Source organism: Psychrobacter sp. DD43, assembly GCF_904846555.1.
GTDB lineage: Bacteria > Pseudomonadota > Gammaproteobacteria > Pseudomonadales > Moraxellaceae > Psychrobacter > Psychrobacter cryohalolentis.
This window is the reverse complement of record NZ_CAJHBE010000006.1, coordinates 1-57,671: the sequence shown is the minus strand read 5'-3', so window position 1 is coordinate 57,671 and position 57,671 is coordinate 1. Positions and strand designations below refer to the sequence as shown.

The following is a 57,671-nucleotide window of genomic DNA, read 5'->3' as shown; positions in this document are numbered from 1 at the left end:
TCCAGTTTGCCAAATCGCCTTGCTCTGAGACTTCCATTGCCCCCAATATTGCAAGGTTGACATGACCGCCACGAATCATCGCAAACGACTCCGAGCTACTAAAATAACTCGCACCTGATTCGGCAGTGACCGTTTGTTTACCTGCATTAATCAAATCTGCATCGACGTTTTCTGCAGTAGGAAACTCGCCAATACCTAATAAGCCGTTTTCTGACTGTAGCCAGACATCGACGTCTTTAGGGATATAGTTTGCAACGAGTGTCGGTAGACCTATGCCTAAGTTAACATAATAACCGTCTTGTAACTCTTGTGCGGCACGCTGTGCCATCTGCTCTCTTGTCCATGCCATGGTAGCTTCCTTAATTTTTACGATATTCTATTATTATAAATTTATTAATTATGCTGTAATCGCAATGACTAAGCACCTTCGACCACTTTAGTTGTCGTCTTTTCGATACGCTTTTCAGGGCTGCTATTCAATACGATACGCTGCACAAAAATACCCGGCAGATGAATCTCATCAGGATTCAAGGTGCCAGTTTCTACAATTTCTTCAACTTCAACAATGGTAATCTTGCCCGCCATCGCACAGTCTGGGTTAAAATTACGCGCCGTTTTATTAAAGATTAAGTTGCCTGCCTTATCGGCTTTCTGCGCTTTAATCAATGACACATCAGCGCGTAATGAATGCTCAAGCACATAAGTACGACCGTCAAATTCGCGGGTTTCTTTACCTTCAGCAACTAAGGTACCAACGCCGGTTGCGGTATAAAATGCCGGAATACCTGCACCACCTGAACGCAGTTTTTCTGCCAATGTCCCTTGCGGAGTCAGCTCAACTTCCAACTCGCCTGCCAAGTACTGGCGCTCAAACTCTTTATTTTCACCCACATAAGATGAGATCATTTTTTTAATTTGGCGCGTCTGTAATAACAATCCCAAGCCAAAGTCATCGACACCAGCGTTGTTACTGATGCACGTCAAATCTTCAGCACCACTATCCCGCAATGCTTCGATTAACGCTTCAGGAATACCGCATAGACCAAAACCACCGATTGCCAGCGTTTGTCCGTCACGCACAACACCACTCAACGCCGCTTCTGCGCTGTCATACACCTTTGATTGACTCATGCTTATCTCCTTGCACGTCTCATTTTTATTATTTACATTGATTCATTATAGGTTTTGCTTATTCGAGCAAACACTAGACTACCAATCAGCTTTATATTTAAAGCAATACAATTTATATCACTATAAAATCTAGAGTACAGCTGTAATAACTTAACATATTATTCTAGCAGCGACTAGAAAATAATATAAAGCGCGTACAAGGCAGCGCAGCTTGATCAATATAGGTGAGGTCACCATCCTAATTGTCTAAAATAATGTTTGATAAAATACGTTAAATCGCCCGTTACGTTTAATTTTATTGACCTATTTCCCTATGCCCTGCATACTCTCAGGCTTAACTTAGCCAAGGAGGGCGATCATGTTTAGCACACTTGCTATTATTATTACTTTATTACTTTTGATGTTCTTTGCTTATCGCGGTTATTCCGTACTGATTTTAGCGCCAATTATGGCTGCTTTAGCCGTACTGCTTTCAGGTGATTTTTTAAGCAGTATTCCTGCTTATACTGATGTCTTTATGGGCGCATTGAGTGGCTTCCTACTCAAATTCTTTCCTATCTTCTTATTAGGCGCACTCTTTGGGCGTTTGATGGCAGATTCTGGGGCGGCAACAGCGATTGCCAAAACGGTGGTCGAAAAGCTTGGTGCCAGTAAAGCGATTTTGGCGGTTATCTTAGTTTGCGGTATTTTGACCTATGGCGGTGTGTCACTGTTTGTCGTGGCATTTGCTATTTATCCAATCGCCAAAGACTTATTTAAAGCTGCTGATATTCCTAAGCGCTTGATTCCAGCAGCGATTGCCCTAGGTTCGTTTACCTTTACCATGACAGCATTACCTGGCACGCCTGCCATTCAGAATGCTATTCCGATTCCTTACTATAATACCAACGTATTTGCCGCACCTGTCTTGGGGCTTATTGGTGGTACGATTATGTTTGTCTGTGGTTGGTTGTGGTTGCAATCGCGTGCCAGAAAAGCGAATGCCGCTGGTGAAGGGTATGGTCAGCATGATGAGAGCGATGTAGGCGGCGTTGGTGGAGGCGCAGCAGAGACCAACTTGCTTAGTACCCATCATACCTCATTCACCGTTGCGATGATTCCTCTGATACTGGTCATCAGTTTGAACGCTTTACTAACTTACTTTATCTTTCCATCGATGGATTTTAGTGGTCTACAGACTCAGTTCCCAGATTTGAATATCGCAGGTTCACTTGGGCTATGGTCGATCATCCTATCATTGGTTGTAGCTTGTATCGTGCTAATCGTCATGCGTCTCGGTCATTGGACCAACCTACAAAAAACCATCAACCGCGGTACTTATGACTCGATGTTACCGATCTTTAATACCGCGTCGGAAGTAGGCTATGGTGCCGTTATCGCGTCATTAGCAGGCTTTCTTCTCATTCGTGATAGTATCTTGAATCTAACGCCAGACAATCCACTCATCTCAGAAGCAGTCGCTATGACCACGCTGGCTGGCATTACTGGCTCATCATCTGGTGGTTTGAGTATCGCACTTTCAACCTTGGGTGAAGATTATCTAAGAATGGCAGTAGCAGCTGGTATTGATCCAGAACTCATGCATCGAGTGGCGGTAATGGCAGCAGGCGGTTTGGATACCTTACCACACAGTGGTGCGGTCATTACCTTGTTGGCCATTTGTGGTCTGACACATAAACAGTCCTACTTAAACTTGGCAATGGTCACCATGATTATTCCACTGATTGCTGTCGTCGTTGTCATTACCTTGGGCACGATGTTTGGTTCATTTTAATTGGGTTGAATCAGTAAAGCCTATAATGGATTCAATCTAAAAAAGGGACAGCTTCCCTGTTGTAAAGCGCTCATAAAACCCCCGCTAAGCAAAAGCTTAGCGGGGGTTTTATGAGCACTTTATAAGGATTTACTATGTTGGACTTTTATCATAAATATCAATAAATACATTACACTTATCATAACGTACTACTGGTATAGACTTTTCTTGCTTGCTGTTCCTACGCAGACAGAGTCTACGAATAATTAATACCAGTAGCGCTGCACTCTTCTAAAAGTGAATCAACTATAGCGCTTATTACCATATTAATTCGTAAGCAATATCACAAATTTAGCCGAATTACGGTATCATAGGCACACTTTTTCAATTTCTATTGATAACCAACCCGTTTATATAAGAATATAGGTGATGAAAGTGCGTGAGATTTTAGTAACCAGTGCCCTGCCCTACGCCAATGGAGACATTCACTTGGGGCATCTTGTAGAGTATATCCAAACTGATATTTGGGTACGGTCGATGAAGGCGCAAGGTCATAAGGTGACTTATGTCTGTGCGGATGATGCTCATGGTACTGCCATCATGCTCAAAGCCGAAGACAATGGCGTAACACCAGAACAGCAAATTGCCAATGTGCAAGCTGCTCATGAAGCCGATTTTGCTAAGTTTTTGATTAATTTTGACAATTATCATTCAACGCATTCAGAAGAAAATCGGGAATTCTCTGAGCTGATTTATCGCCGCCTTAGAGATGCAGGTCATATCTCTACTCGTGATGTGGAGCAGCTATTTGACCCTGAAAAACAGCTGTTTTTAGCCGATCGTTTTGTTAAAGGTACCTGCCCTGAGTGCGCCGCTACCGACCAATATGGTGATAACTGTGAAGTCTGCGGTACGACTTATGATGCGACAGAACTTAAAGATCCGTACTCTACGTTATCAAATGCGACGCCTATTCTAAAGACTTCAAAGCATTATTTCTTTGACTTACCAGAGTTTGAGCAATTTTTAAAGGATTGGACGCGCAGTGATAATCGCTTGCAAACCTCAGTTGCCAATAAGCTGCAAGAGTGGTTCGATGCCGGCTTGACCAGTTGGGATATCTCGCGTGATGCGCCCTACTTTGGCTTTCAAATTCCAGACACGCCAAGCGATGAGCCAGACAAATACTTCTACGTATGGCTAGATGCGCCTGTTGGCTATATGGCAAGCTTTCAGAACCTGTGTGATAAGCGTGCAGGTACAGAAGAGGCTCTAGACTTTGACCATTATTGGGCGCAAGAAAACGAGCATAAAACCGAAGTGTATCACTTCATCGGTAAAGACATCGTTTACTTCCATGCGCTATTTTGGCCTGCCATGCTTGCTGGTAGTGAACTCCGTACACCAACTGGCGTCTTTGCTCATGGCTTCTTGATGGTCAATGGCGAAAAAATGAGTAAGTCGCGTGGCACCTTTATTAAAGCCGACACTTATGCTGAGCATTTGCATCCTGAGTACTTGCGTTATTACTTTGCGAGTAAGTTATCTGACAAAGTCGAAGACATTAACCTTGATTTAGAAGACTTTATGCAAAAGGTCAACTCTGATCTCGTTGGTAAAGTAGTCAATATCGCCAGTCGCAGCGCTGGGTTTTTGGTCAAAAAGTATGATGGTATGCTGACAGACGTCTGTGCTGAGCCAAGCCTATTAGAAGACATCACCAATACGGGCGATGAGATTGCTGCGGCTTATGAAAACCGTGAATTTTCTCGTGCCATGCGCCTGATTATGCAGTGTGCTGATAAAGCCAATGAATACATCGATGACAAAAAACCGTGGGCGCTTGCCAAGGTTGAAGGCGCAGAGCAAGAAGTTCAAGATATCTGCTCTGTGGCAATCAATATCTTCCGTCAATTGATGGTATATCTTGCGCCTGTATTACCTGAGCTGACTGCCAATGCTAAAGAATTCTTGAACATTGATGATTTAAGTTTTGCCAGCCGTAATGAGTGGTTGCTTGGTCATCAAATTAATAAGTTTAAACCACTGATGCAGCGTATTGAAGAAAAAGATATTGCAGCGATGGTTGAAGATTCTAAAGCCTCATTGACACAAGTAGGTGCACCTACCGCTAGCCAAGACGATAAAGCAGCAGCAAAAAATACCTCGCCTGCAGCAATGCCAAGCAGTACCGAACAAGCAGACTATATCGGTATCGAGGACTTTGCCAAAGTCGAGATGAAAGTCGCTCATGTTATCGCTTGCAACCATGTCGAAGGCGCGGACAAACTGCTTCAGTTCACACTAGATGTTGGTGAAGCACAACCTCGCAACGTCTTTAGCGGTATTCGAAAATTCTATGAGCCTGAGCAATTACAAGGTAAAAAGGTTATTTGCGTGACCAATTTGGCACCGCGTAAGATGAAATTTGGCATATCGGAAGGCATGATATTGTCGTCAGGCGACCCGAAAACAGGTCTGGTGGTAATTACCTTACCTGATGAAGCCGTTATCGGTGATTCACTGGCTTAAAAACGTTAAGTTAATTAAGTAGTAATAAAAGAGCAAAACAAAAAACGGTCTAAATAGACCGTTTTTTATGTTAAAAAGAATAGAAAGTAAGCTTGCTGTTTATCTGGTCAAAATATCAATGATCTGCAACGTATCATTAACGACCGTCACAATTTTATTTTCTGGCGTGCGAATACGAACATAGCGGTCATCATAACGGTCTAAAATTACCGAACGATCATAAATATCTCTATCAATGTTGCCGACTACTCTGTAACCGTATTGATCGAGATCACGCTTGAATGAGGCGTTAGAGTTAGCATGACGATAAGCATTAATGTTAGGCTGGGCATTGCTGCTATAACCATTTTTAAATTTATATTTTTCTGACTGATGCTGCTTGAGCTGTACTTGTTCATGCTTATCTTTACCGACATACGCAGATTTGCCCTTGCCATGATTATTACCGTGACCCTCTTTTGCCATAGCAGGTAAGGAAATCAATGAGATCGCTGTAATGCCAGCGATGGTTAATAACTTAAGATTAGTAGTGTTCATAATGTCATCCTTAAAATATTCATTTGAAAAAGATTAAGTAGATGGTAGAGTCTGTTGAACATTCACTAATGTCAGCATGATTGATAATGATATGGATTTCAGACTCACTGTAACTTTCGTATAGAAATTAGCTTACATTCATTATAAAGTGCGTTTGTAATCGCTGAATTGCTGGTTTGTGCGTTTTTTAAGCAGAGTTTTGCCGAATAAAGATGATTTTGCCAAATAAAACAGTCAATACTTGCTTTAATAACACTGGTGACGAATACGCTTTAATTTTTTATTGCGATAAGTTACATTACTGTCATAATATGAACATAATGATCAATGGATTGATTACTTTGATGTTAGCCCGTTATCTCAGCATTCACATAACATTGACTCGGGTAACCTGCACTTTCTAACCTACGAGCCACTATAAAATGATTTTTGCTACTACTTTACGCTTTAGCCTACTTGGTGCTGCGATGAGCGCCGCGCTTGGATTATCAGCCTGCTCTAAACCTGCAGACACTACAACGACTACCGATGACAGTACCACTACTGCTCAAAAACCTGCCAAAACATTGGCAATTACTCAAATCGTTGAGCATCCCTCATTGGATGATATGCGTCGCGGCATTATTGATGAGTTGGCGGATAACGGTTATGTCGAAGGTCAAAATCTAAAGGTTAATTTTCAAAGTGCGCAAGGCAATACGGCAACCGCAGGACAAATTGCCAAGCAGTTCGTCGGCGACAATCCTGATGCCATCGTTGCTATCTCAACCCCATCGGCACAATCTATCGTATCTGCAACCACGACCATACCAATTATATATACCGCCGTCTCAGACCCACTGGGTGCCAAATTGATCACTGCAGATGGTAAACCTTTTCAAAGCAATTTGACCGGACTCTCAAGCCAATTACCATTAGAGCCACAGCTAGATTTGCTCCAAAAAATCAAGCCTGACCTCAAAACCATTGGCTATGTATACAGTCCTGGTGAAGCCAACTCGGTATCATTGCGTGATGCGCTTAAAAAAGCGCTGCCGGCACGTGGCTTATCATTACTAGATATTCCAGCCAACCGTCCAACAGATATCGGTATGGCGACACGTAGCTTACAGGGTCGCGCGGATATTATTTATACCTCGTTTGACAATAATGTTGCCTCAGCCTTTGAAGCCATGGCACAAGCTGCCAATGAGCTAAAACTGCCTATTGTTGCCTCTGATGAATTCAGTGTCCAACGCGGTGCCACAGCAGCACTTGGTGTCAATGATTATGACTTTGGTCGTACGACAGGTAAGATGGTTTATCGCATTTTAAATGGTGAAGCGGTCAGTACCGTTAAGCCTGAAGTCATGAACGAATTGACACTCTACGTCAGCCCTAAACATGCTAAAACGCAAGGTGTAGTACTGTCAGATGAGCTGTTGAAAAATGCTATTAATGTCGATGAAAAAGCAAAAACTGCCAGCAAATGATTGCTGGTAGATAAGAGTGAATACGCAGTAGATAGCTTATAATTTATAACAAACACTGTTTATAACCGCAGTACGTAAGATCTTCTATTTATCTTTTATATAATGTACGGACACATTATTATTTTCAGGAGTAAGACCCATGTTGTATCAGAATCGTTTTGCCAAAGCTCTTTTATGGGGCGGTATATGTACCGCTATTTTGACTGGTTGTAATCAGCCAGCTAAAGAAGGTACCGCGACTGATGGTACTGCGGGCACCGATACCACAACAGAAATGAAAACGGTGGCTATTACCGCTATCGTTGAGCATCCAGCACTTGATGCTGTACGTAAAGGCGTAATCGATGAGCTAAACGATGCCGGCTTTAAAGATGGTGAAAACCTGAAAGTTAACTTTCAAAGTGCTCAAGGTAATACCGCCACTGCCGGTCAGATTGCCAAGCAATTCGTCGCTGATGCACCAGATGTCATCGTAGCGATTGCCACGCCATCGGCTCAGTCTGTAGCCGCTTCTACCAGCAGCATTCCTATGGTGTTCTCAGCGGTCACCGACCCTGTCGCAGCAAAACTGGTACCGAAACTTGATGGATCTGGCACCAACGTTACTGGCGCCTCTGATGCTCTTCCTTATGCGCCGCAAATCGATTTGATGCGTCAAATTATTCCAAGTCTAAAAAACGTCGGTTATGTCTATAGCCCAGGTGAGGTGAACTCAACCATCGTTTTAAAAGCGCTAAAAGAGAATCTGACCCCGCTTGGTATTAACGTTCACGAAGCGCCTGCGCAGCGTAGTAACGATATTGCGATGGCCGCTCGTAGCCTTGAAGGTAAAGTCGATATGATTTATACCTCAACGGATAATAACGTGGTTTCAGCTTATGAATCACTGTACCAAATCGCTAAAGAAAGTAAGATTCCACTAATTGCCTCTGACACCAGTTCGGTTGAGCGCGGTGCCGTTGCAGCCTTAGGGGTAAACTATTACGATTTGGGCCGCGAGACTGGTAAAATCGTTACGCGTATCTTAAACGGTGAAAAAGCAGGCGAAATCCCTGTTTATACGCCGCAATCGCTTGATTTACATGTCAGTCCAAAGAATGCGCAAGCCGAAGGCATCACGCTACCACAAGCCGTTATCGATAAAGCAAAAGTAGTGTTAGAATAACTGCCGCTTTTAACTCTAATTTAAACGGTAGTTTTTATCAATTATCGTCTAGGTTAATTGGATATGGCTATTTTGATATGGCTATATAGGTAGCGCAGACAAACCCAGCTCTCAGTCAGTAGGCTGGGCTTGTTTTTTCAAGGCTTTAAATAAGCAAGACTTAGGGTTATTAATAGTAATTATAAGTTTTGCTTGACCCTAACTGCAGATACCCCTATCTGTTAAATTCACCGCTTAGTCGTTTAAGCAAAGTTGGCTGATTGATAGCGCGATATGTCGCCTATCTCAATTATCTCGCCATCATTTATTAAACGCTGGATTATGACTTACTGATCTCTTATGTCTTTAATTGCTTTTTTTGGTGCGCTTGAAAGTGGTCTGATTTATGGCCTAGTGGCGCTCGGCGTCCTTATCTCATTTCGTACCCTCGACTTTCCGGATTTGACCGCTGACGGTAGTTTTCCGTTGGGCGGCGCTGTCGCGGGTATTTCTATCATCGCTGGTGTGAATCCTTGGCTGGCTTGTGCCTTTGGTATGCTAGCGGGGTCAGTTGCGGGTATCGTCACCGCATGGCTACACGTTAAACTGGGTATTTTACAGCTGCTTGCCAGTATCCTTGTGATGGTTGCTTTATACTCTGTCAACCTACGGATTATGGGCGCGCCAAATCTGCCTTTACTAGGTGAAACGACCGTATTTAGCACCTTGGTCAGTGATGGCAATGGTTACTGGATGCGCTGCCTTATTATTGGTGTCGTTGTGCTACTGGCCATGTTGTTTTTAAACTGGTTTTATAGTACCGAAACGGGCTTATCGATGCGGGCGACTGGCTCAAACCTACGTATGGCACAAGCGCAAGGTATCAACACCTCATGGATGACCATCATTGGTATGGCAATCTCCAACGGTTTAATTGCGTTAGCGGGCGCATTATTTGTGCAGACGCAAGGTGGCGCTGATATCTCGATCGGTATCGGGACGATTGTTATTGGTTTGGCAGCGGTTATCATCGGCGAGACCATTATTCCAGCTAAGCGTATTTGGCTGATTACCTTTGCGGTGGTCGTTGGTGCGGTGCTTTATAAGCTCTTTATTCAAGTGGCTCTATCAAGCAATACGCTACGTAGTATCGGATTTGGTCCACAAGATTTAAACTTGATTACCGCGCTACTCGTGGTCTTGGCCTTAGTATTACCAAAAGCTAAAAATAAATTTTTAAGTCGTAAAGTTCGGGCTTAATGTCAATGTGCAACCATAAGGAATTATAATTATGATGCAAGCTACAGATTTGCGGTTGACCTTTAATCCTGGAACGCCCATTGAAAACCCTGCCCTACGCGGTATCAATCTGAATATCGCCGATGGTGAATTTGTCACCGTCATCGGTACCAATGGCGCAGGCAAATCGACCTTTTTAAATGCGGTCAGTGGCACCACGCGCGTCGATAGCGGTTCAATCTTGTTAAATGGTATCGATGTCACCAAAAAAACCGCGCACCAACGCGCTCATTGGGTCGCTCGCGTATTCCAAGACCCGATGGCGGGAACTTGTGAGGCGCTAACTATCGAAGAAAACATGGCGCTTGCCTATAAGCGCGGCGGCAAACGTGGTTTGAACTTTGCGCTTAATCAAAATAACCGTGACTTATTTCGTGAGAAATTATCAGTATTAAAGTTGGGTCTAGAAAATCGTCTGACCGACCGTATGGGACTGTTATCTGGTGGTCAACGTCAAGCGGTTAGTCTGCTGATGGCCTCATTGCAGCCGTCTAAGATTCTACTACTTGATGAGCATACGGCGGCCCTTGACCCTAAAACGGCGGCGTTTGTTTTAGAGTTGACTGATAAAATCGTTACCGACAATCAGCTGACAACGATGATGGTCACGCACTCAATGCAGCAGGCTCTAGCTCATGGTACGCGTACTGTGATGCTTCATCAAGGTCAGGTGGTATTAGACGTATCTGGCGATATCCGTAAAGGCATGAACGTGCATGATTTACTGGATATGTTTGAGCAGACACGCGGCGAGAAAGTTGATGATGACAGCTTAATATTAAGCTAACCGATAACACGTATTTCTTTGAATATAAATAAAAAACGCCTACTTAATCGTAGGCGTTTTTTGCTTTTGGTTTACGATAAAAATAATAGCTGATCGTTATTCCCAATTGAGAATCTAACGTCACTATAGTCAACATACCCTAAAAACGCTACGGTAATGCTGGTACAAATTTTTTGCAGCCTCTGTCTACGTAGGTACAGCAAGCAAGAAAAATTGATACCAGCAGTACATAATATGCCGATATTACTTTTCATTGACTATATCTTTTGAATCAGCTCGCTTTTTATATACCAAAGCCCTCTACTCATCAGCCACGCCTGATTTGCTTTGAGGTTTTTGTTATTGATAAGTAATGATATCGCCACTTTGCCACTAGCCATTATATAGTAAGCGTTTATACATCTGCTCTTAGTAAAATGACCGTTATCTATCAGCACTCGCCTATAAGGTTTATCATGCGCAAAATTCCTGTTTATATACACCCTGCAGCGGGCTGGCCTGCACTGATTGCCTCTACGCGTACCTTAATGGATTACAAGGCTTTTTTGCGCGGCAGTATCAGCGTCTTACATAGCAATCAGCCAAAGGACGGCTTTGATTGTCCGGGCTGCGCATGGCCGGATCACAAGTCAAATAAGGCCATAGATGTCTGTGAAAACGGTATCAAAGTCATCGCCAGTGAAACGATGAACAGACGAGCAGACGCGGCTTTTTTTGCTAATAATACAGTCACAGCGCTACAAGGCTGGTCAGGCTATGAGCTTGAACACAGTGGACGCTTATCAGAACCACTCTATTATGATGCTACTCAAGACCGCTATCTGCCGATTTCTTGGGAAGCGGCTTATGAGATTATCGCTGACCAATTAAAACAGCTTGATTCGCCAGATGAAGCACTGTTTTATACCTCAGGACGGGTAACCAACGAACCTGCTTTTATGTTTCAACTATTTGTGCGCTGTTTTGGCACCAATAACTTGCCTGATTGCTCAAACATGTGTCATGAGCCAACGTCAGTGATGCTAGGTAAGCAGCTAGGCATCGGCAAAGCAACCATAATATTGGAAGATTTTGAGCAGGCTAAATTGATTTTAATGTTTGGGCAAAATCCTGCAACCAATCACCCACGTATGCTTGAGATGCTAGCGCACGCGCATAAGCAAGGCTGCCGCATTATTTCTATTAACCCCATGCGCGAACAAGGTCTAAGCAAGTTTAGAAATCCGCAAAAACCCTCCCATATGGCAGCAGGTCAAAGTGATGAGATGGTCGATGAGGTTATCCAAATACAAATCGGTGGCGATGCGGCTTTATTAACCGGCATGGCCAAATGGGTCACCAAAAACGGTAAGATAAACAGTGGTTTTATTGAGCAGCATACCTCAGGCTATGACGCTCTGGATGCTTGGTTACGTCAGCAATCTTGGACGGATGTAGAGCTTGGCTGTGGCATTAGTAAAGCAGAGATTATTATGCTCGCAAAGTTGGTTGCTGAGAGTCCAGCAACGATTTGCACATGGGGCATGGGCATCACTCAGCATGTACAAGGCGAGGATAATGTTGCCATGATTACTAACTTGCTATTGTTGATGGGTATGATTGGTATTGATGGTGCAGGCGCATCGCCTGTACGTGGACACTCAAACGTGCAGGGTGATCGTACCATGGGTATTCATGAACGCCCTAAGCAGAGCTTGCTTGATAGTCTTGAGCGCGTTTTTAAGCAGCCGATGCCACAAGAAGATGGTCTTGATGTCATCGCCGGTGCAAAGGCACTAATAAAAGGCGGCATCAAAGCCTTTGTTAGTATGGGTGGCAACTATGCGGTTGCCGCGCCAGATAAAAGTGCGATTCAAGCGGCGCTGACTACTACCCAGTTAAATGTCTTTGTCGCAACCAAGCTTAACGAAACCATGCTATATCCTGGTAAAAACAACCTTATCCTGCCTTGCATCGGTCGTACCGAGCGCCTCATCACTGATAAAGGTGAGCAGTTTGCCACCATTGAGGACTCAATGTGTCAAGTTGTGGCGACCAGAGGACGCCTTGAGCCTATCAGTAACACGCTAAAATCCGAAGCGCAAATCGTTGCAGATATGGCAACTCATGTACTTGGATCTGAATCCTCAATCCCTTGGCAAGCGATGAGTACGGATTTTGATGTTATTCGTGATTATATTGCGCAAGCGATTGAAGGATTTGAGGATTTTAATCAGCGTATTCGTGCCGCTGAGCGTGGTTTTCATCTGTATCATTCGGCGCGCCATCGGGTATGGAATACCGAGAGTGGCAAAGCACAGTTTGAAGTGCCGAAATACCCGATTACCTACGTTGCCACGCAAATGGCACAAACGACATCCGATTATCAAAATAATTCAGTAAACAATCAAACCTTTGATATGAACCAGTCTGCTGAGCAAAACGTCTGGCAACTAACCAGTGTCCGTAGTCATGACCAATTTAACACCATGATATTCGGCTTCCAAGATCGCTACCGACAGACTGATCGTCGTGATGTGCTCTTTATGCATCCAGATGAAATCAGTCGCTTAGGTTGGCAAAAAGGCGATCAAATCATGGTATCGCGCCAAGACAGTCAAAATGCTGAGCGCACGTTAGGACCTTTGATACTGACAGAGATGGATATTGCAGCGAATGCAGTGGCAACCTATTATCCTGAATGTAATGACCTCCTTGATTTGGACAGTCATGCGCCGGAATCCAGAACACCTGCTTATAAGTCTGTTACCGTGGTATTGAAGTGTCTTGAACAAAGCAGTATGGCAACTGCCGTATGATGGATGTCTCGGCACTAGAACTTTTATTTTATTAATAACACAGGCTAACAAGCACTCACAATGGCAAACAAACTTCACTTGGCTGCAGAAGATATCTTTAAGAAAGATGCGCCATTATCACGGCTACATGTGGCATATAAACACAGCTATGCATCAGATACATTTTTAGATGCTGCTAAGAATGCGCCGCTGGATATTGATACCAAGTCAGGAATGTTGGCTGTTGAGGCAGCTGTAGCCATTGTGATTAATGGCATTCATTACGCTGTCTTGATGGCAAGTCCTTATCAGCTCGAATACCTTGCCATCGGCTTTTTATATAGTGAAGGATTGATTCAGCATAGTCATGAATTACTAGATTGGGATATTACTCAATTAACAGACGATGAAAGTTATCAAGACTTTACTCCTGATTCTTTCATTCAAAATTCTTCTAATAAAGACTTTCTTAATTCTAATGTGACTGATGAGCTTATAAGCTTGGATCAGCTCTCAGAGCAGCTGCAAGACTATGATATATACGTGGTCGAGCTAGTCTTAAACCAGCGCTGTCATCAGCGTATTCAAGCGCAAAAACGCCAACTGGCAGGACGCACAGGATGCGGTATGTGCGGCATAACGGGTTTAACGCAAGCACTACCCGATCTAAGTAAATATCAGATAAACAAGCTATTGCTTAGTAGAGCGATGCCTAGTCTTGACGATTTACTGAGTATACAGGCGCAAATCAATGCAGCCCAGCATACCCATCAGCTCACAGGCGCTGTCCATGCTGCTGCAACCCTATACGAGCAGCAGCTGTACCTATTTGAGGACGTGGGGCGCCATAACGCCCTTGATAAGCTCATAGGATGGCAGTTGCATCATAAGGTAGAGGTTGACTATGTGCTAATGACTTCGCGTTTATCGATTGAGCTGGTACAAAAATCCATTCGTAGTCGTATACCTTGGCTGATTGGTATGTCTGCACCGACCAGTACCGCGGTACGTGTTGCCGAGCGTTATGGCTTAGGCCTAGCAGGATTTTTACGTGATAACCGCGTGACTTACTACGCAGGTTATGCCGACTCTTAAAATACATAGACCCTCTTCTACTCTAATGTTTGAACACATTCTTTGTCTAACCACCTCCATCAAACTTTGTTTTTTAATATCTTCCTCATCTGTCGAACAGACTTTTCAATGATCAAATTTATATATCATTATTTATAATAATTAACCATAAAATTTGTGATTGATAGCAGAATAGGTTAGTCTTAAGGCACAAACATGTTACTAATATTTAACATTACTGTAGTTTTAATTATCAATGCTACGTATGTCAGGTTAAATGCTTAGACATTTATCGCTTGCCATCACGATTACGGATTATGTGTATTAGACCATAGATTGAGTAAAACAATACTCGATCCATGGTTATATATATCTGATACACGCTATCTAAACCTAGCATAAGTCAAGCAGTTGCGACTTACCGCTCATCCGTATTATTGCTATAGATGCTTGTACAAGCCTTTATCAGCAGCCAGCTATATCACGTATGCATCATTCGTAGCGTAATGGTTCAGCCATTTACAGACGCATATCGAGCGTTGTCCCTATGATTTTTGACATATCCTTCATAATTTATGATGAAGTCATATAGAGGCAAAAGCCATCCGCTTTCGATTTTTTTTGTGACGGTTCATCTCGTTGCGTGCTACCGATAATTGACCTATAGGCTGAATAGGTCGTTTTTGCATACCTGATAGTCTGGGAGAATACGTTTTAATCTACATTTTACTTATAACAATTGCGAGGTAGGAATTTGAAAACTGAGTCATTGTTCCAATTTTCAGCATTAACCATCATTTTGCTATTACTGGCATTTTATGGTGGTACTTATCTGCTGTCTTTATTAATAAAAAAAGATAAGGAGACGACCTCAGGTTTTATGGTCGCCGGTCACAACGTCGGTTTTGGTATGGGCGCTGCCAGTATGACCGCTACTTGGATCTGGGCAGCGTCATTTTATGCAGCTGCCACGTCCGGCTATAAATATGGCGTCTCAGGACCGTTACATTATGGTTTTTGGGGTGCCTTGATGATTTTATTCATCTACCCTTTTGGGATGCGATTTCGTGAACTTGCCCCTAATGGACATACCTTGGGTGAACTTATTCACGCCCGCCATGGCTCATCAAGCCAATTAATTTTAGCCATATCTAACCTTATGGGCAGCTTAATTAGCTTGATGGTCAATTTCACCGCTGCTGGCGCATTGGTATCAGTATTATCACCTTTGTCATTCCAAACAGGGGTGATTATCGCTGGCGTCGGAGTGCTAAGCTATACCTTAACTTCTGGATTTCGTGCTTCAGTGTTCACCGATTTTGCCCAATTGGTCGCGTTAATGGCGATTGGTGTCATTATTATCCCAGCGGTACTGTTTTCGATGGGTGGTCCTTCCGTCATGGTCAGTGGGCTTTCAAATCTAACCTTGCAGCAACAAGACTTCTTTTCATCTGAAGCCTTTTTTCAGCAAGGTGCGCCCTATTTTGTCGCAGTATTGGCTTATGCTATTGGCAATCAAACCATTACCCAGCGTCTATTTGCCATTGATAAAAGCAAAATTAAAGCAACCTTTATTACTGCTACTGTCGGCTATGCCGGTATTGTAATTGGTCTCGGCATGATTGGACTTATGGCATTAACCATAGGTATTGAGCCGCTCAATGGCAATATGAATAATTTGATTCCGCAAATGGTCAGCACGTATCTACATCCGGTATTCATCGCCTTATTCTTTATCTTGGTTATTGGTGCACTGTCCTCAACAGCTGATTCAGATTTATCAGCACTATCTACCATTATGATGGCTGACATTTATGGCAAGAATATTGCCAAAAAAAGCGGCGTAAACCCAAAAACCATGATGCTTGTCGGTCGCGGAACCATGATTGTCGCTACGGCAGCAGGATTGATTTTTGCCAGCTTTAAGCTTGATATTCTCGTGATGCTGGTTTTCGTCGGTGCGTTATGGGGTGCGATTGTATTCCCAGTGATTGCCAGTGTGTTCTGGAATCGCGTGACGAACACTGCCTTTACTTCAGCCGTCATCGTCGGATTATTATTATTCTGTACCGCTCGCTTTGAGCTCATACCTATCATTGGCGTTACGGCGCTGTTTTTTGAAGTATTGGCAAGCGTTGGTGCTGCTGTGGTAATTGGACTCATGGTATTTGGCTTTTTAGGTCGAAAAATGGCTGTGACAGCTGCTGCCCTTACACTGATACTGATGCTGATATTTGCCACTGGTTTCTTACGTCAATATATGGTGCTGCTTGCATCACTGACCGCTTATGGTGCCAGTGCAATCGTCTGCATCATTATCAGCCTCATGAGCAACGAGCATTTTGACTTTGATCTTATTAAACAGCGCGTTGGCGACTATGACCATAAACCCAACATACCGCCGACCACCAACGTTCAAAACTAGATTTATATCTTATCGACGTTTTGATGAATTTTTTAATGGCTTGATGTATTCATCATTCATTTTTAATACCTAAAATAAAGGAGTTAATATGGAAACCACGTTTTTTTATGGGCTTTATATCTTAATCTGGCCAGCAATCACGCTGGGTGTACTGATACTTATTTGCACTGCGACCTATAGAGATGTAAAAAAGGCCGTAGATAACAATAAAAGTATCGTTTAGAGACTTAATTAAGGATAGGATTTATCGTGATATGACGCTAAATACGCCTAACCTGATAAATAATCGGTCTTTATATCAAAAAGGGCTTGTAATTTAAATTATATTTGCTAATATAGGCGTCCTTGATTGGCTGGGTGGCAGAGTGGTCATGCAGCGGACTGCAACTCCGTTAACGCCGGTTCGATTCCGACCTCAGCCTCCAATTATTTAGGTTAAAAATTTATTAGGATTTATATTAATTTTAGCTTGCTTTATTAATGTAAATGCTTATAATATCGACCACTATCTAACAAGTAGAAAGCTTACTTATTAGATAATACAAGTTTTGCCCGGGTGGTGAAATTGGTAGACACAAGGGATTTAAAATCCCTCGCTAGTAATAGCGTGCCGGTTCAAGTCCGGCTCCGGGTACCATTATATTGAAAGGCTTCCAAGAAATTGGAAGCCTTTTTCTTATTGTATATCATTAACTTTCTCTTACCTCTACTATCAGCAGATGATGCTGTGATTCTAATGAGAAATTCAGGCATAAAAGCCACCAAGCGCTTTAATACTATCGTATTCTTTGTCGTTACGTGTTCCATGAATAGACATAGATTATATCCTCTAAATTATTAATCGATTGAAATAGCATCACTTTATTTATTTAGAAAGCACTAGCTAATGATAGTTGTTAGATAACACAAAGCCTTATTCAACCTGCTTGTTTCATACAAGTTTTTTAGCTACAGTTAAAATTCTTATATTGAATAATGACGATGAACCGTCAAATAAAAACAATTTTTCATAAGCTGGAGTACATTATGGAGCTAAAGCTGAATGAGCTTTCCGATAAAAACAATTTAAATAGTCATCATGGCGAGCATATTATCCTGCGTCTAACTTATGTTAACCGCTATAACACCGAAAATTCAAATATCGAAGTAGCACGTATTCTTGAGCAGGCGCAGCGCAATGGTATTACTGGTGCATTAGTAATTAATGAAAACTATTTTCTCCAAGTTATTGAGGGCGCAAGACCAGTTATTAACAATCTGTTAAAAAAATTGATTGAGGATAAGCGACATTTTTCTTTGCAAATTATTGAGTGCCGTGAAATTGAGGAACGGCATTGGAATAAATGGTCAATGAAATATTTAACGGCTAATGATCAGAATAAAGAGTATGTTATGAAATACTCAGCCAGCAATGAATTCAACCCTTACCTAATGAGTACTTCTCAAATTACAATGTTTATAGACAAGTTATCAAAACTTCAAGAACGACAAGAAAAACGCGAGTCTAAGATGAAAAAATCTTAGTTTTTGACCAGACGATTAGAATGAGTATATTTTATAGGGTAAGAACAACTTAATCGTCTAATGTATAGCCTACTATATAGGACGCTATACCTCTATATACCTGAAAAACGCCCAAAATAAAGGGCTAACAGTCTATGACGGTCAGCCCTTTATCGTTATTTGGTGGAGATGGCGGAAACTAAACCATATACTCAAATCGTTGATTTATATAGTTATAAATAAATTAAAATAAGACGATACCAACCATAATACCAACAATCGTTTTTGATTTTGCTATTGCTGAATACTTACTATTTTATTTAGATATTATTTGTAACCTATTGTGCTCATGTGCTCATGTTTAAGATCACGCCTAACTTCGCTCGACATATTTAACTTCGCTCACTATATCGCTAAAAGTTGAGCATTTATCGCTCATTTCTTGTGCATGTTGCCTGTATAGTCCCGTAACGTCAACGTTACGGTATATTTTTTCGCTTAATAAGCCTCAAAGGGCGCGCGAGAAAGAGCGCAATATGAACGCCCCATGCAATTCTAACCTGAGTAATATGTGCACTTTTGGGCGCACAAACAAGCGTTTTCACGCGCACAAAAGCGCACATATCGCGCATTTCTAACTGTGATTAGCTTGCGTTTTCGATGCGTTTATCGTGCATCAGTTACAGCTTATGGGTGTCCGCTTTGGGGTTCAGCATGATGATGAGGGTATCAGTATTACTGTTGATTTGCGCGATTAATATGCCGTTTCCAGTCGCGCAAAATCGCGCAAATATCGCGCCTTTATGCAGATAATGCCGCTTTTGGTTAAGCGTTTACCGCGCAAGTAACGCACATTATGATTGTTGAAGTATGGCCAAGTCATAAATGCACATGCTGGATTTCATTGGAGCGATCAGTTTGGCAGTACAATCATGCTTGCCAGCACAAAAAAGGCAGACGATGAACGCCTACCTTTGATGTGTATCATGGTTTATCTATTAGCTATTGCTACTTAACTTCTGCTTCTATCAATGCAATCTCATCAGTGCTTAAATTAAACAGCTTATAAACTTCCTGATTTAAATCATCTTCAAGCAATGTTACTTTTGCCTGTAGCTGTTGGCGTTTGGTTTGCTCTGATTCAAAGTAGTCTTGCCAGTCGTTCCTTTCAGTAAGCGAAATACTACCCTTGAAAGCTTTCTTAATCTCTGCTTGCAGACTAGCAAAATCTAGCTCCCACCAGCTGCTGAGTTTGTTATTAAGCTTAAATACGCCTTGGTCTGGTACTAGGTCTTTAAGGCGTCGAGCAAAGCTAATTTCACATTTATGTTTAGCTTCAGTATTAGCTTGGCATTGGGTAGCTATCTGAGAAATAATTTCTTGCTCAGGCTTTTTTGGTATAGGTAGTTTTTCAACGTATTGAGACTTATATCTGTAAAAACCACCTCTAGCTATAGTACTAGTAGCTTTAAAAACAAACTCTAAAACTCTACTGTTTAAAAGGCCATATAGATAAAAATCATATGAAGAAATGAAAAAGCATGTATCTGCAAGAAGTTCAGAGTTATTCGAAACTGATACTTGATTACTTTTTGAGATATCAGGCCATATTAGCTTAGATTTATAAAACTCTTTATGATAAGAAATAGTGCTTGCCAGCTCATACCACTCAATCCCCTTAGCAGATCTTCCTTCTAATCTCTCTCTAAAATTAGAAAGGTGTTCTAATGCACCTCTATATTTTTCAATCTCTATACCTTTACGAGAAAAGATAAGGAACAAAGACCTGTCGTTATAAACCCATTTTTTCAAATCTTTACCTTCAAGATAAGGGAAAATAATTTCTTCAGAGATAGGGTCTTTGCTTAATATTTGGTCTCTTGTTTCTTTATCAATAACGAAAGCTTCATTGCAGCCTGTTTTTATACCATAGTAAGGAGAGCCGTAGGACTGCTTTAAATTATCATATCCGTTTGTAAGTTTTGATCTTAAATCATACAAGTCTTGAGGTTCTATTTTCCAACTATCTACTGATAACTGACTTTGGGCACTATCACTGCTTTTAATAATAAACTCTATCTGTAAGTTTTCAGGTATGAGATCATCTAGAACTAATGCTTGGATTAAGCTGTCAGCTGTTGGTATATTTTTTTCTAAGATAATTATTACTGGATAGGTAGTCACTCCTTCAAACAACTGTAGATCATTGAAGTCAACAAGTTTGCTAATACATGTATTAGCACTTAAGTATTCTCTTAGTTTTTGACCTGAACCAGTCTTGAAAAAAGTTGAGCTTGAGATATAGCCCATCTTTCCATTTTCTTTAAGCAGCTTAGTTCCCAATTCAAAGAAATAACCGTATAAATCTAACACGCCATGATAAACAGCATAATGTGTTTCTAACCATGGTTTAATATCGGAAAAAAGCTCTTGTCTCACGTAAGGCGGATTACCTAGTACAACATCAAAGCCACCTTCAGCAAATATCTGTGGAAAAGCTGTTTGCCATGAAAAAGTGTTATTCGGAACTGGCTCATCAAAACCAAGACTGTTACCAGCAATAAAGTTGGCATCTAGAGATTCTAAAGGCTTACCTCTTTCAGCGGTTTTAAGCCATAAAGATAGTTTTGTTATCTCTATAGATTCTTCGTTTATATCTACACCAAACAGGTTGTTATTTAAGATCTCTTTATTCAGATCTAGTACGCTGCGCTGTCCTGTTAGCTCTGCCAATTTTTCATTAATTTTTTCATATTCAAGATGAAGATAATCAAAGGCTGCTACCATAAAAGCGCCTGAACCAACGGCTGGATCAACTACTTTGATCGTCATTAGCTTCTCTTGCCATTCATACCAAAACTGCTGCTCTACCTTGCTACCTCTTTTCCACTGTATTGTTCCATCAGGTTTGTACTTACCGTAATCAGCAAACATAAGATCAAACTGCTCACTTATATAACTACCTAAAGTGTTAGCAACAATAAACTGAGTAATATTATCTGGTGTATATACAACACCATCTTTTTTACGTTTGCCAGTAACAGAAGTAGTCTTACTCTTAGCTTTAGGTAGCTTGCCAGCAGATATCGACTCTATAAGAATTTCTAAATCAGCAATCGACTGCTCAAAAATACGCCCCAGCACTGTGACTGAAACTTCTGAGTCAAAGTCGTAAGCAGCTAAGTCTTTGAACCCCTCGCAAAGCTCATTACTAATAGTGAGTTGATCCAAGGTATCATCTTTGGCAAAAAGTCCACCGTTATAGGCAGGAATACCTAGCGTGACATTACCTTTATCAACCGAATTAAACAGTCCAATAAAGTTTTGATAGGTGGGGCGTGGGTTATACGGATCTTGGTGTTCGTATGCTTTTCTAATGCTGTTATCAGGTATCAAGCCTTTATCTTCTGCAAAGGATATGAATAGAATACGGTCTAAAAGCTTTTGTGCTGGTTGTATTAAATCTTTAGGTATTTTATCTGGGTTGTCGGCTATCATGTATGACAGCATGTTCTCACGTAGCAGCTTGTAATCTTCATAGAGCTTATCGCTAATATCTTTATCAGCATTATTACTTTCTTTAAGTAAGTCTTCGGTATGTCCAGAAAGAAAATTATCGGCATTAAGTAGTAGGTAGAACTTGGCGTACTCTGCTGGGTCTAGTAGATCTCTAAAAAAGAACTGCTCATAAACTAGGCTAGTTTCACTAATGGCGTATAGGCGCAATTCTATATAGTTAGACAGTAATACCCACTTAACACCTTTAATATCCCTAGCGTATTCATAAGCTTGCTGTACGGGTGTTTTGTGTCGTCCTGACATGATTGCATCTAAGTTTTTAGTACCAGCACCTTTCAGTTCAAAAGGTGCTATAACAGTATTTTTTGAATTATCTTTTTCACCTACGAAATGACCTATTGCTAAATCCACACGACCTTTGGCAATAGGATATTCTCTAGCTATAGTATAAGTATCTGCTTCGCCAACATCAGTATAGCCCAGCACTTTACACATAATTTGTTGTGCAAATGCACCTTGAACCTGAATCTCATTGAGGTTATTAAATGTGCCTAACTCTATTTGTTTTATCCAGTTCTGAATCACATCTTGATGAGCTACAGGTATGGTTGGGTTTTTTATATGTTTAGCTAGTGTTTTATTATTAAATAGGCTCATCTGTTTCTCTGATTTTCCCTAAAAATGACTAAGTAGTGTACCGCAATCAAAGGTGCTTGATAAATAAAACTGACATAGTTAGTAGTTTTTTAGTTTAGGTTTTCATGTGCCATAAAAAAGCTATTAGAGCCAATAAAAATGAGAAAAGGTAGGATATGCAAAAAGAGCTTGTAATTTCTTTGCATGGGGTTAAATTGCTAATGACTGCACGCGCTTATTAAACGCTTATGCAAAAGTCGTGCATATCTTACGCGTTTTTCGAGCGTATTCTTTGCATACCTAAAGCCATGACTTTTACCCATGATTTTTTAGACATTAAATGAATATGATGGATATACTAAGTATCTTAAAATCATATAAGGGTAAGCGTCATGACTAAAACACAGTTTCGGATATTAGGCGGAATTATTATTCTATTTAGTTTGTGGCTCATAGGTAATTATCAAATAGAGGGGTTGATGGTGTTAGTGCTAACCCTTGGTGTTGCTTTGCTGTTCGAGATGGTACTAGTAAAGAAGTATGCAACGGATAGAGATAAGCCTAGCCAGCCATGAGGTGGGTCATCATTTTAGGCTATGGGTTTTGGTATGCGTGCGCGGTCACTTGGATATACCGGTTCATCGCGCTACTTGATGAGAGCTTAGCTTGGATATTTGTCATTGTGGCTGCCATTGCCTTCTATAGGTTTTACTTTGTGGATGATAAGGCATAAAAAAGCCCTACGATAATGTAAGGCTTTTTTGTTAATAGCTGGCTAGGTCATATTGTAACTGTAATTATGGCTCTCACTCTCGGTTGCGGATATCCCTGCACTGCTCGTATCAATTCGCATTCTAGTTATAGAAAACTATACCTTATCATTGCTACTAGTGGTCTTTTACTCGTTCATCGTCATGGTGAGGGTGTTCTTATTGGCTGCTGTATTAGATGCGCTCTATCTTGAACGTATCTCATTACGTGTGCAAATATCGTGCACTGGTGACTGTGCTGGCATGATAAATACCGTTTTAAGCGGTGCAATAAGTGTGCATTTATCGTGCATTTTTGCAATGTGATTAGCTGCATTTATGATGCGTTTGGGCTGCATCAGCTCACCACTTGTGAGTCGCTATGCCTTTTATATCATACGTTGTAGCGTACCAACTACAACTATAAGTAACGCACCTTGCAAGTGGCTATGCCCTGTATATTTTATTGCGTGTTTATTGCCTAGTGCCTAGTGCCTAGTGCCTAGTGCCTAGTGCCTAGTGAGTTTTATCATATTTGCCAGCCTGTAGCGCGTCTGTGGCTGCTCCTGTTGTGCTAATGATGATACTTATTACTAACCAATAAAAAAGGCAGACGCATAGCCCCTACCTTTTAATACTACTAGGGTTCGTCATGATGGCAATACATACTTGCCAGCTAAGAGTTGCTGCCAAACTCAGGGATTGCATCAAAGTCACGCATCATCGGACTGTAGTTGGTAAAGCGTGAGTACCTACCCTCAAAACCTAATCGAACCGTTCCAACTTGGCCTTGTCGATTCTTAGCGATAATTACCTCTGCTACGCCTCTATCTTTTGATTTATCGTTATAAACCTCATCACGATATAAGAACATAATTACATCAGCTTCTTGCTCGATTGCGCCCGACTCCCTCAAGTCGCTCATAATAGGCCGCTTGTTAGGTCGGCTCTCTAAGCTGCGGTTTAACTGTGACAAAAGTATGACGGGGCAATTAAACTCTTTACCGAACGCTTTTAGGTGTCTTGTGACCTCACCTAGCGCATTCACTCTATCTTTGCCGTCAATCCCACCCATGATCTGCAAGTAATCAATCATGATAACCCCAATCTCGCCATGCTGATTGCGGATTTTATTCAAGGTCGTTCGCATCTGATGGTAAGTAATTAATGATCCCGACTCGATAAACATAGGATATTCTTTGCTGTAGTCCCTGACTGTATTATTTAGGTTCGCCCAATCATCAGTGCTGACATTCATACCACTTCTAACCGCGCCTAAATCAACCCCTGCCGTTGATGACATGAAGCGTTGCATAACAGACTCGTCCGTCATCTCCAAACTAAAGAACACACCTGCTTTTCGCCTGTACTTCCCTTTTTTATCTGTATAGAAGCTGTTCTTAACCATGCTCTGTACTATGTTCTGACCGAACGTAGTCTTACCCATCGAAGGACGCGCTCCTACCACTACCAAATCACCGTTTTGTATTGGTGATCGGTTATCAAGATCAATAAAGCCAGTAGGCGAGAATGGCATTACCTCCCCTTTACTTGCTGCTTGCAAGTTAATAAAGAAGTCCTCCATCAATGAGCCAACAGATCGTGCACCGCTACCGCTTTTGTTGGTATCAATGACAGTCGTTAGCTGCTCAATGATACCGTTCACCTTGTCATCAAGACGCGTATCAGCTTGCTTTAATTCGTCCTGCGCTTGTAGAAGCACTCGATTAACAGCGCGATACTTTGACAGCTCGAGTATGCGATCAGCATAGGCCACAAGGTTAAATAACGTAGCTGGGCTTGTGCTCAATATCTCGGCAAGATAACTATCAGAAACGTCTTTACTATAATTATTAGCGGCTAGCCAATCATGAACCATTACCGTATCGTACGGTTGACCGTCTTTATCTAACGCCTTAATCGCTTGAAATATTAACTCATGCTTGGCTGATGCAAAGTCGTTAGCATCAATCTTGCTGACAACAAGCTCCAAAGACTTCTCTATGCTCATGAGCGAAGCTAATAGCGCCTTTTCTATGTCCATATTATAAAATCTCATACTTCTAACCCCGCTTTTGCCATGCTCGCTTTGTTTGCTGCTATCTGCTCCTCACGGCTTAAGCTCTTGGCCTGTGGCTGCGAGTCGAACGAGTCACTACGGTTACTATGAGGACGAGCACTACTGCTTTGTTTTGCATCAGTGTTATCTAACTCTGTGATCTCATCAAGCCAGCCCTCATTATTTAAGTAAGTTATAGGGTGCTTACGATAGCTCTTGTTAGGTGTTGACTTAACATAGCTGGGAATATGAGACATGATTAGCTTTTGCTTCTCAATACTAAGCGATAGCCATTTAGCCTTTGGCTTTGCTAAACCTCCTTTCTTGTAGTCGTAAGCATTCCAAAAATCATCAAACGGTAACCTATTTAATGGTTCTTGGTTAGTGGTTGATGGTTTATGGTTAGCATTGCATTCGCTATGCGTTCGCATTGCATTCGCATTACTGTCACTTGAAGTCTTACTATTACTAACCTTAACGCCTTTACTTCTCCATCTAACGTTAGCAGATTTACGCGCTTTATCTGATTTTGTCTGATATTTAGCGATCTCTTTCTCGGCTCTATCGTTCACATAACCGTCATCAGCCAGCTCAAAGAAATAACGTAATACAGTCGCAATGCTTTCGCTATGCGTTCGCATATTAATAAGCATTGCTATCTCGTCAATATCTTTAGGAAGTGGACACTCATTTAGGTATTGATAGTCCAACATTCTGCGATAAGCCAAGTCCTCCATAGGCTCAAGGAAGTTCGTTTTACTCATATAGTCTTTTGGGTGAAATGTGAAGTAGTGCATCACCCACCCCCTATAACATCGCTAGCGCGTGATATGCTATTATCAAAATCAGCTAACTTAGTTAGTTGGATATTACCTGCCAGCCCTTGCCGTGTGGCTGCATCAAAACTATTCATAACCTCTAAGCCTGTGCTAAATGCACGGGCTTTTTCATGGCTGTCTGTTTGTGGTGTGGTGGTCATCTGTTCCCCCTTGCTTGCGACTGGTTCGGCTTGCGCGTGGCTCTATACTTTTTATAGTAGTTTTTACGCTTGGCATACTTACAGCTTTGCTTTGGTTGTGGGTAGGTTCTCACTGTGCCACCTCCATATTTACAAAGGTTTTAGGGTTGTTTGGCTGACACGCCACCAATGACAGTAACAAGCCAATACCTGCTACCCATGCCATGAATATGATAAAACTCAGTAGTAAGCCGCGCTTACGTGGCTGTTTGCGATTGTGCCCCCCGTGGCTGGCTTTTAGATTGGTTTTGGTATGATTATCACACATAGCGCGTTACCTCCATTTCAGGCATTGATAGAACGCTGTCCATCTGTTCGCTGGCATCAGTGGCAAACAGTGAGTCCCTAAACAATGCGGCTATGACAGCTTGAATAACGCCCTTAGAAACGGGGTCATCTGTTTGCACGGCTTGTAATGCCATAGCGTAATGTTCAGTATCAATCGACAATAAAACTAGGTGTTCGTTGATACTCTCTAACGTGTCTGCTATCTGCAATAGTTTATCGTTTGACTGGCTCATATCTGCACCCCCCTAGCGTTATTGTTGGCTGGCTTGTCTATCCAATACTCTTTAAACGTCTTACCATTGCGCTTGATGGTCTTATCTTGGATAACTACACCTTGCGCCCTTAGCTCGCTCACTCTTTGTAAAAAGCATGTGATCTGCCATAGGTTGAACGCTTCATAAGTCGATAGGGTATGACCTGCCAGCAGATAGTCATGGATAGTCTGCTTATAGCTCTTTTTGGGTTGCCGTGTCTGCATGATCTACACCTCGCTAGTGGTTGAGGTGTGTTTGTTGATCCATGCGTGGACGTCTGCATATGACCAGCATGTCATAGTTGGCGAAAGCTTAACGGGTGCTGGAAAGCGCCCGTCCTTACTCCATTCGAAAAGAGTTGTTTTTGAAAACGGGAGATAGGGAAGCAAGTCTTTAGCTCTGCCTAATCCAGTGATAGGCAAGTGCTGCATAAGATTATTTGTGGTGGTGGGTATGGTGTCGCTTGCGTTATTATCGTTGAATGCAATAACGGAGGTTTGGTTGGTTTGTTGCTTGTCCATTAGTATAGTTCCACTAAATGACGCTACGGTATGTAACGTCCAGTGGTTAATACTCTAAGGGGTAGGGTTGACTAAGAAAATTCCCTATACACCGTGTTTATTGACATAAACGATGGTTTTACGTGTTTGGGGATATTACTTTTTCATGGTTAGGGATATTACATTAGGGGCATCTTTTGAGGGTTTGCCAGCTTTCTTTGCATAATCTGGGGCAATACCTGATAGCCAATCTCTTATAGCTTTATCATCAGGTAGCAATTTAGGTGCTACATTGTGCATTACGTGTCTTATTTGCTGCACCATGTCACCCGTCCTAATAGCCTTTTTGGTGTCCATACCCCATATATATTTAGCAAGCTCTTGGCTTGTAGAAATAATATAAGCTTTATCAGCGTTATGTTTAGCAATGCCCTGTGGAGTGCCTACTTCGGCTGACGCGTCTGCCAGTGCTGCATTGGCTTGCACTAGTTTACTTTCAAGGTCTGCTATTTTGGTGTTAGCGGTTATCAGTTCTAAGCTTAACTGTTCAAGCTTTTTAGGATCACCTTGCGTTAATATAGGCGTTTCCATCGAGAAACTACCAGTAGCTTTTGCATCTGCCGCTTCCTTCTCAAGTTCGTCTATACGCTTTCGCATATCATAAACTTTCATTGGTTCTTCTAACGAATTGCTATCAGATTTTTGATAAAGTAATCCGTTATGTTTTAACCATCTTTGAACCTGCTTTGATTCAACATCTTGACTATCGTCAAGGGGTGTCAATTTGTTAGATTCAAATGCCGCTTTTATGATGTCCCAATATGTCCGATGCTTTTCATCGCGATTGATACGAGCTGGGTCATCATTGGTCATTAGACATATTATTTGCTCAGGGCTATAGCTATAGCTTGCAAGGTTCATTAGTTCTCTTTGATAGCTGCCTAAATTCATATAATCTTTTATGGCTTGCTGAGTACTTTCCGGTAATTCGTAGTATTCGCTATCTCTTCTATTTATCATGTCACTGTACATGGAATATATAGCGTTACTATCACCCCAAACTATTAGACGGGTATTTTTAACTATATTCTCTATCTTTAATAAATCAAATCTTGACCATGAATTTTTCTTCAAACAACGTTGTAAAGTCATATTTTCATCAAAATTATTATCTTCATGAATAAATTGTCGTCTAGCCTTTATATAATCTCTAACTTTCTGCTTTAACTCATAACTATTGCATACGGGTTTGTAAATAGGATTATAAGGGTCTAAGTTATTTAGTTCATATACTGTCAAAGAAAACAGGCCTGAACTATCCATTATATGGATAACCAAATCTGTATCATCGCTATTTATAATGTCTATAACATCATAAACTGATAAATACTTCTCTTTTTCTGCATTGCATTTTAATTTAATCGCTTCAGCTAATCCCACAATACACACCCCTACACCCTTTAATCAAAGTAGGTGCAAGGCAGTGACAGCATAAGGGTGTGAATAGCTATCGTTCGGGTAATTAGTCCTAGCCTTGCATAGTCGTTACAGCACGGTATTAGCCATGCTTTTGTTTTTGTTGTTTAAAGCTGGTATGTATGACGTTATCCAATTTGCCAGCGTAAGCATCATCAACGAAGCTTGCCCATTCGTTCATCATGTTAATTCTGTATTGTAGGTGCTGCGCCCCGTTATAAGCTGCGCTGATCTTATTTTCCCTATCATGTGCCAGCTGTAGCTCTATCGCTTCGTGCATGTATTCCTGCTCATGCAATGTGGTACTGGCAAGCCCTCTAAAGCCGTGCCCTGTCATCTTGCCTTTATAGTCCATATTCCATAAGGCATTAATAAACGCACTTTGACTGTATGGCTTACGGGTTGAGGTATTAAAGAAAACATACTGATCCGAAAAACCTAGTTCTTTGATCTGCTTTAATATCGCTATTGCTTGCGGTGCTAGTGGCACAACGTGCAAGCGCCTAGCTTTCATCTTTTCAGCTGGGACAATCCATAAACCGCGATTAAAATCTACATCCTGCCATTCCATGTACCTGATCTCATTGGTGCGCACAAACGTATAGCATAAAAACCATAATCCTAGCTTCACCAGTGCATCACCACCATAAGCATCAATATCTTTTAGTAGCTTGGGTAATTGCTGGCTAGTGATACGGTGGTGATTGGTCGTTTTATGTGGCTTGATCGCTTCAGCTAGGTCGGTGGCTGGGTTGTGTGTAGCTAGACCATTGCGTATAGCATGCTTAAATATCTGTCCTACTTCTCTAATGGTTCGCCTTGCCATTTCATTAGCCCCACGTGCTTCTACTGTTTTACCAATAGCCAATATTTCAGGTGGGGTTATGTCGTTGATGTTTTTATGACCAATAGAGGGCTTTACGTCACGCGTATAGGCGGAGTAATTACGGGAAAAGGTGCTTTCTGCTAGGTAGGTTTTGCGCTCGCTATACCATGACTGGGCTATAGTATCGAAAATATTAGAACCGTCTTGGCTGGCTTGCTGCTCTTTCTTATGATTTTTAGGGTTCACACCATCAGCTATTAAGCGTTTAATCTCAATATTACGCTGTCTTGCATCTTGTAAGCTCATGACTGGGTAAGTGCCAATAGTGAGAGTTTGCTGCTTACCTTGCCAGCGATAGGCGCTGATCCATGACTTAACGCCCGTGTAACGCACCCATAATTGCAGCCCGTTACCATCACTATGCTTGTCAGGTCGCTTTGTATCAATAGAGGTACTACTGGGCTGTAGCTTATTGATGACGGTATGAGTTAAGGGCATTGGACTATCCTTTGTTGGTATTGAAAAGGTGTATAAACTCTAATACCAACAATAATACCAACATTCTATATAGGACGCCATATCCCTATAAGATACGAAAACCTAAAAAACGCCCAAAATAAAGGGCTGACAGTCTATGACGGTCAGCCCTTTATCGTTGTTTGGTGGAGATGGCGGGAGTTGAACCCGCGTCCGCCAGCATTACGCTCATGAATCTACATGTTTAGTTTCTGTCTTTAATTTTAGTCTGCACCGATCCGACAGTCAGGATGGATTAGCCGATTCTCTACTTTTAAACCCAAGCAATTGAGACAATCACTTGTGGCGCTTCTACATGCGGACGCTTCAACTTAGTTGACCAACTGTAGATGATCAGCAACCAAGTAAACAGGGTTTAAGCTGCTAGAGCGTAATTTTCGTCGTTTGCGACTATAACAATATATGTTTGATTAACGAGAGGACATATACTCTCGACATGCATCATTGAGTTTCATCACCAGCGTCGAAGCCAGAACATCCCCAATAAGGTCGATGATTATATAGCATATATACGGCTGCTTGCAACCTATTAGAGCTCTGTATTACATTACGTTACAGCTCAACCATCTAAGCCAGTATGGTATTTAACCATTTACCGATATTTTGAATCTGCGGCATACATACCTGATGTGCCATAGGATAGGTATGATAAGCAACACTATATCCTTTCTCTGATAATAACTGCTTTGCTTGTTCGCCTAATATAACGGGAACAACTGGATCATGCGTACCATGCTCAATCAAAATGGGCATATCTGTGTTGGCAGCACTATAGCGAACGCTGTCGTTGGTTGCAAAGTAGGTAGAAAGCGCCATCAAGCCAGCCAAGCGCTGTGGGTAACAGAGTGCCACATGATACGCCACTGCCCCGCCCTGCGAAAATCCTGCAATCACAATATGCTCAGGTTTCACACCGCGCTCGATTTCACGAGCAATCAAGTCATGGATTTGTTGTGCGGAATCTTCAATCTGCGCAATATCAACTTTGCGCTCAAGGCTCATCTCCAGGATATCATACCATGCGGGCATGACCATACCGCCATTGACCGTCACTGGGCGGTTGGGTGCATGCGGAAAGATAAACCGCACTGCCATTCCATCCGCTAAGCCGAGCTGCGGCACGACTGGCTCAAAGTCATGACCGCTAGCCCCTAAACCATGCAGCCAAATCACGGATCGATTAATCGCTTTGTTTGCAGGATTGTGCTCGACAATAACGGCATCTAGATACTTATTCATTAATTATCCTTAATGAGAGTCAAAAATTTAAACAAAATTAATATTACAAAATGACTTTGGTTGTCATCATTCCTTAAACATAACCCTATATTTTAGGAACTAAGTCAGTAACCATAAAATTAGTAATGATGATTTATGCACATTTATGAGGATAGTTTACATGACAATTTCAAAAAATTCAGCGAATGAGCGGGCGCAGCTATACAACGCAGTGCTGAATAGACTCAGACGCCAAGGTTCTACCTTACCTTTAGCACTTATCAGCACTTTTTTATTAATAGGCTGTAATGAAGATGACGGTTCATCAGCAATCGTACCACCTACTCTACCGCCAACGATTGAACCTATACAGTCGCTAGCTTATACCTATGGCGTTCGACCATTTTATCTGGTCAACGATATGGATGACAGCCCGCTAAAAGATGAGTTACTGGCATGTAAGGGTCAAACACCTAGCAAGACAGATTTCTCTATCGCCCATCGCGGCGCGCCTCTACAATTTCCTGAGCATACTTATGACAGTTACATGGCCTCAGCACAGATGGGTGCAGGCATTTTAGAGTGCGATGTGGCCTTTACCAACGATGGTGAGCTGGTATGTCGCCATGCCCAAAACGATTTGCATACCACTACCAATATTGTCGCCACGCCATTAGCGAATCAATGTAGTGTCCCACCTATAATAGATGCTAATGGAACTCTCACCAATGCGGCCGATATTGAATGTCGCACTTCAGATATTAGCGTCAGGGATTTTAAAAGCTTAACGGGAAAAATGGACGCCGCTAATCCGAAAGCAACCAGTATTAGTGCCTACATGAATGCGACTGCCCCATGGCGAACGGATTTGTATTCGCAAAATGGTGAGGTATTGACCCTAAAGGAACATATAGCACTTGCCAGTAGCTTGGGCATGAAGCATACACCTGAGCTCAAAGAACCCGTGGTTACTATGCCATTTAATGGCTATAGTTTAGATGCTTATCGTCAACAACTGATTGACACTTATAAAGTTGCAGGCGTGCCCGCCAGCGATGTATACCCGCAGTCATTTAGTCTTGCAGATATTGACTATTGGATTAATAACGAACCGAACTATGCCACCAATGCCGTCTATCTTATCGATGATAGCAACGAGAGCGCGGCGGGTAAAATATTTGATAAAAATGACCCAACGACGTGGAAGCATTCATTGGCTGAGCTGAAAGCGCGCGGCGTTAATATCATTGCCCCCGCAACTTGGCTATTGGTCACTAGCGATGGTAATGGCAAGCTGCTACCGTCGGCATATGCCTTGCAAGCCAAAGCCAATGGCCTCGACATTCTCACGTGGTCGCTTGAACGGTCAGGGCCGTTAGAAAATGGTGGTGGCTGGTATTATAGTGGGCTTAGCGACGCCATTAATAATGATGGCGACATCATGAATGTCATTGATGTGCTGGCGCAAGAAGTTGGAGTGAAAGGCATCTTCTCAGATTGGCCAGCAACGGTCAGTTACTATGCCAACTGTAAAGGTTTGAAGTAATGTAAAGGGTCAGCCCTACTCATATTATAAAGATATTAAGTAATCGATTGGACTGGTTGCTTAATATCAGCATTTTGACCGCGATGACGCAGATAATGATCCAGTAACACAATCGCTAACATAGCTTCGGCGATAGGTGTTGCACGTACACCAACGCAAGGATCATGACGACCTTTGGTCAGCATCTCAATCGCTTCCCCCTCTGTATTGATACTCTTGCCAGCCGTAGTAATACTAGAGGTTGGCTTCAGTGCAATACTGACACGGATATCTTGTCCTGATGAGATACCACCCAAGATGCCGCCTGCATGATTGGCGGTAAAACCATCGGGTGTCATTTCATCACGAGAGCTATGCCCAAATTGTCCTGCCACTGCCATACCATCACCAATCTCAACACCTTTAACGGCATTGATACTCATCATGGCATGGGCAATATCGGCATCTAAACGGTCAAATACCGGCTCACCAAGTCCAACTGGTACGCCGCTTGCAATAATCTCAAGACGGGCACCACAGCTCGTACCTTCACGGCGTAAACTATCTATCAAGGTCTCAAAGCGACTGACAGCATCGGCATCCGCACAGAAAAACGGATTACTATTCACAAAATCCCAATCGATTGTGCTTGGGTTTAGGACATTACTGTACTCATTACCAATTTGGGTCACATGACCACGGATTTGCACACCTAAGCGCTCTAGCAAGTATTTCTTGGCGATAGCACCTGCCGCTACACGCATGGCAGTCTCACGCGCCGATGATCGACCACCGCCACGATAGTCACGAAAGCCATACTTCATACTATAAGTATAGTCGGCATGACCGGGGCGAAAGGTATCTTTAATTTCACCATAGTCTTTAGATTTTTGATTGGTATTACGAATCAGTAGACCGATAGAAGTACCTGTCGTTTTACCTTCAAAAACGCCAGAGATAATCTCGACTTCATCAGATTCACGGCGCTGGGTCGAGTACTTAGAAGTACCCGGTTTACGGCGATCCAAATCTATTTGCAAGTCGGCTTCGGATAAGGCTAAACCTGGTGGCACGCCATCGACGATTGCTAACAAACCTGCACCATGCGACTCACCGCAGGTGGTGACGGTAAAGACCTGACCAATACTGTTGCCTGCCATATTTATCCTTAAACAAATGAAGTCGATTTTTGACTGTTTTAATTATAGTATCAATCGTGATTTATTGATTGCTATCTAGTAACTGTACATAATTGGCGAATAATGAGCGATAGCTCATAAGCTCATCATAGGTAATCGCAAAGATGCCATGACCGCCATGAGCAAACCTTAGCCAATCAAACTGAATCTCAGGATAAGCTTGTTTTAACGCCCACTCGCTATCACCCACTTCACAGACTAGCAAACCTTCGGGGCTTAGATAATCGGGTGCTTCAAACAAGATACGATGTACCAAGTCTAAACCATCTTGACCAGCAGCAAGCGCATGCTCAGGCTCATATAAAAACTCTGGTGGCAAATCTGCCATGATAGCGGCATCAACATAAGGAGGATTGGTTACAATCAGCTCATATTGATTTTCGGCAGGGATTTTGGCAAATAAGTCAGATTCAATCACATTGACTTGATGACCAAGGTCATGATGATCGACGTTGACCATCGCGACTTCTAGTGCACCTTTATCAATATCTACAGCATCAACCAGTGCATCGACAAAACGAGTCGCCAGCGCAATAGCAATACAGCCAGAACCGGTACATAAATCTAAAATACGCTCAGGCTGTGATAGCTGTTTAATTTCTAAGCCATGATCATAAAAAGCCGGCGCTTGATTATTGACACTTACGCCTATTGGTTTTGCCAGCTCGCTCACTTCAAAATATGGGTGGAACTGCTGACGAATCAATTCAGCAATAGGTGAGCGAGGAATCAATACGCGCTCATCGACATAGAACGGCAAATCACAGAAATAAGACAGATTAATCAAATAGCTTAATGGCTTACGCTCAGCGATACGCTCTTCTAACAAGCTTAAAACCAATTGCTTCTCTGAAGTGGTCAAACGACAGTCCAGAATCTGATCATTGGCAGACCAATCCAAAGACAAAGAATGCAATACAATCGCAGATGCTTCGGCAAACTCATCGGTGGTGCCTTGGGCGACAACCACATCATAGTTACGTAATTGCGTCACTGAAAAACGAATAAAGTCACGAATAGTGACCAGTTGCTCACGTGCCTCTTCAAGCTCCGCACGCAAAGTCGCAAATTCATCGTGCTCACCGACCAGCCCTGTCTCTAAATCGTATTCCATATCATCATTGATACCTTGTGACTCATCATCATTAAAGTATTGATTTTGAAATTCTTCTGCGCTCATTACTTGGTCTTCTGACATATCGCACCTTGCTGATTACATGCTCACTGACTACATGCGGATGGGTTAAATCGCTTTCAATGATTTCACTGAACAGCCAATTTATTAAATAAAAATCTCGTTCCACATTATAGACGGAAACAAGATGATGCGCCAATGACTGTATTTTTTACTTCAACAAAATCTTTAGCAGTATTTACAATTAAGTAGCCCATGGCTTTAACAGAAGGGTTAAAAAGGCTGATTTAGCATAGCCATATAACACTGTCTTAAAGCTCATAACGTATTGTGGTAACTGTTAATTGAGTGGAAAAGGCAGCCCTAGCCTGACTCAACTCTTGCTTAATTGTAGTGAATACGTCAACTGTTGACGTTTGGCAAGTCTTAAACGAAAAAAAATGTGTCAAAAGTTTGCGAAGCATCCAAATTATGCGCATAATAGCCTCATTAGCAGCCACCACAAGTATATAAATATGATGAAAATAAAACCTCTTATCACCGCTATATCTATCGCTGTTGTTAGTATGAGTGCTATTGCTGCACCTACTGATGGTACACGCACTTTACCTGTACGCACAGCTGACTCGCTTCCTAGTATTGCGAAAAAAGTCAGTCTGAATGTGCAAGAAAGTCGCAGTAGCTCAGTCGTCGACTCTAGTACGTCCGTAAAACTAGATACGAATAAAGCCAAATCAGCGGACCGTATGACCCAGCTGATTGATGCCAAGCAGGACGCTGAAGTGAAAGCATCGGTCGCCGTTACCGCTGACAATATGACCGTAGAGGAATTGACTCGTAAGGATGAGCAATCAGACAGTGACGATATTAGCGAAGGTCAAGCGGTATCAGCACCTAGCTCTGCCATGGCTGATAGTGCAACGGATACTTCTATCAAAAGTATCGCCGATGTTGATGGTAAAAAACATACCACGCTGAATTTGTCTAATTATGCCAAACAAGTAAACGGTGCCACATGGACACCGAGTATGAAAGTTAACTCAGCTATGACTATCAAAATGCAGGCGCTGCTCGATTGGAATCATGCGTCTCCGGGTGCTATTGACGGTGGCTGGGGTATGAACAGTAAAAAAGCACTGATCAACTTTCAAACCATGCAAGGCTTGCCAGCAAACGGTAAGATGGATCAAAAAACATGGGATGCTTTAAATAAAAATATTCCAGCTAACAAGCCAGTTTTAGTGACGTATACCATCACTGAAGATGATGTGAATACCAATTTTGCTACTATGCCTGCAGACTCAGAAGCCAAGTCAAAAATGAAAGGCTTGTATTATCAAGACATCAAAGAGATGTTTGGTGAGCGCTTTCATATGGATGTGCGTTATTTAGACAAGTTAAATAAAAACAAACAATATAAAGCGGGTGAAACCATTACTGTATTAAATACGCGTGCTCCGCTTAAGCAGCGTATTAACCGTGTCGTCGCCAATAAAGCTGATAAAACTCTTTATGCTTATAATGATGACAAGCTGGTTGCAACCTATCCTACAACCGTCGGTAGTGACAGCACGCCATCACCACAGGGCACCTTTAAAATCGTTAATAAAGTAAAAATGCCGTGGTATAAAGCAACTGTTGGCGAAGGCGCAGATAAAAAAGTACATATGTTACCACCAGGACCGAACAGTCCCGTAGGGGTGGTATGGATGGGCTTATCTAAACCTTCTTACGGTTTACATGGCTCACCTAAGCCAGAAGGTATCAGTCGCCAAGCATCAGCAGGCTGTGTGCGTTTGACTAACTGGGACGTTTTAGAGGTTTATGCCAATATCGAAAATGGCGCAACCGTTGAGCTAAAATAGTTCAATAGATAGTACGCAATAAAAAAGACCTTGATCATCGTATCAAGGTCTTTTTTATTATATTCCAAAAGATTCAGTACCAAAATTTTAGATGTAATAAATAAAATGAATAGCATATATAAAATGCTCGATTAAATGATACTACGATCTTTTTTACCACGAACTATGCTTTGTAACCCTCTTCATTACCTGTAATGCTGCCAATTTTTTTGGTGAAAAATAATGCTGTGGGAATAGAAACTAAGAAACCGATAGCGACTGCTATTTGAATATGCGGAATCTGGTTAAAACCCATGACCAAAGCACCGATCATAAAAAGACCGATGATGACAGTTGCTGCCATTGAATAGACAACAGAAAAAAGTGGCCAGTTCATAACTTATTCCTTACTTTTATTATGGGTATAACTACTTTATACACTATATCCATACTAATAGTAAGTCTTTTATTATTTATGCTCAGCCCAATCATAGTAAGTAATTACTATCGATAACCTTATTATAAGTATTGATTTATAATAAGTGTTTTTACTAACACCAAACCGCCTTTTATTTAAAAGTTTTCCACCCTTTGTACTGGCCCAATTTTATTCGGGAAGACCTATGACTACGTGCTTGTTTATCCTTACTATTGAAATATTCGACTGACAATCTAAATAAAATTGTCTGGTTTATAGCAAAAAATGAGTAGGGTTTACCATGTATTTACTTAGGAATCTTCAACACCCTTGGCACGTTTGTGCTAAAATCGCTTGCAAAATTATTTTACTTATTCTACTAAATACATCCGTCAGTAAGGAGCCGCTGTGAGCCAGCCATTTCGCTCAGCCGATATTCGTCAAGCTTTTATCGATTTTTTCATAAGCAAGCAGCATACCCTCGTCGCCTCATCGAGTTTGATTCCGCATAATGACCCGACATTGCTATTTACCAATGCCGGTATGAATCAGTTTAAAGAGACCTTTTTGGGTATTGAGCCGCGTGATTATACGCGTGCGGTAACCTCGCAAAAGTGCGTACGTGCTGGTGGCAAGCATAATGATTTGGATAACGTCGGCTATACGGCGCGCCATCATACGTTTTTTGAAATGCTTGGTAATTTCTCTTTTGGCGATTATTTTAAGCAAGCAGGTATTGGTTATATTTGGGAGTTTTTGACCTCGGACGAATGGCTTGCGATTGATAAAAACCGCTTGTATGTGACCATTTATGAGACTGATGACGAAGCCTTTGATATTTGGCATAAAGACATCGGTATCCCAAGCGAGCGCATTATCCGTATTGGAGATAATAAAGGCGCGCCTTACGCCTCAGACAACTTTTGGACGATGGGTGACACTGGCCCTTGCGGCCCTTGTACCGAAGTATTTTATGACCATGGCGCTGATATCGAAGGCGGTTTACCGGGTACGCCTGAAGAAGACGGCGACCGTTATATCGAAATTTGGAACTGCGTCTTTATGCAGTTTAATCGTCAAAAAGACGGTACTATGCTGCCGCTACCAGCCCCAAGTGTTGACACCGGCATGGGACTTGAACGTATCAGTGCCATCATGCAAGGCGTACATGGCAACTATGAGATAGATTTATTCACTCATTTAATGGATGCGGCGGCTGAGATTTTAGAAATTGAGAATCAGCAACAGTCATCATTAAAAGTCATTGCTGACCATATTCGCGCTGTTTCATTTTTGATTGCTGATGGCGTCACTCCAAGTAATGAAGGTCGCGGTTATGTGCTACGCCGTATCATTCGTCGTGCGGTACGCCACGGTAATAAGCTTGGTGCCGATAGCGATTTCTTTTATAAAATGGTCGCACCGCTTGTCGCTGAGATGGGCACCGCCTACCCTGAGCTAAAAGATAAGCAAAGCGTCATTGAAAACGCCATTCAAAAAGAAGAAGCCCAATTTGCCAAAACCTTAGCACAAGGTTTACGTCTACTTGCCAGCGAATTGGAAGGTCTAAAAGATGGTGATACCCTTTCTGGCGAAGCAGCATTTAAGCTATATGATACTTACGGCTTCCCCGTTGACTTGACCGCTGATATCACCCGTGAGCGCGGTATTGTGATTGATGAAGCGGAGTTTGATGAACATATGCAAGCACAGCGTGAACGCGCGCGTGATGCAGGCAAGTTCGACGTTGATTATAGCAATGTCATTCAAGTAGAAAACCCAACCACCTTTATCGGTTATGAGCAGCTTGAAGAAGAAGGTGTCACGATTGATGCACTTTATCAAGATGGCAATCCAGCCGATAGCCTAACTGAAGGTATGGAAGGTGTCGTAGTACTTGACCGTACACCGTTTTATGCTGAAGGTGGTGGTCAGGTTGGTGAGCTTGGCGAAATCCGCACCGCGACTGGCGTTTTTGAAGTGCAAGATACCAAAAAATCTGGTCAAGCCATCATCCATTATGGTGTCGTGACCATGGGTGACATTAACACCAAGCAAACCGCTGATGCGCAAGTATTGTCGAGTATTCGCGCAGCCAGTGCCAAAAACCACTCTGCCACACATCTATTGCATGCTGCATTAAGAGAAGTATTGGGTGATGAAGTCACGCAAAAAGGCTCGCTAGTATCAAGCGAAGTATTACGTTTTGATTTCTCCTATGACAAGCCCGTCAGCACTGCTGAAGTTACACGTATCGAACGCTTAGTCAATGAGCAAATTCAAGCCAACACCCCTGCTCGCATCGAGAATATGTCTATCGACGAAGCAATGAAACAAGGTGCTATGGCATTGTTTGGCGAAAAATATGGCAGTGATGTTCGCGTCTTAACCATGGGTACTGACAGTATCATCGATGGTCAACGTAAGCCTTTCTCTATTGAGCTTTGTGGTGGTTTGCACGTTAAACGTACCGGTGATATTGGTGTGTTAAAAATTACCAGCGAATCAGGTATTGCGGCTGGCATCCGCCGTATTGAAGCCGTCACTGGCATGAATGCGATTAAAAATATCCAGCAAAGTGAGCAGCAGCTGAACGAGCTTGCCAGTCAGCTAAAAGTAAAACGTCCTGAAGTGGCGCAGCGTGTGCGTACCATGGCGGATAAGCAGCGCGAACTTGAGAAACAACTAGAGCGTTTAGAGCAAAAAATCGCCAGCGCCCAAGCCGCAAACTTGCTTGATGACGTGCAAACCATTGCTGGTACGCCAGTACTTATCAGTACACTAAGCGGTATCGATGGTAAATCTATCCGTACGCTAATGGACGATATCAAATCAAAACTACCAGATAGTGTGATTGTATTGATTGGTGATAAAGATCAGCAGTTGGCATTAGCTGCTAGTGTGGCAAAGTCTGTGACTGCGAAAGTAAAAGCCGGTGATATTATTCGTCATTTGGCAGGTGAGCTTGGTGGTAAAGGTGGTGGTAAACCTGACTATGCCCAAGGCGGCGCACCAAAAGCTGCCAACACCAGCGCGGTTATCAATGCGCTACCTGCGTGGATTGCAGAGCAGCTTGGTTAAGTATTAAGCTGAGGCTAATAGGCGATTGGTTATAACGGTTATAACCAATCGCCATGTATCTAATGTCTACTGATACTTAAAGTTACGGCTCGAATATGATATAAAGGTCAACGCTTAGACTTATTTCAGCGTATGAAGTCTATTGGCATAATAAGACAGTAAACCATCAAAAAGTAAAACAAAGGGCGCAGTTCTTATAATCTGGCTTTATCGTTATTAAAATCAATCTAGCACTTAATTTAGACAGTGCCATGACGAATTGATGTCTCTCAATAACAGATAACCATTGGTGAATAATAGGTAGATTTTTATGGCGTTAATAGTACAAAAATATGGCGGCACCTCGATGGGCAGTATCGACCGCATCAAAAACGTCGCCAAACGAGTCAAACGCTGGCATGACAATGGTCATCAAGTAGTCGTTGTCGTGTCTGCCATGAGCGGTGAAACCAACCGTTTGATTGATTTAGCACGCCAAATCAGTAGCCAGCCCGATCCTCGCGAATATGACCAAATGGTCTCAACCGGCGAGCAGGTGTCTATCTCACTGCTTGCCATGGCGATTAAAGAGTTGGGTATCGGTGCACGTTCATTTACCGGTCGTCAGGTCGCTATTAAAACCGATAATGCTCACAATAAAGCGCGTATTGAAAGTATCGATGACAAAAACATCCGTGAGCAGCTAGATGCCGGCAACGTCGTTATTGTCGCAGGCTTCCAAGGTATCGATGAAGAAGGCAATGCGACGACATTAGGGCGCGGCGGCTCTGATACGACAGGCGTGGCGATTGCCGCGGCTTTAGGCGCGGATGAATGCCAAATCTATACTGATGTTGATGGCGTCTATACCACTGACCCGCGCGTCACCTCAAAAGCCAAAAAACTTGAAAAGATTACTTTTGAAGAAATGCTTGAGATGGCAAGTCTTGGCTCTAAGATTTTACAGATTCGCTCAGTAGAATTTGCTGGCAAATACGGCGTACCGCTGCGCGTATTATCTAGCTTTGATGAAAACAACGATGGTAGCTTCGACCAAGAATTTCAAGACAATGTCGGCACCCTAATTACGATAGACGAAGGAGACAATATGGAACAGGCAATCATCTCAGGTATCGCTTTTAATCGAGACGAAGCAAAAATCGTCGTACGCGGTGTCCCTGATCACCCTGGCATTGCTTCTGCTATCCTCAGCCCTATTGGCCGCGCCAATATCGAAATTGACATGATCGTGCAAAACCTATCTACCAACGGTATGACTGATTTTACTTTTACCGTTAATCGTACGGACATGGAAAAAACCATGAAAGTACTAGAAAGCGAAGTCAAAGATGAAATCGGTGCTAAAGAAATATTGGCCAATGATGAAGTGGTTAAAGTCTCATTAGTCGGCGTCGGCATGCGCTCGCACGCAGGTGTTGCTAGTCTTATGTTCCAAACCCTTGCGGAAAACAACATCAATATTCAAATGATATCGACCAGTGAAATCAAGGTATCTGTTCTTATCCAAGAGCAGTATCTGGAAAAAGCGGTAAGATCTCTACATACGGCCTTTGGTCTTGATCGTGAAGACGGTGAAAGCAAAATCGCTGGTTTATAAGAATGAACGTATAAACACTTTACTAAAGCCGTATAAAAATAATAGGCTTTAATGTTTATTCAATAAACTGCGATTTATTATTTTCAATAATGCTTAATACTTAATTAAATAGGGTCTTATTAGGACCCTATTTTCTTTTTTTATTATTGCTGAGGTTATTATAAAACCAATAGTTTTGTGAAAACCCGTGACAGTATCTGTTATGCCCCCTATAATGAGGGTTTCATTTGGGCTAAATGAATTTATCTATCATTATCGCTATTAGCATCCTATTTTGGGTAAGATTTATAAAACAATGTTTATGACATTTACTTTATAACAGCTGCCTATTTTGTGCAGCGATAATGTCCTGTAATTGAGACGCAATCTGATGAGTAATAATCTGTTGATGCAACATAAGGAGTGTGACGCATGTTAATTTTGACACGCCGCGTGGGCGAAACGCTAATGATTGGCGACGAGGTCAGTGTGACTGTCCTAGGTGTCAAAGGCAATCAAGTACGTATCGGCGTTGATGCGCCAAAAGATATTGCCGTACACCGCGAAGAGATTTATCAGCGCATTCAACATGAGCGCACGGTACAGTCGCAAATGCAGCATCTTGAGCAAGGCAGCTTTGCGCCTTCATTTGATGATGAAGACTATTTTAATCGCTAACCTGTTAGCTTCATATCCAACTATCAATAATCATTAAGCTTGTATCAAGCATGCTAGTTTTGGCTTTTTAACAGCTTTGAGGTCATTTATTTATGAGTATCCGCCAATCAGATGTATCGGCTCTACTTAATGGTTTGAATAAAAAAGCCATTGGATTCAATGATGTCATCAGTTTTATTGATGATTTTTATCGTTATGCGCCAGCGCCTTTTGTTAATGGCATGGCACATAATGCTGCTGGTGAAAACGAAGGCAGCGCCAAGATTTTTGGTTTTGCAAAGCATCACGGCTTAAATCAATTAGATACGCTAAAGTTGTTTGGTGAGCATTACCAAACAGTTCAAGCGACGCCTAAAGGAGTTGATCATCCCAATATTCGCAATTTTTTACATTGGGGCTGGCAAGGTTTTTTAATGGAGAAGAATCCATTAACACTGCGCCCTAGCGTAGATACCAGCACGCTTTGATGGTTTATGATTGACGATTATAAAAAAGCCACACTATGATGATAGCGTGGCTTTTTTTATGCTTCATTTTTTATCAGTGCATTTACATAGTAAGTCTATTTATCGCGAAACTTCACGGGCTGTACCGCACCTTTCGGATTTGGCATATTGGGATAATGATGTTCATGTTCAACATCACATTCAGCGCCAACGACCGAACCATCTTCTCTGACCGGCTTATGAATATAGCCAGTTCGCTCAGCAGGCGCCAGATGTTCATGCTCCCATACCATCACGGCTTGCATACAGGTCTCGCGCTGCTCAGCAGTCAGCTTACGACCGTCTTGCCATTTGCCAAGCTCAATTGCCATACGAAATTTATCGACCACTTCAGGTGTTAGGCTTGCTAATATCGTTTGTTTGTCCATCGTGCCTACTCTCCACTACTATTTTTTATATCACATTTTTGTCTAATAAAGACGCTTATTCATCGTCCATGATATCATCATCAGCGTCGAGACTGAATTCCTCAGCATGCACATTCCAGTGTAACTTCGTCCGGCACGCTTCATAAAAGTCAAACCCTGGCGGATGTAGCAAGGTTAATTTGTCCGGATGCTTACGAATATATAGACGCTGCTCTTGTTCAAGCGGCGTGCTTGGTTTACCGTCAGCACTGACCATCGGCTGGGTGCGGTTGTCCTCGTGAATACGAATACAAATCTCGCTGGTGCCACTGACCACAATAGGGCGACTTGACAGCGTGTGCGGGTGCATAGGCACCAAACATATGGCATCCATGCTTGGATGTATAATAGGACCACCACCAGAGAGCGCATAAGCTGTCGAGCCCGTCGGTGTCGCTACGATGAGACCATCACTGTGCTGCCGATAAACATCATGCCCATCGATTTTCATCTGAAAATCAATCATATGGACAGACTTACCAGCGTGCAACACGATGTCATTGAGTGCCATGTCTTCATGAATAATCTTACGACCTTCACGAATCTCCATCGTAAGTAAAAATCTATGGTCTAACTGATAATCACCCATCAGTACTTGGCGCAATTTAAACGCCGCTTCATCAGGTTTGACATCGGCTAAAAAACCAAGGCGACCACGGTTAACCCCCAAGACAGGTACACGATAGCGCGCTAGTGCTTCGGCAGCATGGAGTATAGAACCATCACCGCCAACCACAATGACCAAATCACAAATCTCGCCGATAAGGCTACGCTTAACAATTTTGACTCTCTCAATATCAGTGAGATTCAGAGTTGGCAAGTTGGCGGTTTGCACATCCATAATCAACGTAAGATTCATGTCGTTAATTATTTGGGCAATCTGCCCAAGACTTTGGGTTACACTGCGCTTTCCAGCACGACCCATCAAGCCAATACGGCGAAAAGCTGGATTTTTGATAGCGTGGAACAGCTCTGATTCATGTAGGTGCGGCAATCTTGCGGACTGCGCTGAGGTTTCCATAAAACGACTCGGCATGATGGTAAATTACAGAGCAATGATAACGAGAAATAGGCGATTAGACTAGCCTGTTTATCAATTATCGTTGTTAACGGTCGTAATTGACCCCATATAAAAGCCAACATACGCTGTTTTGGGCGTATGCATTTAGCTATTTAATATCGCTGTGTATAGGAGCGAAATCGACTCAATAGTTGCGCAAAGCCTTGTACGCTGTCACGTAAACACCGTTGACAATAATGGCGATTTTGCTAAAGTAGCTGACATAACTATTATTTATATTTTATTGAGGACAACTTTATGGCCAATCCTATTGTCAGTCGCGCAGAGCTTGCCGTCGGCGGTGCGCCGATGACAGTGAAGGGCGTGATTCAAAAAACCAGTTTATTGCTTGGCTTATCGGCGATTACGGGTATTGGATTTTTCTTTTATGCGTTGATGGCAGGTTTATCACAAGGTTTTATCACGATGGCGGCTTTTGGTAGTATGTTTGCTGCCTTTGGCTTAGCGATTTTCATTACCTTTAAACCGCAAAAAGCTAAGACGCTTGCCGTCCCATATGCGCTTTTGGAAGGTATATTCTTAGGTGGTATTTCCCTGTTTTTCATGAGAATGTACCCAAGTGTACCAGTCACTGCAATGTGTGCGACCTTTGTAACAGCGGCGGTTATGCTAGGGCTATATCGCTCAGGCTTGGTTAAAGTGACTGAAAAGTTCCGCTCAATCGTCACCTCAGCCTTGATCGCTATCATGCTAGTTTATGTGGCGCAGTGGGTACTTTCTTTAGCATTTGGTTCAAGCCTGCCTTTCTTGTTTGAAGGCGGCGCTATCGCTATTGGCTTTAGCTTATTTGTGATTGTTATCGCCTCTTTTACGCTGTTATTAGATTTTGATAATATTGAGCGTGGTGTGGCAATGGGTGTGTCAGAAGACTACGAATGGTTATTCAGTATTGGTCTTCTTGCAACGCTAGTGTGGATGTATATCGAATTTATGCGTCTATTAAGCTATCTACAAGATTAGTCAAATAGCTGTTCGATAGTCATTGAAATAAAAAAACCGTCTTTTATAAAGGCGGTTTTTTTGTGGGTAATCTTCAGAGATTTGTTTAAATGAGTTTAAGCTGGTTTAAATTAAGCACGCTTTAGACGCAGGGCATTTAATACGACAAATAATGAGCTTAATGACATGCCAATAGCAGCTAGCCAAGGTGGCACATAACCCAAAGCTGCTGGTATCAATACACTACCATTATAAATAAGTGCCCAGCGCAAGTTTTGTTTGATAATACGTTTGGTTTTATCAGCGATACGTTTCGCTGCAATAATAGCTTCGATTTGTCCGTTTAGGATAATACTGTCACTAGATACTTGCGCCAAATCTGCTGCACCGGCAATCGAGGTTGAAACATCTGCCGCTGCCAATACTGGCGCATCATTAATACCATCACCAACCATCAATATCACTGCACCTTGAGCTTGTAGCTGCTGAATATGATTGACCTTGTCCATTGGCGACAGTCCGTTATACGCAGACTGCATACCCAAATTTTCAGCCATGACCAAGGCTTGCGGACTTGGGTCACCTGTGAGCATGACAGGCTCGATACCTAATGCTTTCAAGCTATCCAGCATAGATTGAGCGCTATCACGTACCTTATCATTAAAATAAAAACATGCCAGTGTTTGCCAGCTTACTGATTCATCCTTTTGACAAGATAAGACTACCGCTGAGCTGGCGCGCTCGGCAACTAAATCAATCATTAAGTCATTATCCGCATTGGTAACATTATTCATTTTGTCTAAAGCAAAATCTACATGACCAATACGATATAGCACACCATCGATCATTGCTTCCACGCCTCCTGCTGGATAATGCTGCAGCGCTTGTGTCGCTGGCAGATGCAGTTGATATGCGGCGGTCAGTAGCGCATGAGCAATAGGATGACGACTGCCCACCTCTAGCGCTGCCGCAATAGCTAATACACTGTCTCTTTGCTCATCTGCCTTTGTGATGACACCTGTATCAGTAAGTAGCTTAATGTTTAATAAATTGGGTTTACCATATGTCAAGGTTCCCGTTTTATCAAATGCCACATGGGTAATTTCAGCCAGCGTTTGTAGGGTATGCCCGCGCGTCGTCAAAAACCCATAACTAGCCAATCTATTGGTCGATACAGTAAGCGCAATTGGTGTCGCTAAAGACAGCGCACAAGGACATGTCGCGACCAATACCGCCACCGTTGCCCAAATCGCTTGGCTTGGGTCAACGATATACCAGCCAATAAATACCAAGACAGACAATACTAAAATACGCGCCACAAACCAACGTGCTAGCTTATCTGCTTGCTGTGCAAGTTTTGGCTTTTCACTCATTGCCCGATTCATTAGCCTGTCAATCAAACCGATTTGGCTGTCTTCTGGTAGCGCTGTGACCAACATCTCAAATGGTTGGCTATCGTTTTGTGCACCGCCAACGATATAGTCACCTTGGTTCTTAGTGATTAAATCACCTTCACCTGTCAGTAGGCTTTGAGAAACTGTGGCGGTTGAGCTGAGCAAGATACCATCACTGATAATCTCAGAACCTGCCTCAACCATGATGATGTCACCCACTTGCAAGCTATGAGCGGTCACCATCTGCTTTTCTTTTGCCTCATCGTTTGTATTTGAGACAGTTAATCGTTGCTGACGAGTCTGCTGCCATTCTTGAGCAATACGTGATGTTAACTGATAGACATTAGCATCCATACTTTGCGTAAAATTAGGCGTAGTACTCACTGTATTTTGACTATTTACCTCATTACCAACTACGATAACAGCCCCATTAACAGCTCCATCATCAACCTTATTAACAGACTCTTCGCTTTCTTGTTTAAGCGCATTTTTCTGAACGCTATTTTGTTCTAATAGCTGCAAAATACTTGCAGCAGAGTCTTTGTTTTCAGCAATTTTCTGTACCAATACTGGCTCAACTACCACCAAATCGTTTGCCATAGTTGCCGCTTTTAGGCGAGCATTGTGCTCAATATAACGACCTGCCAGCAAGAAGAAAATAAACATACTAACTGAGTCATAATAAGTCTCCCCTTGCCCAGTAATAGTGGCAAATAGACTGGCGAAAAATGTGACAATCAAGGCAATACTAACGGGCACGTCCATATTGACTTGGCGAGCACGAATCGCTGACCATGCTGACGTAAAAAATGGTACACCGGCATAAAAGAATACTGGCGTACTGACGAATAAAGACACCCAACGCAAAAAATCGCGCTGAAATATCAGCATATCGCTATATTCACCGAAATAAATTGCCACGGCATACATCATCGCTTGCATTGAGCCGAGTGCCGCGATGCCAAGCCTTATTAGCATTTGGTTGTTATGACGTGCTAGCATGGCTTCGTGGGTATCTTGCCGATAAGGCTTGGCTTCATAGCCAATTTCATTGATAACCGCAAGAATCCGGCTAATCGGTAGCTTGGTCTCATCCCAAATCACCCGCATGCGTTGATTGGTCAAATTAACCTGACATTTACTGATGCCATCCAACTCATCCAGCCGCGATTCAATCAACCACGTACAAGCGGCGCAGCGCAGATTATTGACAGACAACTCTGCTACCGACATACCGTCTTGGGCGTAGACAAACTGTGATTTTATTTCATCATGGTCATAAGCTTCAAGGCGGGTCATCTGAACGGGTAAGCTTGCCGTACGGTTAATCTCCGAGCGATCAAGATAATATTGCTCAAGCCCCGCTTCCACGATACTTTGTGAAGCTAACTGGCAGCCCATACAACACATCTCACGCGATTTACCTAATATATCGGTATGAAACGGCGGCTGCGGCACGGGATCACCGCAATGAAAGCAATGACCCGCCAGCGGCAATACCAGACCGTCAATAATAGAATTGTCTTGATAATGAGTATTGGTTTTTGATGACCTTGGTAATGTCGGTGATGTTGGCGGCATAGGAGATGGAATACTGGACATAATCGCACTTATTTCCTTTAGACAGAACATTGAGTAAATAGCTTTAAATCAAGGCTCTATCATCTGATCTACTCGATATCGAGAAAACCACTATGTTTGATGTATATTGGTTAACTGACTACTATATTTGGGGCTACGCGACATTGATGGTTATGCTTCTTTAAGATAGTGCGTGTTAATGCAAACCATTACTCTTATTCAAAATTGAGACAGTGTTACGACAATAAGAGGTGGCGGACACTTTCAAATAACCATCATTGCTTTTATAAAGATTATACTATAAGCACAGGCTCTCAGCAGTATAACTCCTGAGTGCTGAGAGCAAATGAATGCCTGCGTTGATGATGATAGATTGAAAAATTTGTCAATTTGCGTCATTATGAGGCAGTTTTTCATCCCAAAATGGTGTGTCATCAGTGCAAAAATCTAATTCTAAGCAACCACAGTCCTCTAAGCCTGCTATCAATACGCTACCTTCCCAGCAGCGCGGTGTGGTGTTTAGTAGTATTTTATTAATTGTTGTCATCGCTGGCATGGTGCTATTAGCACTATACTTGGTCAAACTTGATCGCACCATTACTCACAAGTTTGAGGGTAAACGCTGGGATATTCCTGCCAAAGTATATTCGCAGCCATTAGAGCTGTATCAAGGCGCCAACGTCGATAAAGACACGATGAAGAAGTGGCTTGAGCTACTTAACTATCAAAGTAATAAAGCCTATGATCGCACGGGTACTTATCATAAATCAGGTAATACCTATTTTATTCATACACGTGGATTTACTTATAGCGCTAATGATATAGACCAAGAGCAAGTCATCAAAATGACTATTGCTGGTGATAAGATTGAGTCAGTACAAAGTACTGTGGCGGCGAAAACCGGCATTATCCGTCTTGAACCGGTGAATATCGGTGGTATTTACCCGGATAGTAATGAAGACCGTATGGTTGTCTCGTTAGATCAAGTACCGCAGCCGCTTATTGATGCGCTGATAGCGACAGAAGATCGTGGTTTTTATGAACATAAAGGGGTATCGATACGTGGTATCGCTCGTGCAGTCATCAATAACTTCTCTGGTGGATCACGTCAAGGTGGCTCGACCATCACCCAGCAGCTGATCAAAAACTTTTATCTGAATTCAGACCGCACAATGAAGCGTAAAGCCAATGAATCCTTGATGGCTGTGCTACTTGAGCTGCATTATAGTAAAGATGAGATTTTGCAAGCATATCTCAATGAGATTTATCTGGGTCAAAATGGCAAACGCTCTATCAATGGTTTTGGGTTGGCATCACAATTTTATTTTGATAAGCCGCTCAATGAGCTGCGCCTAGATCAGCAAGCACTGCTTGTCGGTATGGCAAAAGGACCGAGCGTTTATAATCCGCGCCGCCATCCAAACGATTCAAAGGCGCGTCGCGATGTTGTGCTTAGCAATATGTTGGCCGTCGGCTCGCTCAGTCAAGAAGAATACGATAAAGCATTAAAAAATTCACTTGGGGTAGTTGATAAGCCTGTTGAAGGTAAAAGCCAATTCCCTGACTTTTTAGATATCGTCAAGCGTGAACTAAATAAAGTCTATTATTCCGATGATCTCAAAAACGAAGGTCTGATTATTATTAGTACGATGGACCCTATTGCCCAGTTGGCAGCGGACAAAGCGGTTGAGAGAAAGCTTGGCGAGCTACGCCGTAGTGGTAGCAAAACCAAAGATTTACAAGGGGCGCTGGTCAGTGCCAACCCTGAGACGGGTGAGCTGGTTTCTGTTGTCGGTAGCGGCAGCGAATTTACTGGCTTTAACCGTGCGGTCGATGCCAAACGCCAAGTGGGCTCATTATTAAAGCCGATTATTTATATGACCGCTCTCGAAAGTGGTCGCTATAATTTGGCAAGTTCGGTTGATGACTCCCCTATTACGGTCAGTCTAAGCGACGGTACCGAATGGAATCCCAAAAACTATGACAATCGTGATCATGGGTACATACCCTTTACCACAGCGCTGTCGCAATCTTATAACCATAGCGCTGTTCGCTTAGGGATGGAATTTGGAGTCGACACCTTTGCCAAGCAATTAAAACGTATGGGCGTTAAAGAGAAAATACCCCCTTATCCTGCGGCATTATTGGGCTCAGTCAATCTAAGCCCGATGGACATGCTTGGTGTCTATCAAGTATTTGCAACGGGTGGTTTCCGTACGCCTATTCACAGTATCCGTAGTGTGATTGATGATCGCGGTAGTATTTTGCAGCGCACAGGCTTAAATACTCAGCGCAGCATTCCGCCTGAGACCAACTTTTTAATTAATTATGCGTTGCAAGATGTGGTCAAGAACGGTACAGCTAGACGCGTGCAATCGCTTGGTAGCAATCTAAACCTTGCGGGCAAAACAGGTACTACCAATGATTACCGCGATGCGTGGTTTGCCGGTTATAGTGGTAACTATGTCAGCGTGGTTTGGGTTGGACGTGATGATAATAAACCGATTGGGCTTAGTGGCGGCAGCGGTGCTTTGCCAGTTTGGGTTGATTATATGAATCGTCTAAAACTGACACCTGTTGCGCTACCAGAGCCAGAAGGCATCGAATGGCTATGGTTAGAGAACAACTCAGGCAAGCTGTCTAATGAGCGCTGTGCCAGCGCACGCTACTTGCCTGTTATGTCAGCATATTTGCCTCAAGAAGCCAGCAGCTGTGCGATTGGCTTATACCAACAGGATCGTGCGCGCGAGCAGATGCAGTGGCAAAATCAGCAAGGCGATATCAATAAGCAACGTCGCCGTGAAGGATTGGACATACCAAATGGTGAAGCTATTGATAATAACAGCAGTGATGCCGAGCAAGACGGTGATATACCCAATCGTGTAGATACTTGGTATGATCGTGCTGTTGAATGGTTTTAGTGAACTGCTTCTATTTCAGTCGTGATAGCTGAAGATTTGACTTTAAAGGTTAGTAGCTGAACGATTTTAAGATTTTTAAAACTTAAAAAGGGTTTTAATATGGTGTTATCTATATTGCAAGCGTTGTTGACTCAGCAGACGATTGAAGCTCAGCCCAAAAAACAGCCAAAGCATTTACATAAAGCTCTTTTAATTAGCGCTTGTTTTGGCATGCTAAGCTTGAGCGCTTGTCAGACTGCACCAACTTCAATAAAATCGCCTTCTGCTCAAACCTTACCATCAACCAGTAGTCAAAAAACGACGCAACCTGAACAATCCACAATAGTGACGCAAACCCCTAGCACTGATCATAGTGGTTATGAAAGTGTTGAGAGTACTGAAGCTGATAAGACTGACGATAATTATCCTATCGAGCCTTATCATCCACCTGCATTAATAGAATCACCAACGGAATCGGTAACAGAAAAGCCACCTGTAATCTTGGGGTCTAATCAAAGCACGAGTCAAACTCCGATCGTAACTCAGCCTGATACCGTGATCCTCACGCCTGCTCATGAAGATGAAGTGATATATGTGCCATCTATCCCGTCGCATAATGAGCTACTAGAGCGTGCGCGGCAGAACTCGCAGCGCAGTCAGAAAACCACCAACAATAATAGCAACTTGCCCGCCTTTCGTAACCTGATGCAAGTGGGCACTGAGCAATTAAAGGCAGGCAATTTAAATGGCGCTGAGAGCAGCTTTACCCGAGCTCAGCGCCTAGCACCCAAATCATCAGCGGTATATTTTTATCTTGCGCAAGTGGCACTCAAAAAAAACCAGCCACGCAAGGCTGAAGCAATGGGACGGCGTGGGCTTAGTGTCTCTCAAGACAGCAGTCGCCGCCGTGCGCTATGGCAAATTATTCTACAGTCTGGACAAGCACAAGGTAATGCACGGGTGATAAAAGAAGCCAAACAAGCATTACGCTAATAGTACTATCTTTTTGATTAACCATGACGACTGACTATATAAGCGCTAAAATAGGCTTTTATAGTCGGTCGTTAATTTTTATTATCTATTTTTTATTTTGAAACAAGGTTACTTTTATGGCATGGCAACAACTTCACTTACAATGTGAAAAAGACAACGTAGATCTTGCTGAAGCGCTATTATTAGAAGCAGGCGCGCTATCTATTGCACTTGATGATGCAGGCGACCAACCTTTATTTGAGCCACTTCCTGGTGAATCACCACTATGGGACGAAGTGATTTTAACAGGGCTCTTCGATGCTACGATAGAGACTGGAACTCGTGATGTTATCGAGCAACTCAGTCATGAGATTGCAGCCCAAGTACAGGCGAGCCGTAGTTGGGTAAGTGCTGTCGATGACAAAGATTGGGAGCGTGAATGGATGTCCAATTACAAACCCATTGAGTGTGCCAATGACTTGTGGATTGTACCTAATTGGCTGACACCGCCCAATCCTGAAGCGACCAATATTATTATGGATCCAGGCTTGGCATTTGGTACTGGCTACCATGCGACCACTCGCCTATGTCTTGATTGGCTAACTGAGCAGGACCTTACGGATAAAGTAGTGATTGATTATGGTTGCGGCTCAGGTATCTTAGGTATCGCCGCCTTATTGTTAGGGGCGCGCCATGTTTATGCCGTAGATATTGATCCTCAAGCGGTACTGGCAACCAATCAAAATGCGGCACGCAATTCGGTCGACAATCGTTTGCAAGCGTTTTTACCAGAGGATTTCACTGCCTTTTGGCAACAGCAAAATATAGCGCCTGTAGAAGTGATGGTTGCCAATATTTTAGCCAAGCCACTGATAGGTCTAGCGCCTTATTTTGTCACCTTGATGGCACCAAAAAGTCGTATCGTCCTTGCCGGTTTGATTGAATCACAAACTGAGCAAGTGACCGAAGCGTATCAGCCTTATTTTGCGCTTGATCCTAAGCATGCTTTTACTGCACAAGAAGATCAACATTGGCAGAGATTATCTGGTACATTTACAGGCTAGCAACATTAAATTACATCTGTTACGATAGAGTAGTAGTTAAATGTTGTGTATTTGGCGCTACTCTAGAGTTGCCTGTAGTTTATAATTAATAATACTTCAACAATGACATTGAAGTAATTGGCAGCGGTTGGTGAGTGGCTATACGGTATTCTTACTGATACCTTTTTGGATTCAACTCTATGACCACACCCATTAAAACCCAGTGTCCTCATTGTCATACCATTTTTAATATAAAAAACACCCAGTTAAATCAAAAAACCGCGACTGTCTGTTGTGAACATTGCCAGCAAATGTTTTTGGTGAATAATAATCTTATCGTCACTGCTGATATAGACAGCAATCGTAAGCTGACAGATACAGAAGTTTCTAGCGAGCGTGATAAGAAAATTAATGACAGAACCTCTCATAAGAAACATTCTATTTTAGCTGCTGCAAACTCAAATGATACAGATATCCTAATTCATGACGATATGATACATGACGATATCGATATTGAGGCATCTGCTGACAAGAGTCTAGAATACGACTCACTAGATAGTATGGATGCGTGGCTTACACAAGCCACTGATAACAATAACGTTACCCAAAGCGCTCTATCAGCAAGAAGTACTGCGAAAAAATCAGATAAACATTCAGATACATCCCTTGATTTATTTGAAGAAACCTCTACCTCTACTAAGCATTCAAACCGCTCTCCTTCGTCCGCAGAAGTGGCTTTAAGCTCAACAGCGGCTAACAGTATTCATGCCAATATTGATAATGATGCCGATGACTCGTGGCTCGAAAAACTGCTTAAAGAACAACACCCACCCGAAGATACGCCAACCAATGATACTGATTTATCGCAATTACTCATTAGTATGGGCGTCGACTTTAAAGAAGAAGACCGTAGTAAGGCGGCACATGCCAAAAGATTACAAGCGCAAGCCAAATTCTCACCAACACCATCCCATCGTTCAGTAGCTTCATTACTATGGACATTAGGCTGTTTGGTGCTAGTACTACTACTTTTTGCTCAGTACATTATGTTTAACTTAAATAACTTAGTTAAAAATCCTGCACATGCTCAACGCTTACAGACGATATGTACGATTGCAGCTTGTAGCCTGCCCAGTGCTGACTTGACTGCATTAACTCTGAGTGACATCAGATACCGAGCCGGTCAAATAAACAGTGCAGCTGATTCTAGTGATATAAGTGCTACTCTAAATAACCAAAGCTCACAAGCACAGCTATATCCTCATATAAAAGTCAGTGTATATGGTGCCAATGCGCTGATTGGTGAGTTTATCGCTCCACCAGATAAGTACTTGGTTGGTAAACAAAGTCAATTAGCTTCTAATGGTCATAAGCAGTTACTCTTTACGGTACCTATTGCCAATGCTCAAATTAGTAAAATTGCTATTAATCCCATTTACTGATGTTCGCTGACTGATATTCGCTCATTAACCTCATCTTCTTAAGATGATCGCTGCTGATTTTGATATAATAGCCAACGAGAGCCTCATGGTTTTACTCTTTAACCCCAAGGACATTATCTTATGACACCACAGGCACAGTACAATGCCAGTCATGTTAACAAAAGCGCTGGTAATCTTGATTATTATGAAGAGGACTACCATCGCTCAATCCGTAATGTGGAATCTGCTTTAGATGACACAGGTCATGCGCATGAGCCATTACGGATACATGTTGAACGTGTGGTGCGTCAATATTTTGCAATGTTAGGTGATGAGATACCAACTGAATTATATGAGCTTATTTTAAAAGAGATAGAGCAACCTTTGCTGTCTGTGGTGTTAGAAAAGAGCCGTGGTAATCAAACCAAGTGTGCGCAGATTTTAGGTCTAAATCGCGGTACACTACGCAAAAAGCTCAAAATATATGGTTTAATGTAATACTATAAATAATGTTTTTGATAAATCTGACTTATTAATAAGTACCATCAATCCTATTTATGAAACGCTTACCTACCCTAACTGATATTATGTATGGCAGTTTGTAGTTTATGATCTTATCACTCACGATATGCTCTATACTGATTGTCATTGTTACCTTGCCAGACGTTTACGTCAGGCTTTTTTTATGGAAATTTTTTTATGAGTAAAGCCCCACTAGCACTACTGTCGGTCTCCGATAAATCCAATATCGTTGAGTTCGCTCAAGGTCTGATTAAAGCAGGTTTTGGTCTGTTATCGACTGGCGGTACTTTCCGTTTACTCACAGAGCATAATGTCGCTGTCACTGAAGTATCAGACTATACGGGTTTCCCTGAGATGATGGATGGTCGGGTCAAAACGCTTCATCCCAAGATTCACGGTGGCATTTTGGGACGCCGCGGCACAGATGATGCGGTGATGAGTGAGCACGAGATTGAGCGTATTGATTTGGTAGTCGTAAACCTTTACCCATTTGCAGAAACGATTGCCCGTAGTGACGTTACCATGAATGATGCCATCGAAAATATCGATATTGGCGGACCTACGATGGTACGTTCAGCGGCAAAGAATCATGCACATGTTGGTATTGTGACTGATCCAGCTGATTATACGCGTGTACTTGAAGCCTTGGGTGATGGTACGACACTGACCCATGCCTTACGCTACGATTTAGCGGTCAAAGCGTTTGAGCATACGGCACAATACGACGGGATGATTGCCAACTTCTTAGGCAGCCGTGTTAACGAGAATCAAGAACCGGAAGATTTTTCACGTACCTTTAACGTTCAGCTAGAAAAACTGCAAGACCTGCGCTACGGTGAAAACCCGCATCAAAAAGCAGCGTTCTATGTTGAAAACAATGCTTTAAAAAGCAAGCAAGCATCTATTGCTACTGCTAAGCAATTGCAAGGCAAAGCATTGTCTTATAACAATATCGCCGATACTGATGCCGCGCTTGAATGTGTGAAAGCTTTTAGTACGCCTGCCTGTGTGATTGTAAAGCATGCCAACCCTTGCGGCGTTGCTGTCGACACTGATCAAGTAGCAGCATATCGCACTGCGTTCAGCACCGATCCTGAATCTTCTTTTGGCGGCATTATTGCTTTTAACCGCCCATTAACACTTGCCGCTGCTAAAGCCATTATCGACAATCAGTTTGTTGAAGTCATTATTGCCCCAAGCATTGAAGACGGTGTCCTTGAAGCGACAGCTAGCAAGAAAAACGTGCGCGTTTTGGTCTGCGGCGACTTGCCAGCACCTGAATTACGTGACCGCCAGCTTGATTACAAGCGCATCAATGGTGGCTTACTGGTGCAAGAGCAAGATTTAGGGTTAATTACTGCCAATGACTTAAAAATCGTCACAGACGTGCAACCAACCGAAGCACAAATTGCTGACTTACTGTTTAGCTGGAACGTTGCAAAATACGTCAAATCTAACGCCATCGTTTATGCTAAAGGTCAGCGTACCATTGGTGTCGGCGCAGGTCAGATGAGCCGTGTTAACTCAGCTCGTATCGCTGCTATTAAAGCGGAGCATGCTGGACTTGCAACCGAAGGCGCGGTTATGGCATCTGATGCTTTCTTCCCATTCCGTGATGGTATCGATAACGCTGCCGAAGTAGGTATTGCGGCGATTATCCAGCCGGGTGGCTCTATGCGTGATGATGAAACCATTGCTGCTGCAAATGAGCACGGTATCGCCATGGTATTCACCGGTATGCGTCATTTCCGTCATTAATTTGTGATTGAGCGCTATTCTCATTAAAAACTCATCCTCTTGAATAAAAAAAGCCACTGTATGATTACAGTGGCTTTTTTTATGTTTATGTCCCGTCCTAAAATAAGTTTACGAAAAAGGAGCTTATTCATGGACAAGTTAGACACTGTAAAGGTTAAGCGCACTCAAAAAGATTAT

At 42.5% G+C, this 57,671-nt stretch carries 44 protein-coding genes, 2 tRNA genes, 1 other RNA gene and 1 pseudogene (1 of these 48 running past the window's edge); 27 read left to right on the top strand and 21 right to left on the bottom strand.

All coding sequences use genetic code 11. The features are described 5' to 3' along the window. Positions 1-349, bottom strand: the 5' portion of a protein-coding gene (locus JMX89_RS04825) for a CoA transferase subunit B (RefSeq protein WP_201531275.1). 281 nt of this gene lie to the left of the window's left edge; only the first 349 of its 630 coding nucleotides appear in the window; the start codon lies at positions 347-349; its stop codon lies beyond the left edge, outside the window. A 68-nt stretch (positions 350-417) separates the two neighbouring features. Next, positions 418-1,131, bottom strand: a complete 714-nt coding sequence (locus JMX89_RS04820) for a CoA transferase subunit A (RefSeq protein WP_201531274.1) — start codon at positions 1,129-1,131, stop codon at positions 418-420. Between the two features lie 358 nt (positions 1,132-1,489). Between JMX89_RS04820 and JMX89_RS04815 the strand changes: the two genes are divergently transcribed. Together JMX89_RS04815 and metG are read left to right on the top strand one after the other, a co-directional pair. Beyond that, the gene (locus JMX89_RS04815) at positions 1,490-2,905 is read left to right on the top strand and encodes a GntP family permease (RefSeq protein ID WP_201531273.1); all 1,416 of its coding nucleotides are present in this window, start codon (positions 1,490-1,492) and stop codon (positions 2,903-2,905) included. A 408-nt stretch (positions 2,906-3,313) separates the two neighbouring features. After that, a complete protein-coding gene (gene metG, locus JMX89_RS04810) occupies positions 3,314-5,416 on the top strand; it encodes a methionine--tRNA ligase (protein ID WP_201531291.1) in 2,103 nt (700 codons plus the stop codon). Positions 5,417-5,515: 99 nt separating this feature from the next. Here the strand turns inward: metG and JMX89_RS04805 are convergent, their stop codons facing one another. After that, positions 5,516-5,953 carry a hypothetical protein gene (locus JMX89_RS04805; RefSeq protein WP_133104496.1) on the bottom strand — a complete coding sequence of 146 codons (438 nt, stop codon included), beginning with the start codon at positions 5,951-5,953 and terminating at the stop codon, positions 5,516-5,518. A gap of 422 nt (positions 5,954-6,375) precedes the next feature. Between JMX89_RS04805 and JMX89_RS04800 the strand changes: the two genes are divergently transcribed. The 11 genes from JMX89_RS04800 (at position 6,376) to JMX89_RS04755 (ending at position 18,455) form a co-directional block, all read left to right on the top strand. Further along, positions 6,376-7,425 carry an ABC transporter substrate-binding protein gene (locus JMX89_RS04800; RefSeq protein ID WP_020443733.1) on the top strand — a complete coding sequence of 350 codons (1,050 nt, stop codon included), beginning with the start codon at positions 6,376-6,378 and terminating at the stop codon, positions 7,423-7,425. A 139-nt stretch (positions 7,426-7,564) separates the two neighbouring features. After that, the gene (locus JMX89_RS04795; RefSeq protein ID WP_201551020.1) at positions 7,565-8,590 is read left to right on the top strand and encodes an ABC transporter substrate-binding protein; all 1,026 of its coding nucleotides are present in this window, start codon (positions 7,565-7,567) and stop codon (positions 8,588-8,590) included. Positions 8,591-8,929: 339 nt separating this feature from the next. Continuing rightward, complete coding sequence (locus tag JMX89_RS04790; protein ID WP_144296482.1) at positions 8,930-9,829, top strand: ABC transporter permease; 900 nt, start codon at positions 8,930-8,932, stop codon at positions 9,827-9,829. 31 nt (positions 9,830-9,860) lie between these two features. After that, complete coding sequence (locus JMX89_RS04785) at positions 9,861-10,655, top strand: ABC transporter ATP-binding protein (protein ID WP_201551018.1); 795 nt, start codon at positions 9,861-9,863, stop codon at positions 10,653-10,655. Positions 10,656-11,110: 455 nt separating this feature from the next. Continuing rightward, entirely contained in the window at positions 11,111-13,453 is a 2,343-nt protein-coding gene (locus JMX89_RS04780) for an FdhF/YdeP family oxidoreductase (protein WP_201551016.1), read from the top strand. A gap of 60 nt (positions 13,454-13,513) precedes the next feature. Next, the gene (fdhD, locus tag JMX89_RS04775) at positions 13,514-14,527 is read left to right on the top strand and encodes a formate dehydrogenase accessory sulfurtransferase FdhD (protein WP_201531271.1); all 1,014 of its coding nucleotides are present in this window, start codon (positions 13,514-13,516) and stop codon (positions 14,525-14,527) included. A gap of 748 nt (positions 14,528-15,275) precedes the next feature. Continuing rightward, a complete protein-coding gene (locus tag JMX89_RS04770) occupies positions 15,276-16,931 on the top strand; it encodes a sodium:solute symporter family protein (protein ID WP_201531290.1) in 1,656 nt (551 codons plus the stop codon). Positions 16,932-17,019: 88 nt separating this feature from the next. Next, on the top strand, positions 17,020-17,154 hold the full coding sequence (locus tag JMX89_RS12960) for a putative transporter small subunit (protein WP_223145227.1): 135 nt from the start codon (positions 17,020-17,022) through the stop codon (positions 17,152-17,154). Positions 17,155-17,282: 128 nt separating this feature from the next. Continuing rightward, positions 17,283-17,356: transfer RNA gene (locus JMX89_RS04765), tRNA-Cys, on the top strand. Positions 17,357-17,481: 125 nt separating this feature from the next. Continuing rightward, positions 17,482-17,568, top strand: a tRNA-Leu gene (locus JMX89_RS04760). 344 nt (positions 17,569-17,912) lie between these two features. Further along, a complete protein-coding gene (locus JMX89_RS04755) occupies positions 17,913-18,455 on the top strand; it encodes a BLUF domain-containing protein (RefSeq protein ID WP_227673008.1) in 543 nt (180 codons plus the stop codon). Between the two features lie 987 nt (positions 18,456-19,442). Here the strand turns inward: JMX89_RS04755 and JMX89_RS04750 are convergent. Further along, positions 19,443-22,610, bottom strand: a complete 3,168-nt coding sequence (locus tag JMX89_RS04750) for an Eco57I restriction-modification methylase domain-containing protein (RefSeq protein ID WP_201551014.1) — start codon at positions 22,608-22,610, stop codon at positions 19,443-19,445. 550 nt (positions 22,611-23,160) lie between these two features. Between JMX89_RS04750 and JMX89_RS04745 the strand changes: the two genes are divergently transcribed. Then, positions 23,161-23,322: a hypothetical protein gene (locus JMX89_RS04745; protein WP_201551012.1), complete on the top strand. Its 162-nt coding sequence runs from the start codon at positions 23,161-23,163 to the stop codon at positions 23,320-23,322. 692 nt (positions 23,323-24,014) lie between these two features. Here the strand turns inward: JMX89_RS04745 and dnaB are convergent. The 11 genes from dnaB to JMX89_RS04690 all read right to left on the bottom strand — a co-directional run bounded on the left by dnaB (position 24,015) and on the right by JMX89_RS04690 (position 31,535). Beyond that, a complete protein-coding gene (gene dnaB / locus JMX89_RS04740) occupies positions 24,015-25,397 on the bottom strand; it encodes a replicative DNA helicase (RefSeq protein WP_201551010.1) in 1,383 nt (460 codons plus the stop codon). After that, positions 25,394-26,194, bottom strand: coding sequence for a YdaU family protein (locus JMX89_RS04735; protein ID WP_227673007.1), 801 nt, complete (start codon positions 26,192-26,194; stop codon positions 25,394-25,396). The genes dnaB and JMX89_RS04735 overlap by 4 nt, the downstream gene beginning before the upstream one ends. Continuing rightward, complete coding sequence (locus JMX89_RS04730; RefSeq protein ID WP_201551006.1) at positions 26,194-26,376, bottom strand: hypothetical protein; 183 nt, start codon at positions 26,374-26,376, stop codon at positions 26,194-26,196. The genes JMX89_RS04735 and JMX89_RS04730 overlap by 1 nt, the downstream gene beginning before the upstream one ends. A 109-nt stretch (positions 26,377-26,485) precedes the next feature. Continuing rightward, positions 26,486-26,683, bottom strand: a complete 198-nt coding sequence (locus tag JMX89_RS04725) for a hypothetical protein (protein WP_201551004.1) — start codon at positions 26,681-26,683, stop codon at positions 26,486-26,488. Then, positions 26,676-26,936, bottom strand: a complete 261-nt coding sequence (locus JMX89_RS04720; RefSeq protein ID WP_201551002.1) for a hypothetical protein — start codon at positions 26,934-26,936, stop codon at positions 26,676-26,678. The genes JMX89_RS04725 and JMX89_RS04720 overlap by 8 nt, the downstream gene beginning before the upstream one ends. Beyond that, on the bottom strand, positions 26,933-27,181 hold the full coding sequence (locus tag JMX89_RS04715) for a helix-turn-helix domain-containing protein (protein WP_201551000.1): 249 nt from the start codon (positions 27,179-27,181) through the stop codon (positions 26,933-26,935). The genes JMX89_RS04720 and JMX89_RS04715 overlap by 4 nt, the downstream gene beginning before the upstream one ends. A gap of 3 nt (positions 27,182-27,184) precedes the next feature. Beyond that, positions 27,185-27,388, bottom strand: coding sequence for a helix-turn-helix transcriptional regulator (locus tag JMX89_RS04710; protein ID WP_201551077.1), 204 nt, complete (start codon positions 27,386-27,388; stop codon positions 27,185-27,187). 225 nt (positions 27,389-27,613) lie between these two features. Further along, positions 27,614-28,897 carry a hypothetical protein gene (locus tag JMX89_RS04705; protein ID WP_201550998.1) on the bottom strand — a complete coding sequence of 428 codons (1,284 nt, stop codon included), beginning with the start codon at positions 28,895-28,897 and terminating at the stop codon, positions 27,614-27,616. Positions 28,898-29,015: 118 nt separating this feature from the next. Then, on the bottom strand, positions 29,016-30,257 hold the full coding sequence (locus JMX89_RS04700; RefSeq protein ID WP_201550996.1) for a tyrosine-type recombinase/integrase: 1,242 nt from the start codon (positions 30,255-30,257) through the stop codon (positions 29,016-29,018). 162 nt (positions 30,258-30,419) lie between these two features. Then, positions 30,420-30,778: a transfer-messenger RNA gene (gene ssrA, locus JMX89_RS04695) on the bottom strand. Between the two features lie 85 nt (positions 30,779-30,863). Then, on the bottom strand, positions 30,864-31,535 hold the full coding sequence (locus tag JMX89_RS04690) for an alpha/beta hydrolase (RefSeq protein ID WP_201550994.1): 672 nt from the start codon (positions 31,533-31,535) through the stop codon (positions 30,864-30,866). Positions 31,536-31,695: 160 nt separating this feature from the next. Here JMX89_RS04690 and JMX89_RS04685 point away from each other — a divergent pair, with 160 nt between their 5' ends. Further along, positions 31,696-33,060 (top strand): glycerophosphodiester phosphodiesterase family protein, encoded by a 1,365-nt coding sequence (locus JMX89_RS04685; protein ID WP_201550992.1) that lies wholly within the window; start codon positions 31,696-31,698, stop codon positions 33,058-33,060. A 35-nt stretch (positions 33,061-33,095) separates the two neighbouring features. Here the strand turns inward: JMX89_RS04685 and aroC are convergent, their stop codons facing one another. Together aroC and prmB are read right to left on the bottom strand one after the other, a co-directional pair. Further along, on the bottom strand, positions 33,096-34,199 hold the full coding sequence (gene aroC, locus JMX89_RS04680) for a chorismate synthase (RefSeq protein WP_020443743.1): 1,104 nt from the start codon (positions 34,197-34,199) through the stop codon (positions 33,096-33,098). Positions 34,200-34,260: 61 nt separating this feature from the next. Further along, a complete protein-coding gene (gene prmB, locus JMX89_RS04675) occupies positions 34,261-35,436 on the bottom strand; it encodes a 50S ribosomal protein L3 N(5)-glutamine methyltransferase (RefSeq protein WP_011513962.1) in 1,176 nt (391 codons plus the stop codon). Between the two features lie 377 nt (positions 35,437-35,813). Here prmB and JMX89_RS04670 point away from each other — a divergent pair, with 377 nt between their 5' ends. Next, a complete protein-coding gene (locus tag JMX89_RS04670; RefSeq protein ID WP_201531268.1) occupies positions 35,814-37,238 on the top strand; it encodes a L,D-transpeptidase family protein in 1,425 nt (474 codons plus the stop codon). A 163-nt stretch (positions 37,239-37,401) separates the two neighbouring features. Here the strand turns inward: JMX89_RS04670 and JMX89_RS04665 are convergent, their stop codons facing one another. Continuing rightward, positions 37,402-37,614, bottom strand: coding sequence for a hypothetical protein (locus tag JMX89_RS04665; protein ID WP_133104485.1), 213 nt, complete (start codon positions 37,612-37,614; stop codon positions 37,402-37,404). A gap of 429 nt (positions 37,615-38,043) precedes the next feature. Here JMX89_RS04665 and alaS point away from each other — a divergent pair, with 429 nt between their 5' ends. The 4 genes and pseudogenes from alaS (at position 38,044) to JMX89_RS04645 (ending at position 43,437) form a co-directional block, all read left to right on the top strand. Continuing rightward, positions 38,044-40,716, top strand: a complete 2,673-nt coding sequence (alaS, locus tag JMX89_RS04660) for an alanine--tRNA ligase (protein WP_201550990.1) — start codon at positions 38,044-38,046, stop codon at positions 40,714-40,716. Positions 40,717-41,026: 310 nt separating this feature from the next. Then, positions 41,027-42,313 (top strand): aspartate kinase, encoded by a 1,287-nt coding sequence (locus tag JMX89_RS04655; RefSeq protein WP_011513965.1) that lies wholly within the window; start codon positions 41,027-41,029, stop codon positions 42,311-42,313. 411 nt (positions 42,314-42,724) lie between these two features. Continuing rightward, positions 42,725-42,892, top strand: a pseudogene (gene csrA, locus JMX89_RS04650) (carbon storage regulator CsrA); the annotation flags it as partial. Between the two features lie 170 nt (positions 42,893-43,062). Further along, on the top strand, positions 43,063-43,437 hold the full coding sequence (locus tag JMX89_RS04645) for a HopJ type III effector protein (protein WP_011513967.1): 375 nt from the start codon (positions 43,063-43,065) through the stop codon (positions 43,435-43,437). Positions 43,438-43,532: 95 nt separating this feature from the next. Here the strand turns inward: JMX89_RS04645 and JMX89_RS04640 are convergent, their stop codons facing one another. After that, positions 43,533-43,844: a YeaC family protein gene (locus tag JMX89_RS04640; RefSeq protein ID WP_011513968.1), complete on the bottom strand. Its 312-nt coding sequence runs from the start codon at positions 43,842-43,844 to the stop codon at positions 43,533-43,535. A 55-nt stretch (positions 43,845-43,899) separates the two neighbouring features. After that, entirely contained in the window at positions 43,900-44,904 is a 1,005-nt protein-coding gene (locus JMX89_RS04635; RefSeq protein ID WP_020443747.1) for an NAD(+) kinase, read from the bottom strand. 297 nt (positions 44,905-45,201) lie between these two features. Here JMX89_RS04635 and JMX89_RS04630 point away from each other — a divergent pair, with 297 nt between their 5' ends. After that, the gene (locus JMX89_RS04630) at positions 45,202-45,924 is read left to right on the top strand and encodes a Bax inhibitor-1/YccA family membrane protein (RefSeq protein ID WP_011513970.1); all 723 of its coding nucleotides are present in this window, start codon (positions 45,202-45,204) and stop codon (positions 45,922-45,924) included. Between the two features lie 110 nt (positions 45,925-46,034). Here JMX89_RS04630 and JMX89_RS04625 read toward each other — a convergent pair whose 3' ends face one another. Beyond that, on the bottom strand, positions 46,035-48,899 hold the full coding sequence (locus tag JMX89_RS04625) for a heavy metal translocating P-type ATPase (RefSeq protein WP_201531266.1): 2,865 nt from the start codon (positions 48,897-48,899) through the stop codon (positions 46,035-46,037). 416 nt (positions 48,900-49,315) lie between these two features. Between JMX89_RS04625 and mrcB the strand changes: the two genes are divergently transcribed. The 6 genes from mrcB to purH all read left to right on the top strand — a co-directional run bounded on the left by mrcB (position 49,316) and on the right by purH (position 57,494). Continuing rightward, entirely contained in the window at positions 49,316-51,799 is a 2,484-nt protein-coding gene (gene mrcB / locus JMX89_RS04620) for a penicillin-binding protein 1B (RefSeq protein WP_201531265.1), read from the top strand. 99 nt (positions 51,800-51,898) lie between these two features. Further along, a complete protein-coding gene (locus tag JMX89_RS04615; RefSeq protein ID WP_201531264.1) occupies positions 51,899-52,771 on the top strand; it encodes a tetratricopeptide repeat protein in 873 nt (290 codons plus the stop codon). Positions 52,772-52,887: 116 nt separating this feature from the next. Next, positions 52,888-53,814, top strand: coding sequence for a 50S ribosomal protein L11 methyltransferase (gene prmA, locus JMX89_RS04610; RefSeq protein ID WP_149409569.1), 927 nt, complete (start codon positions 52,888-52,890; stop codon positions 53,812-53,814). A gap of 179 nt (positions 53,815-53,993) precedes the next feature. After that, complete coding sequence (locus JMX89_RS04605) at positions 53,994-55,235, top strand: DUF3426 domain-containing protein (protein ID WP_201550988.1); 1,242 nt, start codon at positions 53,994-53,996, stop codon at positions 55,233-55,235. A 216-nt stretch (positions 55,236-55,451) separates the two neighbouring features. Beyond that, positions 55,452-55,712 carry a helix-turn-helix domain-containing protein gene (locus JMX89_RS04600; protein ID WP_201551075.1) on the top strand — a complete coding sequence of 87 codons (261 nt, stop codon included), beginning with the start codon at positions 55,452-55,454 and terminating at the stop codon, positions 55,710-55,712. 201 nt (positions 55,713-55,913) lie between these two features. Continuing rightward, a complete protein-coding gene (purH, locus tag JMX89_RS04595; protein ID WP_201550986.1) occupies positions 55,914-57,494 on the top strand; it encodes a bifunctional phosphoribosylaminoimidazolecarboxamide formyltransferase/IMP cyclohydrolase in 1,581 nt (526 codons plus the stop codon). Positions 57,495-57,671 lie beyond the last annotated feature (177 nt).

What these genes read in the sequence shown, in the direction of transcription:
- JMX89_RS04690 (WP_201550994.1), bottom strand. Translation starts at nt 31,535, where the DNA reads ATGAATAAGTATCTAGATGCCGTTATTGTCGAGCACAATCCTGCAAAC.
- JMX89_RS04715 (WP_201551000.1), bottom strand. Translation starts at nt 27,181, where the DNA reads ATGCAGACACGGCAACCCAAAAAGAGCTATAAGCAGACTATCCATGAC.
- JMX89_RS04820 (WP_201531274.1), bottom strand. Translation starts at nt 1,131, where the DNA reads ATGAGTCAATCAAAGGTGTATGACAGCGCAGAAGCGGCGTTGAGTGGT.
- JMX89_RS04630 (WP_011513970.1), top strand. Translation starts at nt 45,202, where the DNA reads ATGGCCAATCCTATTGTCAGTCGCGCAGAGCTTGCCGTCGGCGGTGCG.
- JMX89_RS04735 (WP_227673007.1), bottom strand. Translation starts at nt 26,194, where the DNA reads ATGCACTACTTCACATTTCACCCAAAAGACTATATGAGTAAAACGAAC.
- purH (WP_201550986.1), top strand. Translation starts at nt 55,914, where the DNA reads ATGAGTAAAGCCCCACTAGCACTACTGTCGGTCTCCGATAAATCCAAT.
- JMX89_RS04785 (WP_201551018.1), top strand. Translation starts at nt 9,861, where the DNA reads ATGATGCAAGCTACAGATTTGCGGTTGACCTTTAATCCTGGAACGCCC.
- JMX89_RS04800 (WP_020443733.1), top strand. Translation starts at nt 6,376, where the DNA reads ATGATTTTTGCTACTACTTTACGCTTTAGCCTACTTGGTGCTGCGATG.
- fdhD (WP_201531271.1), top strand. Translation starts at nt 13,514, where the DNA reads ATGGCAAACAAACTTCACTTGGCTGCAGAAGATATCTTTAAGAAAGAT.
- JMX89_RS04780 (WP_201551016.1), top strand. Translation starts at nt 11,111, where the DNA reads ATGCGCAAAATTCCTGTTTATATACACCCTGCAGCGGGCTGGCCTGCA.
- JMX89_RS04655 (WP_011513965.1), top strand. Translation starts at nt 41,027, where the DNA reads ATGGCGTTAATAGTACAAAAATATGGCGGCACCTCGATGGGCAGTATC.
- JMX89_RS04805 (WP_133104496.1), bottom strand. Translation starts at nt 5,953, where the DNA reads ATGAACACTACTAATCTTAAGTTATTAACCATCGCTGGCATTACAGCG.
- JMX89_RS04815 (WP_201531273.1), top strand. Translation starts at nt 1,490, where the DNA reads ATGTTTAGCACACTTGCTATTATTATTACTTTATTACTTTTGATGTTC.
- JMX89_RS04750 (WP_201551014.1), bottom strand. Translation starts at nt 22,610, where the DNA reads ATGAGCCTATTTAATAATAAAACACTAGCTAAACATATAAAAAACCCA.
- JMX89_RS04665 (WP_133104485.1), bottom strand. Translation starts at nt 37,614, where the DNA reads ATGAACTGGCCACTTTTTTCTGTTGTCTATTCAATGGCAGCAACTGTC.
- JMX89_RS04640 (WP_011513968.1), bottom strand. Translation starts at nt 43,844, where the DNA reads ATGGACAAACAAACGATATTAGCAAGCCTAACACCTGAAGTGGTCGAT.
- JMX89_RS04755 (WP_227673008.1), top strand. Translation starts at nt 17,913, where the DNA reads ATGAACCGTCAAATAAAAACAATTTTTCATAAGCTGGAGTACATTATG.
- JMX89_RS04670 (WP_201531268.1), top strand. Translation starts at nt 35,814, where the DNA reads ATGTGTCAAAAGTTTGCGAAGCATCCAAATTATGCGCATAATAGCCTC.
- prmA (WP_149409569.1), top strand. Translation starts at nt 52,888, where the DNA reads ATGGCATGGCAACAACTTCACTTACAATGTGAAAAAGACAACGTAGAT.
- JMX89_RS04625 (WP_201531266.1), bottom strand. Translation starts at nt 48,899, where the DNA reads ATGTCCAGTATTCCATCTCCTATGCCGCCAACATCACCGACATTACCA.
- JMX89_RS04605 (WP_201550988.1), top strand. Translation starts at nt 53,994, where the DNA reads ATGACCACACCCATTAAAACCCAGTGTCCTCATTGTCATACCATTTTT.
- prmB (WP_011513962.1), bottom strand. Translation starts at nt 35,436, where the DNA reads ATGTCAGAAGACCAAGTAATGAGCGCAGAAGAATTTCAAAATCAATAC.
- JMX89_RS04795 (WP_201551020.1), top strand. Translation starts at nt 7,565, where the DNA reads ATGTTGTATCAGAATCGTTTTGCCAAAGCTCTTTTATGGGGCGGTATA.
- JMX89_RS04745 (WP_201551012.1), top strand. Translation starts at nt 23,161, where the DNA reads ATGAGGTGGGTCATCATTTTAGGCTATGGGTTTTGGTATGCGTGCGCG.
- JMX89_RS04725 (WP_201551004.1), bottom strand. Translation starts at nt 26,683, where the DNA reads ATGTGTGATAATCATACCAAAACCAATCTAAAAGCCAGCCACGGGGGG.
- JMX89_RS04710 (WP_201551077.1), bottom strand. Translation starts at nt 27,388, where the DNA reads ATGCAGCACTTGCCTATCACTGGATTAGGCAGAGCTAAAGACTTGCTT.
- JMX89_RS04790 (WP_144296482.1), top strand. Translation starts at nt 8,930, where the DNA reads ATGTCTTTAATTGCTTTTTTTGGTGCGCTTGAAAGTGGTCTGATTTAT.
- JMX89_RS12960 (WP_223145227.1), top strand. Translation starts at nt 17,020, where the DNA reads ATGGAAACCACGTTTTTTTATGGGCTTTATATCTTAATCTGGCCAGCA.
- JMX89_RS04730 (WP_201551006.1), bottom strand. Translation starts at nt 26,376, where the DNA reads ATGACCACCACACCACAAACAGACAGCCATGAAAAAGCCCGTGCATTT.
- metG (WP_201531291.1), top strand. Translation starts at nt 3,314, where the DNA reads ATGAAAGTGCGTGAGATTTTAGTAACCAGTGCCCTGCCCTACGCCAAT.
- JMX89_RS04645 (WP_011513967.1), top strand. Translation starts at nt 43,063, where the DNA reads ATGAGTATCCGCCAATCAGATGTATCGGCTCTACTTAATGGTTTGAAT.
- JMX89_RS04615 (WP_201531264.1), top strand. Translation starts at nt 51,899, where the DNA reads ATGGTGTTATCTATATTGCAAGCGTTGTTGACTCAGCAGACGATTGAA.
- JMX89_RS04685 (WP_201550992.1), top strand. Translation starts at nt 31,696, where the DNA reads ATGACAATTTCAAAAAATTCAGCGAATGAGCGGGCGCAGCTATACAAC.
- JMX89_RS04635 (WP_020443747.1), bottom strand. Translation starts at nt 44,904, where the DNA reads ATGGAAACCTCAGCGCAGTCCGCAAGATTGCCGCACCTACATGAATCA.
- JMX89_RS04700 (WP_201550996.1), bottom strand. Translation starts at nt 30,257, where the DNA reads ATGCCCTTAACTCATACCGTCATCAATAAGCTACAGCCCAGTAGTACC.
- dnaB (WP_201551010.1), bottom strand. Translation starts at nt 25,397, where the DNA reads ATGAGATTTTATAATATGGACATAGAAAAGGCGCTATTAGCTTCGCTC.
- aroC (WP_020443743.1), bottom strand. Translation starts at nt 34,199, where the DNA reads ATGGCAGGCAACAGTATTGGTCAGGTCTTTACCGTCACCACCTGCGGT.
- JMX89_RS04720 (WP_201551002.1), bottom strand. Translation starts at nt 26,936, where the DNA reads ATGAGCCAGTCAAACGATAAACTATTGCAGATAGCAGACACGTTAGAG.